This is a genomic window from Bacteroidia bacterium, from assembly GCA_026932145.1.
GTDB lineage: Bacteria > Bacteroidota > Bacteroidia > J057 > JAIXKT01 > JAIXKT01.
Genome location: JAIXKT010000009.1, coordinates 1 through 57,671, shown reverse-complemented (window position 1 = coordinate 57,671; position 57,671 = coordinate 1). Strand labels below are relative to the sequence as shown.

The following is a 57,671-nucleotide window of genomic DNA, read 5'->3' as shown; positions in this document are numbered from 1 at the left end:
TTGTTGTTAGCGTTGGGTTACCAATTGTTCATGAGAACTGCTTGTTTAATGCAGTTTGTTTGATTCAAAATTGCCAGATACTGGGTTTTGTGGCGAAACAAGATTTAGCGGGGGATGGAATCCACTATGAACCCCGTTGGTTTAAACCATGGGATGCTAACATTGTTACCAAACATCAAATTGCCGGAGACAGCTACCCGCTTGGAGACTTAGTGTTTGAGATAGACGGAGTTAGAATTGGTTTTGAAATATGTGAAGATGCGTGGAACGGTGTGCGCCCGGCACAAAAACATTATCTAAACAATGTAGATATTATTTTGAACCCAAGTGCCTCTCACTTTGCATTTGGAAAAACGGCTATTCGGGAAAAATTAGTTACAGAAGCCTCCCGATCTTATTGCTGTACTTATGTTTATAGCAATCTTTTGGGCAATGAATCGGGAAGGGTTATCTATGATGGCGAAATTTTAATTAGCCAAAATGGAAGTTTATTAGCCAGAAACAACCGTTTTTCTTTTCAAGAATTTCAAATATTATCAACTGTCGTAGATGTTATTGGAATCAGAAAATTCCGCAAAAAGTCATTTAACTTTAAACCAAATCTAAATATCTCGTTAATACAGGGAAATGCTCCACTTGAAAGTAAAAAATATCGTTTTGATATAAATAACCAAAAAGATTATTCTGTATCCTTTGAAACTAAGGAAGAGGAATTTTATCGTGCCGAGATATTAGCCCTCTTTGACTATATGCGGAAAAGCTATAGCCGTGGTTATGTGTTGTCTTTATCCGGTGGGGCAGATTCAAGCGTTTGTGCCGTTTTGATAGCTAAAATGATAGAAGAAGCCCGAAAAGAATTAGGAGATGCCGTTTTTTTTGAACGCATCAAATATTGCCGTTTAGCTACTGATAAACCATTGATACAGCAATTATTTTTGTGTGTTTACCAAGCCACCCAAAATAGCAGCGACCAGACACTTCAAAGTGCATACGAATTAGCCTCAGGCTTAGAAGCCGAATTTTACAACTGGAGCATTCAGCCTCAATTAGATAACTACCACAAAATGGTAGAAGATAGTTATGGCAGAAAGCTAAACTGGAAAGATGACGATATTACGCTGCAAAATATACAAGCTCGTGTACGTGCACCCGGTATCTGGATGATGGCAAATTTAAGGTCTGCCTTGTTGTTAGCCACCAGTAATCGTTCCGAAGCCGCAGTAGGGTACGCAACTATGGACGGCGACACCTGCGGCGGATTAGCACCACTCGGCGGAATTGATAAAGCATTTCTTATCCAGTGGCTAAAATGGGCAGAAGAATCACTCAAAATCCCACAGCTACACTACGTAAACTCTCTACAACCTACCGCTGAACTAAGACCCGCCGAAATGACCCAAACAGATGAATCTGACCTGATGCCATACCCAATCCTAAACCTCATTGAGCGTCATGCTATCCGAGATTACAAATCGCCAGCAGAGGTGTTTTATGCCCTACGAGGAATTACAAATGATAATACACTGAAAAACTATATCCGTAAATTCTTCACATTATGGGCAAGAAATCAGTGGAAAAGAGAACGTTATGCACCCTCATTTCATCTTGACGACAAAAATCTTGACCCAAAAACATGGTGTAGATTTCCTATCTTATCATCCTCTTTTGTAGAAGAACTAAACACGTTAGATAACCTGATTTAAAAACGCTTTTATCTATAACACAACCAAAATTATACCTTGAAAATGAAGCCAACTACTGCTTATATTTTAACTTTTATACTGCTTTACTTTTTATCATCTTGCCAGCAAGTTGTTGATAAAAAAGTTATTGACACAATAACCATTGAAGCCGGAGAAATCGGAAAAAGAGTAATTAGTTTTGAAGAAAACTTAACTCGTTTTCAAAGAATAAATGACAGCTTGACAAAGGCTTTACATGACACATTAGGCGAAACCGGTATTCAGGCAATGAAATCTGACTCTATTACAGAAATACAATTTAACCAACTCAATAACAATTTTACCCAAAATATAGATTCATATCGCTCAATTTTAAATACTTACAAATCATATCTACTCACTGTTAATGCTTTTCTGGATAGCGTTAATCAGAATAAAATCAAACCTGAAGAAGTCTTTGTTATTTGGTCTGCCAAAAAGGCACAAAGCGATGAGTTGTTTGCGCAAGGAGAGGGAATGAATAAATCTTTTGTTAATTGGCAAAATCAATACACTATCTTTTTGAATGAAAGTTTACGTTTTAGAAACCCTCCCAAGAAAATCATGTATTACCCCCCCAAACCACCGACAATTAAGTAGCTAATAATGACTAATTTAAGTGTAAATGTAAACAAAATAGCTCTTTTACGGAATAGCAGACATATTAATATACCAAACGTTTTAGCGTTTGCACTCAACGCAATAGACTTTGGGGCAGATGGAATAACGGTTCATCCCAGACCGGATGGCCGCCATATTCGTATATCAGATGTTTGGGATATTTCTAAGAACCTGATTAACAATGAGTTTAATATAGAAGGCTATCCTACATCGGAATTTATTGAATTAGTAACCGAAGTAAAACCTGCCCAAGTAACCCTTGTTCCAGACCCGCCGGATGCCTTTACAAGCTCATTCGGGTGGAATTTGATTCAGCAAAATAAATTTCTACTGCCTATTTTAGAGCATTTTAAACGACACAACATCAGAACATCATTGTTTTTAGACCCGGATTTAACTCAATTAAAACCATTATTTGATTTACCTGCTGATAGAATCGAACTTTATACCGAACCTTATGCCCAACAATTTAGCCAATCTCCTGAAAAGGCAATATTTCCGTATATTGAGTTTTCAGAAAAAGTTCATGCTAACGGTATCGGAATCAATGCCGGACACGACCTGAATTTGCAAAATCTTAAGTTTTTAAAGCAGCAAATACCCTATTTGGCGGAGGTTTCTATTGGCCACGCCCTTGTCGCAGATGCGTTATATTTCGGGATTCAACAAACTATTCAGCGATACAAAGAACAGTTAGTTTGATATTACTCAACTTTTTCAGTGGGAATATCATCTTGAATAGCTATAAAATTATCTTTGTTTGCTGTACCTGTTTCCGGAACCGTTGTAAAATCGTCTTCGCTTATCGTACCTACTTCAATAGCGTCGTCATTAGGTGGGTTAGTAGTGGAAAAATGCTCTTCGGCTGGATTCTCTGCTAAAGTATCATTTCCGGAAAATATTTGATCTAACCATAATAGCGATTCGGGAGAAACAGTATCGGAATTTGCAAGTGAATTATTATCAGCTAAAACCGAATGTGTTTCGTAGGTAATCTCTGTATTTGGGATAGTATTTTGGGTAACTTGATTTTCCTGAGTAGTGGTTACGGGTTTAGAAGCTACTAGCTTTACTACCTTATTTTTAGCTACAGTTTTATAACTAACCACTTGTACTTCTCGGATTTCAGGAAATATTGAAATAGTATTAGGAGCATCCGACTTGATGAAAGAAACCTTTGTTGGAATTTCCGATATAATAGGTATTGTTGATACCGATGAGGAAAAAAAGCTAAACTTCACCAAACCCACAACAAGAAGTAGCAAAAAGGATAAATACAGTGTCTTTTTCATGGCTTTTAATGTTAAATGGTGGATAAATATGTGGTACAATGTTAATATCTTTTTTACGAAAATCCAAATTTTTTGTTTCGTATTAGCATTTCTGTTTTGATAAATACTTATTGCTTTGGGATAAAAAAATAAATAGACAGTATCAATAGACTTTTCTATACAAAATAAACATATTGATAATCAGATAATTAAAAAAAATAATTTTCTCTATATTTTTGTTTCTAATATGAAATACTGGAAAAATTTCTTTTCAACAGAAATCTTTTTAGGTTAGATATAGAATTTTAGGGCTTGTGAAAAACTATTTTCTACAAGGTTTTGAGGATGTTTTTGCCCATAAAAACACCCCTCTATTGAAGATAGATACAGATTAAAGTTCTTATTTTAAGTAAAATACGTTTGTAGTGGGAGGGTAATTAGTTTTTCAGATGTTCGGTTCGGTTTAGGTGAAGAGCCGCAAAACGAAAGTTTCCCTGATGAACTAAGATGTTTACTCCGGTATTTTCATGGCTAAAAAATTGCATTTTATTTAGCCCATAACCCAATAACACCGATAATAGGATTCGTAGGGTTCGCCCATGTGAGCAAATCAAGATATTCTGGCCATAACTATGTGCTGCAAGGATTTGACGAATGGCACCAATAGCTCTTTTGGCTACTTGGTCTGCTGATTCACCGCCGGGTAGGCTTTTATCAAACTGCCCGCTCGACCACGCATCTGTTACACGCAAGAACTTGCGCTGTACTTCCGGTGAGTTCTCTAAGCCTTCTATTTCACCCCAGCTTAGTTCATTCAACCCGGGTAATTTGTTTATAGATACACCTTTTTGCTCAAAAAACTGTATTGTTTCATACGTTCGCTTTAATGCGCTGGCATATCCACAAGCCCAATCAAGATGCTTGTAACGCTCATAAAACAATCTGGCTTGCTCTATGCCGGTTTCATTTAGGGCAGAATCTATACCGCCCCCTTGAACTATATTTAACTGATTGTAAGTCGTTTGCCCATGTCTAAGTAGGTAGAGGACTTGCCCGCTTCCAATTTCTTTCATCCCAATAAATACTGCTACAAAACTATACTGTAAGTTGCTAATCGCGCCCTAATATCACCGGTAAACCATCTTTTCCATTACCCACGATTACAACTTTTGAGTTTTGGGATTTTGCCAACTCTTGGGTAGCCTCAATACCTTTCCAGCGAAGTAGTTTATCAGAAATACCTTCAGAAACTATATTTTGAAAGTCTTTAATTCCCTGTGCTTCAATACGTTTTCTTTCAGCTTCTTTTTTTTCTTTAGAAATTTTAAACTCATATTCCATAGATTCTTGCTCTTGTTTTAGTTTTGACTCTATCGCAACCTTAATTGTTTCCGGTAGTTTGATACTGCGAATCAATAAAGCATCTAATTTGATGTGCTTCTTTTTAATAGCAGCGTCTGTTTGGTGAAAAATTTCCTCTTGAATAACTTCTCTTTTCGTAGAATACAATTCTTCGGGTAAATATTTTCCAATAACTTTTCTGGTAGAAGATCGTATCTCCGGAATTACGATTCTTCGGTGAAAATCTTCGCCGATTTCTTCATGCAAGTACCCGATTTCTTCGGGTATTGGAGAGTAACGATAAGATAAATCTAACAATATAGAAAGACCATTACTGGCCAATACCTCCATTTCCTCACCACTCTCTTGAATGCGGGTGTCATAGACAAAACAAGTGTTCCACGGAGCAAGCGTATGAAGCCCTTGGCCTAAAACCTCTTTTTTATCTAACCCCCCTCCAAACTTATAGAAAATTATGCCTTTTTCTCCTGTCTCAATAGTAACAAACATCTCCGAAAAGAAATATATCACAACAATACAGGCAATTACGATAACACTTAGCCCAAGAACCCCATACTTCATCATAAATACTTCAATAAGAATTTAGGCAAAGTTAATCTTTTATCTAATTAGAAGTTGGATACCAGTAAAAACATAAAAAAACCGGCATACCATTACGTAATAACGCAATCCTATGATTTTTGTGTATTTTTACAAAAATGAATTTTATATGAAGATAGCAAATTGGGCAGGAACACGAACTTACAATCCTGAAAAAACATTTTCTCCCCGCAATGAGGAAGAAGTTTGCCAAATAGTAAAAAACACTGTTAAAGAAGGCCGAAAATTAAAAGTAATCGGTTCTGGATTGTCCTTTTCGGATGCTCCGGCAATAGAGCAAGATGTCTTGATACTGAATAATATGTCAAACATCCTAAAAATCAACAAAGAAGAGCCAAAAATCACGGTTCAAGGAGGTGCTAACATTCGGGAAATAAACCGCCAATTAGCAGAAAACGGATTAGGATTCAAAAATTTTGGCTCTATTGTGATGCAAACAGCTGCCGGATATACCGGCACAGCAACTCACGGAACAGGTATCCGTACCCAAATTTTATCCGCAGATATTACCGAAATGAAATTAGTGGATGGAAGCGGCAACCCCCAAACCCTAAACCGTAACCAAAATCCAGAACTCTTTAACTACGCCCGTGTACATCTGGGCCTACTTGGCATCATTACCGAAATTACATTTGACTGCAAAAAAGCCTTTGACGTAGAAGAAGAACTTAAACTACTTGATTTTGATACAGTTCTGGCTAACTTAAATAAAATTTTACAGGAAAACGAATACTGTAAACTTTGGTGGATGCCGCATACCAATAAAATTCAGGTATATACCTACAACAGCACTACGCGCCCACGTACCCGAACTTCCCTAAAAGACTTTTTAGAAACCAGCGGACTTTCCACAGTTGGCTTTTCGGCTCTTATCTACCTAAGTCGCCTATATCCCAAAATGACGACCGTAATGAATCAGATAATTCAAAGTTCTTACTTTACTCCGCACATCAGAAGAAACCAAAGTGATGCCTTATTTAACATTAGTAAAATGATTCCTACTCACGATGAAATGGAATATGCCATCCCAATCGAAAATGCTGCAAAAGCCATTGACGAAACCCGAAATTTAATACAACGGAATAAGCATTTTGTGAATTTTCCGATGGAAGTTCGGTTTGTTGCCCAAGATGATATTCCGCTAAGCCCTGCATATCAGCGAGATATTTGCTACATCGGAGCCTATACAAGTATCCCTAAATTGGCAGAAGCATACTTTCGTGATTTTGAAAATATGGTTAAACCCTACCAAGGAAGACCACATTGGGGGAAAAATTTTTATTTAACATCAGAAGAATTCCAAAAAATATACCCTAAATTTCATGAATTTAGTGCTATGAGAAAAAATATAGACCCCAATAACATCTTTAGTAATAGGTTTTCCAAAAGAGTTTTTGGATATTAACATTGTCAGTAAACTTATGTAGTTACAATTTTTTAAATAAAAAATACTTACTTAATACACTTAAATATTATTTCTCAAACATTTTATTTTTCTAAAAAGTTTAGATCTATTTCGTAATAGAATTATTTTGAGAACGTTAAAAATATTGTTAAGGGTTGAACAAATCAAAATTTAATATTAGATTTGCAGTTTTTAAACCGTACATAGTATGTGGAAGAGATTTATGAGGGCACTGAAAGCATTGTTTGGTGGTGCAGTAGCAGCTATTGAAGATCCAAAATTAATATTGGAGCAAAACATTCGTGAACTAAACGACCAAGTTCCTAAGATGAACGAAAGTATTGCTACTGTTAAAGCAAGTGTTTCATTATTAGAAAAGGAAAACAACAAATATACTGCTGAGTATAACGATTTGGTTAGCAAGATGAAAGCCGCCATTTCTGCAGGCCGTGATGATATTGCTGCCGGTTATGCTGCCCGCTTAGAACAAGTAAAGACTACCCGTGCCAGCACAGAATCTCAGCTTGTCGTAGCCAAAAAAGCTTACGAAAAAGCCTTAGAGGTCAAAAAAGCCTTTATGAAAGAAAAAGATCGAAAAATCGCCGAAGCCAAAGAAGCATTACGAGCACACGAAAGAGCAAAATGGCAAGCTAAAATTGCCGATACAATGCAATCTTTTGAAGTTGCCGGCGTAGATCAAACCCATGATGAAATGCTAAACCGCGTAAACGAGCAAACAGCTAAAAATGAAGCCCGTATGGAAATGGCACTAGATTCTATTGACACCTCAGGTATGAAACTTGATGAAGAAGCCGAAAAACTACGCGCCGCAGAACTCGTAAAACAATTCAAATTAGAAATGAACTTAGGGTCTAACGAAATATCTACAGCCCCCAATACAAACACTTCCAACCAAGAAAAACACTCTGAAAACAATTCTCTCAATATCTAATTCCTGAAAATAGTATGGAAGAGAGGAAGTCCAGCGAAGAACAGCGGGAAGAAATGAAAAAACAATTCCTTGAAGACCTAAAAGCAAAAAAACAAATTATAGAAAAAGTTAAAGACCAGTCTATTTTAAAAAAAATCGAACGTGAAGTAGAAAAATTAATGGGACTTGGTTCTGAAGATGATACCCAAACGTGGATAGACACTTTAAACGCAAAATCAGGCAAAATAGAAGCAGCGTTTGATGACCAGATTCTTCCGCAAAAGGATACTCTATCAACCGAAACTCCTATTGATAAATTAAATGAAGAAAACCCAGACACTATCGTGAACTCCAAAACACTGGGAGATCACGAACAAATTATAAACCAACCCAAAGAAACCGGTTCTCTCAAAGACACACCGGCTCAAAATGACAAAACACTTTTTTAATACCAAAGCATGAGTTTAGAAAAACTAACAGAAACCATTCGTGGCAAGGCCGGAGCAAATTCCGGTATTAATGCAGCTATACTATTTGTTATTGACGGAGACAAATACGTTCATATTGACGGAAAAAACGTTCCAAATGCAGTTACCAACGAAAATAAACCTGCGGACTGCACCATCAGAATATCTATGTCAGATATAATGAACATCGTAGAAGGAAAAAGCAGTGCTATGACCGCTTTTATGATGGGAAAAATTAAAGTCGAAGGCAATATGGGCATAGCGATGAACCTCGGAAAACTTCTCTAATTCTTTTACAAATAAGAAACAATTAGCTAATTAGCACACTTTCATCAGAAGGATTTACTTTCTGATGAAAGTGTGCTTTCTTTGTAAATAAGCTAAAAAATAAAAATTTACTATAAAATTCTAAATGCTTTCTCCATATTTTTATGGAATTAACAATAACGAAAACATTTAACTTTGAAGCAGCACACTTTTTGCCGAATTTTCCAGATGGGCATAAGTGTAGAAGACTTCATGGACACAGTTTTAAGGTAAAAGTAAGCATTACCGGCATACCAGACCCCGTAACCGGTGTAATTATGGATTTCGGAGAAATCAAAAGTCAAGTTAAACCATTGATAGAAAAACTTGATCATCAAAGCCTTAACGACTTAGGAGCACAATGGAACGATTCATTACTCATTAATCCAACGTCTGAAAATTTATCAATTTGGTTTTTTCAGCAACTTATTAAAGTTTTACCTAACTTAAAATCAATAACTATTCATGAAACCTGCACAAGCCAATGCACTGTTTCTCAATAGTTTTTAAAAAAATTAGCGATGGAAGTAGAAATTATTGCGATAGGAGACGAATTACTGGCTGGCCAAACGGTGGATACTAATTCAGTGTGGTTAGCGCAGCAGTTAGCTACAATAGGAATAGATATAGCCCGGAAGCAATGTATCCGAGATACAGAAAAAGCTATTCAATCAACATTTGAAAGTCTATTGCCAATACGGGATATTATTTTTTTTATAGGTGGCTTAGGCCCAACCAGAGATGATATTACCAAGAAAACGATAGCACGTTGTGTGGGTGTTCCCTTAGTTAGGCATCAGCCGACATACGACTTCCTAATAGACCTTTTTTTAGCTAAAAAGATTGCTATGAATCCCTTAAATGAGCAGCAAGCAGATATTCCGGAAGGTTGTATTGTACTGCCGAATCCGGTTGGTACAGCTCCCGGGCTTTTACTGAAATATCATGGGAAGTTGATTTTTTTGCTGCCGGGAGTCCCTTTTGAGTTACAAGCAATTGTTGAAAAATCTGTAATATCCTTGTTATCAGAATGTTTTGTTTCTGAATCATTATTACATCGTCATTTTCGTATTGTAGGAATCCCGGAGTCTAAGTTAGCTCAAATGCTGGCATCTGTTGAGGATATTTTGCCGCCACAAATTACCTTAGCATATTTACCTCATTTGAGTTTGGTGCGGTTACGGCTTACTTTGCGCTGCCAATCGAACGAAATATCTCTATTTTTGCCAAAAATAGAGACTGCAATTTCTCAAATTATCCAAATTACCGGTAAAAATTTTGCCGGAGAAGGAGCAGAAACGTTAGAAGAATATGTTTTAAACTGTTTAGCCCGCCGAAAATGGACATTAGCAACTGCCGAAAGCTGTACTGGCGGTGGAATAGCGGCACGCTTAACCCAAGTTGCTGGAGCTTCCCATAGTTTTATGGGCGGTATTGTAGCGTATTCAAATCAAATAAAAGAAAATCTACTACATGTTCCTGCTGAAACATTGTCTTTATATGGTGCTGTTTCTGAGGAAGTTGTGTATGCAATGGCATCCGGAGCTTGTCAGCAGTTATCAACAGATTGTGCCATTGCAGTATCTGGGATAGCTGGCCCCGCGGGGGGACGCCCAGATAAGCCGGTTGGTACTATTTGGATAGCCTTCAAAACACCCGAAAAAACAGTTGCTAAAAAATTTACATTCGGGCAAAATAGAGCTACAAATATTGAACTCACGATACTTACTGCCTTAGATATGATTCGCCGCTATGTTGAGTAAATGCTACTCATAAGCGGCATTATAGTCTTTCTCTAATTCCCTTTGTATCAATACACTTTCAAAACGGACTTCGGTATTCTGGGTTAATAAATTTTGGTCATAAACTAAATACACCAATTTTCCTTTCCAATAATATCTTGGTGCGCGGCCAGCTTGTTCGCCCTCTCCGTAATAATCTTTTAGAATTGCCAAAAAACGCTGAGACATTTCGTCCCCTTCAATTTTAATTCGGATAGAATGCAGTTGATTTTTGTAAAAAATATAATGTACGCTATAGAATTTTACCTGCAAAAAAGACAGAGAATCGTTTGGATTAATGTATTCATGTTTCCAAAGAGCTTTACGGCTATGTTTTAGTGTTGGGAAATCACGAATATCTTTTCCAAAAGTTAATCCAAAAAATCCATTATCACTATCTAACATATCAATTAATTGAGCCTTACTATGACAATAAACAGCTAATAAAAAAGCAGATAGGATGATTTTATGAAAAAATAATGGACGGATTAATGAGAGCATAATTTTCTCCGTGAGTTACTACATTACGTTGAAAATAGCGAAAAGGTTACAGGCTTCGGTCTCGCCCGAACTTCATTTTTTGATAATCCCACATCCAAAATACGGTAAATTGTAAGCCCTGCAGAATGTCTTTTCCGCGCTTTTTCCCAAGTTTACCGACATTGTCTAAGTAATCAGTGGTAGTGTTAAAACGATAATAATCTAAGGCAATAGCTACAAAACTATTTAGTTTTAACTCAACTCCTGCATTAAGTGGAAAGAATAAAACGGTAGTTGAGTAGGTTTCGCCAGGTTCTCGAGTTTGTTGATTGGATGCTAAGTTATTGCCTTCTATATCTTTAGGGTTAAATCCGAGTATACCTATTCCTGCTGCGATGTGTGGGCGCACTCTTCCAGTTTTGTAAAATCTATATTTAACCAAAACATTGCCCCAAAAAAAAGGTGTTTCTACATAATTATTGGATTTTTGCCCATTTTGAAAAAGACTTCTGTCTTGGGCTATAATTTTAGAAAAACCAATATTGAGTTGGGGAGAAAGTCTCCGAACGGAGTTAAACTGCAAAGAAAGATTGCCTCCGGGATAAAACCGATGCCAATATTCTTCGTTTGCGTTTAAGTCTCCATTATAGGTTATTCCTAAAAAACCTAATCCAAACTTTAAGGCAGGTTTAGGAAGAATCGGTTTATCCTCATTATCAGAAACTTCCTGAGCCATTACAGTAAAGGAATACTGCCATAGAAACCAGATAATACAAAACTTAAACCAAACCTTATAATGCATCTAATGACAAATATAATAACTATTCACCAAACAAAATACCACGGATTTTTTGTTATGTAAAAATTTTGATAATAGTTTAGTTTTGGGTTGAAAATAAATGAACAAGGGGATTTTTCCCCTTGTTCATTTAAGAATAAATTCCGTTTAAAATTGAATTCGTTAATTTATTTTGATACGATAAATTCACCGGCAATTCCGCCACCTTCTTGGGTCATGATAACATAGGTGTAAACACCTGGGTTAAGTCCTGAAACAGAAATTTTTTGGATTGATTCGCCTGCTGGTAAGCTCCCAAAAGAAGTATTTAACACTTTTCGGCCATTCAAATCAAATATATGAATGGAGGTTTCAGAAGCTATTTTTTGGTTAAAATGCAGGTTTAAGGTTTCAGAAACGGGGTTTGGATATACTGGATATAATTTAAAAGTTTTATTTTCAAGATAAGCATCACTTGAAGTAGTGCTTTGAACATCTATTAAAGGAAATACACCCAGCACAAAGAGTAATCCGGTGTTTTCGCTGTATTCATCATGCCATGAGTTGTCGTCCCATTTGGTAGCACAAACGCCATAGTTTAAAGAATCATAACGAGCTGGTGAACGTTTAACCCACAAAGCAAGTGTGTCGTTTAGTGTGGTTGGGGTGTATGAAGGAACTGCCCAACTGATGTAGAAAGAATCTGGAAGTGGTACTTGTGGGTTGAAATCCACAGTGTTCATAACATCGCTCAAACTTCCGCCCGGTAGAAGTTCCCAAGCCATATCGGCAACTGCGGAACGCTTAGTAGCTAAAGTATTTCCGGGAAGTTTTGAGGCATTCACGTCATAAACGACATAAGAAACTGAATCCGAGGCATTTACTAATGTACCTAAATTAAAGGAAATAGCTCTCTTAATGGTTGCAGCCATACCGGAAATCTTGTAACGCTCTGCCCAAGCTTGGTCTCCGTATGAGTTTGTTCCCGTTACAAAGCCCCAACTTGGGGAGTTAAATGTGTAAAGAGTATAATTCAAACTATCCGGGCTATGCTCCAAAACAGAGTCAGTTTGGGTTTTATGAGTAGAAACCGGAAAATGTGCTGACCGCGACTCATGAAAATTTCCTTTCTTAGATTGTGCAAAAGAAACAGCCACTAAACTAATGGCAAAACAGAATAAAAATAATTTACGCATACTTTAAATCAAATCACTTTGCAAATATAAAAAAAATTGAACTGAAATTATTAGAATCAAAAAATAAAAACTGATTTATATTTGAAAATAAACTATTTAAAGTATCAATCAATCCTGTTTCTAATTCAAGTGGTTAGCTAATAAGTTAAATCCATTCTAAGGTGCTCTATATCTGTAACTTAGGTTGCTATGGGTAAAATAGCGGTAATTCACTAAACAATCCGTTTTTTTTACGTAATTCGCAGGATTAAAAGAAATATCAACTATAATATGATACGTTTGATTATCAGTAGTTTATTTTTATTTACTGTAACTATTGGAGTTGCGCAGGGGAATAAAAAGACTGCTAAAAAATTATCTTCAAAGCAAGAGCGAATTATCGAAATTACGACAAAATTTGGTGTCATTTCCTTAATTTGCTTTGATGCGACTCCGAAACATAAAGAAAACTTTATCAAATTAGCTGAAGATGGCTTTTATAACGGCACAACCTTTCATCGGGTTATTGATAACTTTATGATTCAGGGGGGGGATCCAAATTCCAAAGATGATAATAAGTATAATGACGGTCAAGGAGGCCCCGGCTACACCATAGAGGCAGAAATACGGGATACGATTAAACACATACGTGGAGCCTTAGCCGGTGCACGAATGGGAGATGACGTAAACCCAAAGCGAGAATCCAGCGGTTCCCAGTTTTATATCGTCCAAAATCCAAACGGAACGCCACACCTAAATGGTGCTTATACCGTTTTTGGAAAAGTTATTAAAGGTATGGAGGTCGTTGATGCTATCGCCAAAGTGAAAAAAAATCGCACAGACCGCCCAGATGAAGATATAACAATGACTATGAAGGTTATCACCTTACCCAAAAAGAAAATAAACAAACTATACGGCACAAACCTGCCTATTAAATGATCCGAATAACCAAAAACCTGTCCGAAAAACTAACCGAAATTTTAACCCAAAACGGACTATCCATAAGATACGAAAAAGGTACCTTTAAGGGTGGATATTGTATCTTAGATGAGCAAAAAATCATCGTTATCAATAAATTTTATCCAATTGAAAGCAGGATAAATATTCTTATTGAGGTTTTGAGGCAAATAGATATTGACCCAAGCACCCTAAATCCAGAGCAAGAAAAACTATTACATCAAATAAAACAGTTAGAGTTAAAACTTTGAAAGTAATATTATTAGGCACAGGTACTTCCGGCGGAGTTCCCATGATTACCTGTGATTGTCCGGTTTGTATGTCTGATGATTTACGGGATAAGAGGCTTCGTTCTTCCGTTTTGTTAGAAATAAACGGAAATTACATAGTGATAGATACCGGACCGGATTTTCGCCAACAAATGCTGCGAATAGGTGCAAAACAATTAGATGCCGTAGTGCTCACGCATCTACATAAAGACCACATCGCCGGATTAGACGACATTAGACCATTTAACTATAAGCAGCAATCTAATATTCCTGTTTTTTCAGATACAATAACAGCTAACCAACTCAAACAGGAATTTCCCTACATTTTCAATGGTTATCCGTATCCCGGAATACCACAGGTTTCATTACAAATAATTGATGAACAGCCATTTGAATTATTCGGAACTATATGGCAACCTATCCCTATATTTCATCATAAACTTCCAATAAAAGGTTTTAGGATAGAAAACTTTGCCTATATTACAGATGCCAGCTTAATTCCTGAATCATCAATAGAAAAGTTACAGAATTTAGATGTCTTGATACTTAATGCTTTACGAAAAGAACCACATATTTCTCATTTCAACTTAGAGCAGGCTTTGGAGTTAGTTTCTATTTTAAAACCGAAAAAAACATGGTTTACGCATATCAGCCATTTGATGGGAACTTATGCCGAAGTTAGCCAAGAACTACCCCCAAATGTAGCTCTTGGCCATGATGGATTAGTAATAGAAATTTAACGGATTATTTTTTATATTTAAGAAACATAAATGAACCAACAAAATACTAAAATTTTTATTGTAGGAAATGGCCGTAGCGGCACTACCATGTTAGGTTTTGTGATGGGAAGACATTCACAGATTTTTTCTTTTGATGAACTTCATTTCTTTGAACGACTTTGGATTCCAAAGCCGAATGAAACCTGTGAACGGTCTTGGGCGATTCAGGTGGTTCAAAAATTATTACGAATTCAACGCGAAGATTTGTTCTCCGAAAGCCCGTTATCAAAATTTGAAGTAGAAGCCACCCAGATTATTTCTAAATTATCAAATGAAGAATTACGCCCAGAAAGAGTATTTGAATGTTTTTTGGAATATGAGACAAACCGGAGAGGAAAAATAATTCCTTGCGAGCAAACCCCACTAAATATATTTTATGCAGAAGAAATCCTGTCTTTATACCCAGAAGCTATGCTCATTCAGATGGTACGAGACCCCAGAGATATTTTGCTATCACAAAAAAACAAGTGGAAAAGAGCCTCATTAGGCGGAAATGGCGAGGGACGCGCCATCCCATTTTTTGAAACCTTACGAGCATGGGCAAACTATCATCCAATAGCTATTGCACAACTTTGGAAAAATGCAATTACCGCTGGCTACAAACTAAAAGATAACCCAAGAGTAAAAACAGTTCGTTTTGAGGATATTACAAATAACCCCGAGGAAGTTGTAAGAGATTTATGCAATTGGTTAAAAATAGACTTTCAGCAAGATATGCTGAATATCTCTAAGGTTGGATCATCAACCAGCTCTGATAGCACCCAAAAAGTAGGCATCACCAAAAATGTTGGAAACTGGAAAAAAGGCGGAATTACAGATACTGAAATCAAAATCTGTGATAATATTACAAGAGCACAAAGAGCTTTGTATCAATATCCTGATGCTAACGTTAAGGTTAATAGTATTCTCCTGTTTTTTTATTATTGCTCATTTCCGTTTCGATTTGGGCTTGCCTTTATTCTAAACCTAAATAGAATGTCAAGTATCTTAACGTCCGTAAGGCGGCGTTTTCTGGGAAAATACTGATAAAAATAGAATGATAAATAAGCTATTTCTGTATCTAAACTGAAATAATTAGTTATTCATGAAAACATTTGATTGTGTTATTTGAGAGGAGACAAGCGTATTATCGTTGAAGTAAAGATAATACTTACCTACTCCCAACTTTAATAGAAAAAACCACATCTCGCGGGCATTGTGTTTTTGTAACTTCGCAGCCAATTATATTATGAGTACAGAAAACCTTGTGTCCAAAACATACCAACCTCAAGAGGTTGAAAATAAATGGTATCTATATTGGTTAGAACAAAAGTTTTTTAAGTCTATTCCGGATAGCCGGAAGCCTTATACGATTGTAATTCCGCCTCCAAACGTAACCGGTGTGCTGCACATGGGGCATATGCTCAATAATACCATTCAAGATGTATTGATTCGCAGAAAGCGGATGGAAGGCTTCAATGCCTGCTGGGTACCCGGCACAGACCACGCCTCAATTGCTACCGAAGCCAAAGTCGTAAATCTATTACGAGAAAAAGGAATCCATAAAAATGAGATTACTCGAGAAGGATTTTTAAAACACGCTTGGGAATGGAAAGAAAAATACGGAGGCATAATTTTAAAACAACTCCGTTATTTAGGCTGTAGCTGCGACTGGGATAGAACCCGCTTTACCATGGAACCTAAATTATCAGATGCCGTTACTGATGTTTTTATTGATTTATATAAAAAAGGATTGATATACAGAGGGTTGCGTATGATAAATTGGGATCCGCAGGGACTTACTGCACTTTCAAATGAAGAGGTAATCTACAGAGAAGTGCAGGGAAAACTCTACTTTGTCCGGTATGCTTTGGAAGATTCTCAAGGAAAATACATCACCGTGGCCACTACTCGTCCAGAAACAATTTTAGGAGACGTAGCAATAGCCGTTCATCCGCAAGATGAACGTTATCAGCATCTTGCGGGAAAATATGCCTTTGTCCCGCTCATTAACCGAAGAATTCCCATTATCCAAGATACTTACATTGACCCTGAATTTGGTACCGGATGTTTGAAAGTTACCCCTGCCCACGATATTAATGACTATGAAATTGGCCTAAAACATCAATTAAAAGTAATTGATATACTGAATCCAGATGGAACCCTTAATGAATCAGCCCAACTTTTTGTTGGAAAAGACCGTTTTGAGGCTCGCGAACTTATCGTAGATAGTTTACAAGAGCATAATCTGCTGGAAAAAATTCAAGAAATTGAACATTCAGTTGGTTTTTCAGAGCGAACCAATGCCGTTGTGGAGCCACGTTTAAGTTTACAATGGTTTTTGAAAATGCAAAATTTGGCTACACCGGCTTTGCAAGTAGCTTTACAAGAAACAGTTAAGTTTATCCCTGAAAAATTTATAAATACCTATCAGCACTGGATGGAAAATGTCAAAGACTGGTGCATTTCGCGGCAACTTTGGTGGGGGCACCGGATTCCCGTTTTCTATTTACCGGATAATAGCTATATCGTAGCTAAAACGCCCAAAGAGGCATTAACGCAAGCTAATATCCAACGACAAAAAGAACATTTGCCGGAATATACAGAGCAGGATATTACCCAAGATCCAGATGTTTTAGACACATGGTTTTCTTCATGGCTCTGGCCAATTTCGGTATTCGATGGCTTTGAAAACCCACAAAATCCTGACTTCCAATATTATTATCCAACTCAAGATTTGGTTACTGCGCCGGAGATACTGTTTTTTTGGGTTGCACGAATGATTATGGCCGGAATAGAATACACACACAAACCACCCTTTGAAAATGTATATCTCACCGGAATAGTGCGAGACAAAATCGGCCGGAAAATGAGCAAACAATTGGGGAATTCTCCAGACCCCTTAGAGTTGATTACCCAATATAGCGCTGATGGCGTTAGAGTTGGGATGCTACTTTGCTCTCCAGCAGGAAACGACTTGCTTTTTGATGAAAGCCTATGTGAGCAAGGAAGAAACTTTGCTAATAAACTCTGGAATGCTTATCGGCTCATTGCCTCTTGGAATCCACAAGATAACGCACTTCAGTTACTTCACGAATCCATTGCTATTCAATGGATTCAACAAAAAATAGCGTATGCAGCCGATGAACTTTCGCAACAATTTGGTAAGTTTAGGATTTCGGATGCCCTGATGACACTCTATCGTTTAATCTGGAATGACTTCTGTGCGTGGTTTTTGGAGTTCGTAAAACCTGCCTTTGGGCAGCCAATTCACCCCAAAACGCATCAAGCTGTTTTAGAAGCATTTGATGCCATTTTGAGATTATTGCATCCATTTATGCCTTTCATAACCGAAGAAATTTGGCAAGAAATAAAGCCTCGCCAAAAAGGCCAAAGTATCATGATAAGCAGCGTACCGCAACCTATTCTTCACGATGACCACGAAAGACTTTTTGCCGCTATAAATCTCACCCAAGAACTTATATCAGCAATTCGGCAATTTAGAGTAACCCATAATTTGGCACAAAAGCAGGTTTTGCCGGTTTTAATCAAAACAAGCCAGTCAGAAATATTTGCACAATACGGAAGTCTTGCCCAAAAATTGGCTCACATTGAGTCTATTAAATTGATAGAAAACTCATTAGAAAATATTCGACCAATTATTTTGCAAGCAAATGAAGTTTTTATCCCTATCCAAAATACAACCGAAAACGAACAGGCTGCTAAAGAAAAAAATGATGCAGAAATAAAACATTTAGAAAACTTCTTACAAAGTATTGAAAGCAAGCTATCTAATGAAAAGTTTTTAGCAAATGCCAAACCGGAAGTCATTGAGCGTGAAATACAGAAAAAGCAAGATACCCTTGAAAAATTAGCGGTACTACGTAAGTCAATTAGTTGAGCGACATTACGCCTGCAGCGTAGTTTTGTCCTTCGTATTTTGCTGCGCAAAGACTCCCTTTAAAACGAATGTCGCTCAACAAAACGCTGGACAAAATTAGATTTTTAACTTTAGATATAATAGCATTAGGACTATTATCATTTACCGTAAGTGACAAAAATTTTAAATAGTTGATATTTAGGTTGTTATATTTTGAGATAAGTATTCTTGATAAGTACTCGAGTCCATATCGAAAGACTGATATAGCTTTATGGCCATGTTTTTTGATTTTTATAGGTTTGATTTTTGGGGCTATAAAACCGGAAACTTTATAGCCCCAAACAAAAGCAACCATAACCAACAGAATCAGTTTTTCTAATCTCTCCAAGCGGGTAACGTAGGTATCTTCTAAATTAAAATCACTTGATTTCAGACCGCGAAAAAGGGTTTCAACCTGCTATCTTTGCTTGTATTTCTCCATAAATTCTTCGGGTTTATAGAACGAAGCTATAATGCAATACTCTAATTTTCCGCCATTTATGGCTTTTATCCCCAATAAATAACAAGATTCTCTTTGTATTTTCAGGATTCTATGGCAATGCCTTACTTCTCCCAACTTCCAATTTGTTCAATCTAACCCCAAGGCGACTGCTTTTTGAGGTTAGAGTTTGGAAATGAGTTAAGAAATCCATTATATTGGTAATTCTGCCTTGGCGATGAATCGTTGAATACGCCTGTAATTACTTGAAGAGGCAATCTTAGGAGAAAAATCCGGCGGAGAGTTTAGCAAAATTAACAGTCCGAACTTTACATAGCGAGCTGATAAACAAGTAGAGCGTGTTGCACAACCTCTAAATTTTTAAAAACCCCAAATTTTCTCCCGTTCAAAATAAATTTTGATTTTTTGGGGAGTTTATGGGGAGTTTTTTTTACAATTTATACGATAATGATATTTTAATTAGACCAAAATGTATCTATATTCATATATTTGAATGTGCATATAGACATTACCATTTGAGGGCTTAGGTTCTTTATTGCTTGGTCAAAGAATGTGCTGATTTGTTCTAAATTTTCGAAATGTTTATTGGTAAACTTTCTTTTGATATGTTGCCATATCTTTTCAGCAGGGTTTAACTCTGGGCTGTAAGGAGGTAGAAATAATAGGAAGATATTTTTTGGAATGATTAGTTGAGCCTGTTGCACGACAAAAAGAATAAAAATATTTAACTATTTGATTTTGAATTAATTAACTAATTTATTATTTTTGTGGTGTGATAAAGCACGCCCAAATACAGATGAGTTTTAGCCAGCCCTACGTTTCTAAACGCAGTTCTAAAAACGCGTTTCTAAAGCAAATAAATGAGGTAATTGATTGGGAATCAATCGTAAAAATACTTCAAAAACACTACCCAAAAGGGCTTAGACCGGACGGCAGACCCGCCTACAACCCCATTATTCTTTTCAAAATGCTACTGCTCGGCGTTTGGTATAAAAGCCTGAGCGACAGAGACATAGAAGACAGGACCAACACCGATTTAAGCTGGATGACCTTCGTTGGGCTGAGTCTTGAAGACGAAGTACCCGACCACAGCACCCTGTGCCGCTTCCGCAACGAACTGGCAGGAAGCAATGCCTACGACTTGCTGTTGCAAGAACTTAACCAACAGCTTGATAAACATGCTATTACGGTAAAATCCGGCTGCATAATAGATGCCTCCATTACCGACAGCCCCCGCAAACCCACCGGAAAACCCACCTACGAAATTGCCGAAGACAGAAAAGAAAACGAACAAACGGAAGAAGCTATACAAACACAAACGGCTGAATTAAAGCTTGTTAAAGTAAATCAACCTGGCGTGGACGACGAAGCCCGCTGGCTCAAAAAAGGCAAAGAAACCCGCTTTGGCTACAAAAAACACGTTATTACCGACGGCAACGGATTGGTCCTTGCCCTGGAGACCACACCCGCCAACGTCCATGACCATAACCACTTTAACACATTGATAACCAAGGCACAAGTTCCCCCAAAAGTCGCCATCTATGCCGACAAAGCCTACAAATCCAAAGCCCATACCACCTACCTCAAAGCGAAGGGACTTAAAGATAGAGTGTGTTATAAAGCAGTGAAAAACAAACCCTTAACAAAATTACAACTCAAATTCAACCAACTCTGCGGCAAACACCGCTACAAAATAGAGCGCACCTTTGCCGGCACCAAAAGCTGGTTCGGCGGCGGCACCGCCCGCTATGTGGGCATCGCCAAAACCCACGCCCAGCACGCCCTGGAAGCAATTGCATACAACCTGTATAGGTTACCTAAGCTATTAGTAAACAATATGTTAACACCAAAAACGGCACCACCTCAAATGCAGCTATTTTAAGCCTGTAGGCCCAAAATACGCCCAATTGGTAAAAATGAGGCGAAAAAGGGGCAAAAACATAAAAAATGAAACCCCACACCCACAAAAAAAGACGTAAAATGTAAAAAAACTCCCTATAAACTCCCCAAAAAATCAAAATTTATTTTGAACGGGAGAAAATTTGGGCTTTTTTAAAATTTAGAGGTTATGCAACACGCTCATAATGCAAATGACATAATGATTTATATTAAAGACCAAAAATAAAATAAAAAACCCAATATGCAAAATATTGGTCTTGTTTATTTTTCACTATCGTATAAACTAAAAACGATTGATTATCTTCAAAAATATAAAGGCATTACGCTTCACGTCAATGATATTTATCGCTACTTGGATAAGATGCATAGCAAGCAGATGAAGCAAATACAGCAAATCAATTTTGATCATACCATAAACCTATTAGGGGGAAAAATAACAGTAGCATTTTATGATGTAACCACGCTTTACTTTGAAGCAGCAGATGAGGATGATTTTCGTAAAACAGGATTTAGTAAAGATGGTAAACACAACCAGCCACAAATAGTGTTGGGGTTATTAGTGAGCGAAAATGGCTATCCATTAGATTATGAAATCTTTGAAGGTAATAAATTTGAAGGGCATACCATGCTTCCTGTTATTGAAGCCTTTAAAGAGAAATATAAAATGCAGCAGATGATTGTGGTTGCAGATTCCGGCTTGATGTCCAATAAGAATATTACAGCTTTATTAAACCACAGCTATGATTTTATTATAGGAGCAAGAATCAAAAATGAATCAGAAGAGATGCAAAAACAATTGCTGTCTTTTCAATTGGCAGATGATCAAAGCATAGAAATCAAGAAAGACGAAGCACTCAGAATTGTTCTTCATTATTCAGAAAATCGTGCTCACAAGGATGCTTATAACCGGAAAAAAGGAATGGAGCGGCTTAGAAAACTTTTAAGTAGTGGTAAGCTCACAAAAAAGCATATCAATAACAAAGGCTACAACAAATACTTGCGGTTGGAAGGAGAAGTAAATATTGTTATTGATGAGGAGAAATTTAAAGACGATACAAAATGGGATGGGTTGAAAGGTTATCTAACCAACACCAAACTTGATAAGGAAACAGTAATGGCATATTATCGCCAACTATGGCAAATAGAGAAAACCTTCAGAATTACTAAAACAGATTTAAGAGTGCGACCAATTTATCATTACAAAAAACGTAGGATAGAAGCACATATTTGCATTGCTTTTGCTGCTTGCAAGTTATACAAAGAGTTAGAACGTCAATTAAACATCAAAAAGGCAGGAATAAGCCCTGAAAAAGCTATTGATATTTTAAAGACAATCTTTGGACTTACTATCCGGTTGCCGCAATCCAATGAAAACAAACTTATGTTGCTTGATAAAACAGAAGAACAAAAATGGCTATTAGCACTGTTTTGAACTTTTGGGTGTCCTATTGATGAAGCCAGGAGTACTATGCAGTCTTTGCTGAAGCATTCGGTGAAATCTTTTATCAAAGCAATTCTCTCCGAAGTGTATGAATTTTGTTTTTTGTTTAACATCTTGAACCTCAATAGAAAAGCTACGTTTTTTATAGCTTACCCCCCAACATCAGAATGTTGATGTTTTTTTCTTCCAATTTCCAATTTGTTCTATCCAGTACTAAGAGGTTGTTTAAAATTTATTTTTTTATTCTGTTAAGCATAATTCTAATCATAGCTAAGTGCACAAAGCTTGTACTGCATTCGGGGTGGAATTCATAGTCATTAACCAATCTTCGTTGAAAACCAAGCCATCCAAAAGTTCGTTCAACTATCCATCTCTTGGGTAAGACATTAAATCCACTAATTCCTGCCACTTTTTTTACAATTTCCAAAGTGTAATTCAAACTTTTTAAAATCCATTCAGCTAAGTTACCGGTATAACCTTGATCTGCCAATATTTTTGTCAATCTAGGGTACTTATATCTTAATTCTTCAAGAACATATTTAGCTCCTTCTCTGTCCTGAATATCAGCGTTATGAATCACAATAGCTATAATAAATCCGAATGTGTCAGTAATAATATGTCTTTTTCTTCCTTTAATTTTCTTGTTTCCGTCATAACCGTTTGATAACGAGAAAGAACAAGTTTTAACAGTTTGACTATCAATTAATCCAAGACTTGGTGAAACATGTTTTCCTTTTTCCTTTCTTAACTTATCACGCAAAAAATCATGTATTTCTTCAATAAGCCCTTCTGCTGTCCATTTTCTGAAATAATAATAAACGAGTTGCCACTTAGGGAAATCTTTAGGCAGCAATCTCCATTGAACACCAGTTTTGGTGATGTACAATAATGCGTCTACAATACATCTTAAAGGATGCTTTCTTTTCCTGTTATCATTTACTATTTTTTCAATAGCTTCGTACTGAATATCAGTTAGGTTGGTTGGGTAGGCTTTCATACTTGCTTAATTATCTGATTAATAATCAGCAATATACAAATAAATATGTATTTAACCATGTGATATTAAATAATTTAACAATTTTTACACCATTTTTAAACAACCTCTAAGACGAGTGAATCTTTTTGAGGTAAGAGTTTAAAAATAAGTTGAGAAATCCACTGCATCGGTAATTCTGCCTTGGCTATAAATCGCTGAATACGTCTGTAATTACTTGAAGAGGCAATCTTAGGAGAAAAATCCGGCGGAGAGTTTAGCAAAATTTACAGCCCAAACTTTAGATAATTAGCTGATAAACAAGTAGATAATACGAATCCTTGCTAAATTGAAAAAAACGTAAAATGAACCCTAAGTACAGCTAATAGCTCTGTATCTTCGTCCTCTGAGCTGATGTTCTTCGTTAAAGGTATTGCGTGAAAGATAATCCTTTGATAGACAGAATGTCAACTCTTTGTCAAAATTTATTCCCCCAATCTCTAAAAATTATTATATTTTTGTCGTGTACTGATATTTATTTTAATAAGCTGCAATTTTACATTTCGATGAATAGTACTTACATATTAGCTTTAGATGAAGGGACATCTTCGGCACGTGCTTTGGTTTTTGATTTAGAAGGCCGTGTATTAGGTCTTGGGAGGCGCAGTTTTGAATTATCCTATCCTCAGCCGGGCTGGGTAGAGCAAGACCCCGAAGAAATATGGGAAGCCCAAATGGCAGCAGCCCAAGAAGCACTTCATTCTGCCGGCATTCTTTCAACACAGCTTAACTCTATCGGAATCACCAACCAGCGCGAAACAACGGTAATCTGGGATAAACTAAGCGGAAAACCAATTGCCCCCGCCATCGTTTGGCAAGATCGCAGAACCAGTGAACAATGTGCCGAATATATCCAACAAGGACATCAAGCGGCTATCCACGCAAAAACAGGGCTGCTGTTAGACCCATACTTTTCCGCAACCAAAATCAACTGGTTGCTTAACAACATTCCTGAGTCTCTTCAAAAGGCTAAAAATAACCAACTTGCTTTTGGAACCATTGATTCTTGGTTACTTTGGAAACTTAGCAATGGCCGTGTTCATGCTACTGATGTTTCTAATGCCTCCAGAACGTTGTTATGCAATCTCAACGGGCAATGGGACTCTTCACTGTGCGATTTTTTTGGTATTCCGCAGGAAATACTGCCTCGGATTATACCTTCTGCCGGCTTGTTTGCTACTACTCAACTATTTGGGGGTGAAATTCCCATAACTGGAATTTTGGGAGACCAACAAGCTGCTTTGTTTGGGCAAGGCTGTGTTCAAGAAGGGATGCTCAAAAATACCTACGGAACTGGTTGTTTTATGCTGATGAATATCGGTAATCAGCCTATTTTGAGCCAAAATGGCCTGATTACCACTATTGCTTGGCAAATCGGGAATCAGATAACTTACGCTTTGGAAGGTGCTATTTTTAGTGCAGGTGCTTCGCTACAATGGTTAGAATCTATTGGCGTTTTGACCGATGTTCAGCATTTAGATACTCAACTTGCCGATACCACAGATACCGGAGATGTATATTTTGTTCCGGCTTTTGCTGGTCTTGGCACACCTCATTGGGACCCAAATGCACGGGGAACTATAGTTGGGCTGACCCGAGGCACTACCAAAAACCAACTAATTCGGGCTGCCCTTGAAGGGATGGCCTTTCAGTCCCAAGAAGTAATTCAGTCAATGGTTGAGTCCACACAGATTCCTATTCCAAGCCTCCAAGTAGATGGTGGTGTGAGTGAAAATAACTTATTGATGCAGTTTCAAGCCGATATTTCCGGTATCGAGGTAAATCGTCCCAAAAACAAAGAGACCACAGCTTGGGGGGCAGCATTGATAGCCGCTTTTGGTAACAATCTATTAACGGATATTAATATATTAAAAAAGCTGCGCCAAGAAGATAGGTTGTTTATTCCGAATATATCATCGGAGATTCGGAATTATCAGATAAGCCGTTGGCAAAATGCCGTTTCTCGTGCTAAAAATTGGGCTAACCTATAATGGAGAGTTTATAGTAAAGTAAACTTTTTGGGGTTTTTAAAGAAAAAAGCCGCTTTTAAAAAAGCGGCTTTTGAATTTTGGCTCCCCCTCCTGGGCTTGAACCAGGGACCTACTGATTAACAGTCAGTCGCTCTAACCAGCTGAGCTAAGGAGGAATTTCGTGGCGCAAAGTTAGCTATAAAATTACTCTTTGCAACAAGATTAAGCATATTTCAGCTATTTTTTTTAAAACTATTTGCTAATCAAGTTAAAAAAAATTTCTAAGGAAATTATTTTGTTACTAACTCACGGATTTCATTCGATAAATCATCCCAAATTACTTGGGTGGATCCGGTATGTTCCTCCATAAATTGCTGGATTTTGAGTTGATATTGATTCCGAATAGAGCTATTCGTAATGATTGGATTTGCAAAACTGACAAAATCGGATGCTGTTTGGCAAGGCTTGGCTATATTCTGCGAAGATGCTTCAATGGCTTCCGGAAACTTTTTGATTTTTGTTCCGAAGGCAGTAGGAATACCCAAACTAAGTGGTTCTAAAATATTATGTAACCCTGAACCGAATGCCCCTCCGACCCAAGCTACCCAAGCTACGGAGTAAATGGATGAAAGCAACCCAATTCTATCTATAATCAGATGCCCGGTTTGAGGGCCATCTGACCGTTGCTCCCATTCGGTTAGGGTAATCCCGTTTGTTTTTTGTTTTATATATCTAACTATCTCTGAATTAGGCTCGTGTGGAATCCAAATTACTTTACAGTTGATAGCTTTTAGGGCTTCTAACAGCAATATAATATCTGGTTGCCAAACACTTCCGGCTACTATTGTTGGTGTATTTTGCGTAAAGTCTATTATTTTTTGAATCAATTTTCTGCTTGATTTTAAAGCCATTACGCGGTCATAACGGGTATCTCCGGCCAAAATTATTTTCTCTTTTGGTAATAACGTATTGAATAATAATGAGCTGGAAGTATCTAAGGTGTAAACTTTCCTAAAAAAATTAATTATGGGTTGAAACCAATATTTTCCCCAAGTTAAACCCCAATATTTGGTATGAAGTCTTCCGCCTACTAAAAACAAGGGAATATTTTTATGGTTACAAATGCTCAAAAAATGATACCATAACTCATATTTGACAAAGATAGCACAGCAAGGGTTTAATTTATGGATAAAATATCGAGCATTACGGGAGGTATCTAAGGGTAAGTAACCGACCCAATTTGCTAAGGAAGTATTTTTGCGAGCTTTGTATCCAGAAGGGGAAAAAAATGTTAATGCAATAAAAATATCCGGAAATTGGGTACGAATATGCTCCAAAATAGGCACAATTTGTTCGTATTCACCTAAGGAAGCACAATGTAGCCAAATAACGTTTTGGGAAACATTAGGCAATTTACTTTGCCATTGTTTTCTCCCTTCAATAAAATCACGCGCTTTGGAATTTCCAACGGATGCTAAGCCAATAACCAGTCCATAAATAGCTACACCACAATCATATAAAAACCTGAAAACCATAGAAAACTGCGCTAATTTCCAAGTTCATCTTGATAGATAATCTTATCCTCCTTGTGTTGGAGCTTTCCTGTTTCTAACAAATATCTGTAAATCAACTCTACACTGTCGTTAAAACCGGCACAAATTGACGTAATAGAGTTCAAAATCCGGTTATATTTTCTGGGGCGATGTTCTGGTTTGAGTTTTAAAATAGTGATTAAGAACCTTTCTGCTTGCTCCGTTAGCTCTATTTCTGGTTTGATTTTGGATTGCTGTTGGTTTTTTAGGCTACTTTTAATTGCTTTTTCTGAAAGTTCTTCTACCCGAATAGTTTTTCTACCACACGTATTGAGGTAATGCACTAAATAATCAAAACCTTTATCTTTTGAAACAATTACAAAAGTTATCTTTTTGGAAACTTTTTGGTGATGTTTTCCTAATAAAAATGACAAGTGAAAGTCTAAATTATTTTTAGAGCTACCTTGTACGTTGATAATCTTGCTTATTTTTGAATGCTGAATCAGTTGTAACCCAACTTTATCCGGTAATTTTTGTCCGCTACCAATCAGGAGGTATATTTTGTGCAGTTTAGGCTTTAACGCATCAAAATAATCAGGATGTATATTTTGATAATCTAAGTAGATATTTAACTGCATGAATTAATATTTGAAAGAGGCCACCTGCCACTTCGGCTTTAGAAAACTTCTAAAACTGAACAAGACCATGATGTGTAATAATTTTCGGTAATCTTTCATGTTTCCGTAGAATACAAGTTTATCACTTGGAAAGCCCGCCCCAGGTTACTAAAACACCATTTTTCAAAAAGCGTGAAGTTTCAAAACGGATCCGCGACAGATAGCCCTTTCTATGGCAAATATAACACTATTCTGAATAATTACACAATAAGAATTTTAAATAATGATTATTTAAGTTGTTATATTTTTACTGTGTATTGAAAAAAAGAGAGTTTATTGAAAAATAAACTCTCTTAAATTAATAAATTGTTTTTTGGGTTCTCAATACATTTTATCTTTTTTGCTGTTATTTCTCCAGCCGGCATCACTCTTAGAGGTAGCAAAGTAGATTACAAAGTCTGCATCACTTTTAGAGCTGACAAAGTAAACTTTTTTCTTGGCATCACTCTTGGAGGAGGCAAAATACCATACTCCGTTATTGTTTCCGGCATCACTTTTGGAAGAGGCTTTGTAAACTACTAAGTCTGCATCACTTTTAGAACTGGCTACATAAACTTTTAAATCTGCATCACTTTTAGAATCAACAGAATAAACGACCTGAGAAAATCCCATAAAGGGAAGTAGAAAAACTACAGCGAGAAAAATACCGTACTTCATAATCTGTTATAATTTTAGGGGGTTAAAAAAAATAATTTTATTAAGTTTATTTTGATTCAAAAAGCGACAACTTTGAACCATTGCAAAGATAATTTGAACTACGCTAAAAATCAATATCTTTTTCTACTTTTTTCTTTCCTTTGATTTTTTATCAGCGTAACTACTTAGTATTAAAGTAATAAGTATTATTTCGTTGGGGTTTCTGCTGCTAACTGAACTGTTCTTTCTATAACGGTATTTTCGCCGGAAACTGTATTGCCATCTTTGTCTAATAGCTCTAACTTAACTTTTAAAGCACCCATAGGAGCGTTTTGAATAAATGTTGGCTTCCATGTATCCAAAGTAAAAGTACTGTCATTGATAGAGGCTTTCACTTTGTTGCCGTTAGGAGATAAGGTGGCATTGTAAACATAAAAATCTAATAAAATATTTTGGGTGTCATTTCCTGCATAATCGCCTTTTGGGCGGCTATAAAAAATCATTGGGTTTTGGGGGTTATCCAACTTTTTATAGACTCCTTTTTCATTAACAGAGAAATATAACAGAACTCCTGCATTTTTGTTTTTTAAGGATTCATGGTAAGAACGTGATAAAAAGGACATTACATAATGTTTGGAATTAACGGGAACTACAAAACTGCGTGTAGGTTCATACAGAGCGGCATAAGGAGTGTTATCCAAAATAAAGTGGATATGTTGGCCGTCCTTAGAGTTATTACATTCTTTGGCTATATCTGATTCCGTTTGGTGCTTTAGTTCATATCCTTTTACGTTATAGCTAATCGTTACTTTCACGGAATCTTTTCCCTTCATTTCGGTTTTTACATCTTTAATAGCCAGTTGAGCATCCGGAAAATCCGGTGAAGCTGAAAAATCCGACAACGTTATAACCTTCATCGGTGTTTCAGCAGGAGTGTTTGATTCAGCACCTGAGTTTGTTTCTGAACTTACCTCTTTATTCGTATTATTACAAGATGTAAAGATGCTGATTGTCAGCGCAATAGCGGCTGTTGATAATATGGATGATTTCATATTTTTTTATTTTAAATAACTCAAATACGAAGATAATAGTTCACGTAAATATGCTAAAAAACATAAAAAAATATGCCTTTAGAGATATATTATATATATATTTTCTGAAGCAAGCAACCTAATTAGTTATCAATAATGTAACTTATTGGTAACTAATCATTAAAGTTTATTTCTGTACTATCTCCAATATTGATAGATTGAGAGCGGCCTATCAAAGAGGCATCATTACCTATCAAAGAATTTTTTAAAATAATGGAGTCTAATTGTGCATAAGAACCAATTATTGAGTTTTGAATGATGGAGCTAATAACGGTTGTGTTATCAGCAATAGCAACATAAGGGCCTAATATAGAATTTTTTATGTTACAATTTTGGCCTATTGTTATGGGAGGAATTATGACACAGGAAGGAAAGTGCTGCTTGGAGTGATGTGTCATTTTTTGCATCAACGTTTTATGTGTATAGAGCAACGATTCTTTACTGCCACAGTCGTACCACTTACGAACCTTATGTGTATGAATATGAATACCATTTTCTAACATAACTAACAATGCATCAGTGAGTTGATATTCATTTTGGGTTTTTAAATCTTTGTTTAGTAAGTGGTGAATAGATTGGAATAAATTTTGAGTTTCCTGAATTCTATACAAACCAACCAATGCAAGGTTAGAGCGAGGAATAGTTGGTTTTTCTTGCAAAAACACAACCTCCTGATTATCATTTAGTACTGCAATTCCAAATTTTGTTGGGTCATCTACTTCTTCTACGCCCAAAATGGTCTTTTCTTGCTGAATAAAATAATCTAACTCAGTATCTATAATAGAATCCCCCAAGCTAATTAGAAATGGCTGATTACCAATAAACTTTTCGCAACATAAAATAGCATGAGCCAAACCCAAGCGTTTTTCTTGATAAACAATTTGATAGCTTATTTTATTTTGATAATTTTCTTCTATGTATCCAATAATTTTCTCCCCCATATAGCCTACTACGAACACAAAATCGTATATCCCAACGTCTATAAATTGGTCAACGATATGGCCTAAAATTGGCTTTCCGGCAATTGGAATTAAAGGTTTTGGCTGCGTATGTGTATGCGGGCGAAAGCGTGCACCTGCACCTGCAGCCGGAATAACGACTTTCATAAAATAATCAATATTTTATTAATAACAAAATAACCATTATTAGACATCATAAATAGAGTTTTGGTAAAAAATATTTATAGAATTACGAAAATACTCTATCCTTAATATTTAGTGTTAGTTTTTTGAATGTAATTAAGCTCCAAAATTATTCAAATATCGGTAGTTCTGCAAATGTAGTTTTTATCCATACCATAAACAATGATTATGCCCAGAGATTTTGGCTTGGTCGTTACCAAAAAGAGTAATTTAGATATAAAATTTAATAACCCATATTTTAAGAATAAAAAAGTCTAACTTTGCGAATTCATACTTTTACAATAGATAATATTATGAAAGCAATATTCACATTTTTAGCGTTAGCATTTGCGTCATCTGCATTTGCACAAATTACCTTAGACCAAGGTAGTTATAGTAATTGGACATCCGTTACGGATACAGTTATGCGTTTGGATACGTCAGCTACTTATCCAAATATAACCTCCGGACAATCAACAACTTGGGATATGACTTCGGTAACATACGATCAAAATACCCATTATTTTATGTTCCGCAAGCCGGTTACTTCAACAGCGTTCCCAGTGGCTACATTCTACGATAGCACCCGCTACGTTATCAACCCCAGCCTTTTTTATCGCTCAAATGTTATGGGAGCTATTACGCCTAATGGATTTCAATATTTTGGAGAGCATATTCCGCGTCAAGCCATCCCAATTGGCTCTATATCAGGTAACTCAGCAGACTCTTTGGTATTTATAGAGCAAGATATTCCCTATTCATCTACCCGAAATGCAATTCATTTTCCGGCTACTATGGGTAGTAATTGGGCATCTGACTTTGGTTTTACTACGAACTTTAACCTTACCGTGTTGATGTATGGTATAAACAATGCACCGTGCCAAAGAAAAACTCACTTAGTAGAAAATGATACTGTTATTGGATACGGTACAATGCAAGTTAAAAGCGAAACAGGGCAGCATAGTTCCCCCATTTCTGTACTGATGGTAAAAAACAACACAATAGTGATAGACAGCTTTTTTATGAATGGTGCACCTGCTTCACCGTTACTTTTAGGAGCTTTCGGCTTAACACAAGGAAAACGAACTACAAATTATTATTATAATTTCTACCGTGAAGGAGAAGTTACCCCACTATTTTTTGCCTCCTATAAAGACAGCACCTTTTCAAATAATAATGCAGATTTTATGTATGCACATATAGGAAACCTACAGCTTCTTACCGGAATGGGAAACAAAATAAACAAAGTTCCGGTATCAGTATATCCTAATCCTATTCAAGGAGATATTGTAACTATTTCTGTATCAGATAAAACTTCAGATGTATTAGATTATTCTATTACGAATTTGGAGGGAAAAACAATATCTACCGGTACATTGCTGGTTAATGACGGTAAGGCTACCATCGAGACCCGCTCTCTGAATAGTGCCGGCATATACTATTTACAAATTCGCCGCGCTCATGAACTAATAGCAACATTACCGCTTATCAAAAATTAACTGCATTTTAGTTATAAACCACAAAAGAGGGATTTTTGTCCCTCTTTTGTGGTTTATAACATAGCCCAAATCTTGAAGTTTAGAGTATTTTAGCACCATTAAAGTATTTTACAACGAATAACAACTTTAGCGATAGACCATAGATAAAAACCAGTTCATCATGAAAAACATCAGGATAAGCAAAAAGAATCTATTCATAAATTACTCTGCATTGACTACCACAATGTTAAAAGGATTTGGGCAAATAATGCTTCAGGAAAATGCCCTTACAGGTTTTCTGTTTATAGTTGGTATTTTCTATGGTTTTCCCACAATGGGATTTATGGCCATTTTGGCAAGTTTATGTGGGATAATTACAAGTAAAATATTTAGCTATGGTGAAGTTGAGTCTAATAAAGGACTTTATGTGTTCAATGCTGCATTAGTGGGTGCTGCCATTGCATTGTTTTTTAAGCCTATGTTGATGAGTTGGATTATAGTCATAATCGGTTCTCTTTTAGCTACAATAATTCAGCAATTTTTTATTATACGGAGGATTCCGGTATTCACACTACCATTTGTTTTGGTAACGTGGTTGATATTTTACATAGCCCAACATTATTTTCCGGATTTAGTATCAGGAACATCGGTATTAGTAGTTTCGGCAGGCGACAGTTTTACTTTTGCAGTTAGAGGATTTGGCCAAGTTATTTTTCAAGAAAACCTCATTTCGGGAGCGATATTCTTCATGGCCGTATTTGTTAGTTCCCCAATTTCAGCCTTGTATGGGCTTGCAGGTGCTGTATTATCTGCGATTTTAGCAAACCAGTTTTCCCTCCCGACCGAAAGCATAGCTCTTGGATTATTTAGCTACAATGCAGTATTATGTGCTATTGTGTTTGCAGGCAATTTACTGAAAGACGGAATTTGGGTATTGATTTCTATATTACTTTCACTTGCTATTAGCTTGATAATGATGAAGTTTGAAGTCATTCAACTTACATTTCCTTTTGTGTTATCATCCTGTGTTACTTTGTTATTAAAAAACAGTTTTCAAAACCAACCTTAGCATCAGTCTAAGTAAATCAAAAAGATAGCTATTGGCTTATAGCCAGAAAACATAAAACGATGACTTCGTTGTTGAAATATTGATTAAAAAAACAGATAATTCTGCTGAAAAATAAATTCATAATTAGCTTTTAATAAGCTATTTATGTTTTTTATTTTATAGTTTTTTAGTACCTTTTCTGAATTTCAGCTTTAATTTTAAGCAATATCAGCAGTTAAGTTTTATTTGAGATGTTTCAGTAAATTCAAAATAACGATATTCGCGGGTTATTTTGAAAAAATACCCATGCAAAGCTACCATGAGTTTTTAGATTTAAGTGTAGGTTTTCCGCAAGAAGGCTTTGAAGTGATTGATGATGAGCTCTATTTTCATGACATCAACCTAATGGAGTTAATAGAAACTTATGGAACTCCGTTGCGGTTCACTTTTTTACCATTAATTTCTAAGAAGATTCAGCAAGCTAAGCTGTATTTTGAGCAGGCAAGGTTGAAAAATAATTACAGAGGCTCTTATACCTATGCTTATTGCACCAAGAGTTCACATTTCAGGCACGTTTTGGAAGAAGCATTGAAAAATGGCATTCATTTAGAAACTTCTTCGGCATTTGATATGCCCATTATTGAAGCCTTAGAAAAAAAAGGCTTAGTCAAAAAAGAAGTTATGATCATTTGTAATGGCTTTAAACGAGACCTTTACAAACAGCATATTGTTGATATGCTCCATGACGGCTTCTGCAATATCATCCCGATTTTAGATAACAAAGAGGAATTTTATTTTTATCAGAACGAATTAGAAGTTCCTTGTAAATTAGGGATTCGGATTTCATCAGAAGAGAAGCCGGATTTTGACTTTTATACCAGCCGCTTGGGGGTTCGTTATGACGAAATCATAGACTTCTGGACACATAAAATCAAAGATTCCCCGAATTTTAAGGTTGTAATGCTGCATTTTTTTATCAGTTCAGGTATCCATGATACGCCGTATTATTGGAATGAGTTAGAAAGGCACGTTACCTTGTATTGTAAGTTTAAAAAAGTAAATCCAGATTTAACGATGCTGGATATTGGAGGCGGCTTGCCTTTCAAAAACTCTTTAAACTTCAACTATGATTATGAATACATGATAACTGAGATTGTGGGTAGGATTAAAGAGATTTGTGCGGAGCATGATGTTATCGAGCCGGATTTAGTTACCGAATTTGGCAGTTTTACCGTAGCCGAAAGTTCCGGCTTGCTTTACAAAGTGTTAGCCCGTAAACAGCAAAATGACAGAGAAAAATGGTTGATGTTAGATGGCAGCCTGATTACGATGTTGCCGGATATTTGGGCATTAAACCAACGATTTGTTTTACTCCCTATTAACAACTGGGACGCTGAATATGAGCGTGTTAACTTAGGGGGAATTACCTGCGACTCCCAAGACTACTATAATCAAGAAGCCCATATCAACGCGCTGTATCTTCCCCGTACCCGAAAAGTACAGTACTTAGGATTTTTTCATACCGGAGCTTATCAGGAAAATTTAAGCGGAATCGGCGGTATCCACCATTGCTTGATTCCAACACCAAGATATGTACTCATCTCTAAAAATAGAGATGAAACACTTAATTATGAGATTTTTACAGAAGAACAAAATAGTAAACAAGCGTTAAAAATTCTGGGTTATTAACCTCCTTGTATGAAATATTTACCGGGAAATATTCGGTTTGTTTTTTTATACTTAACTATTTCATTGATATTCAATGAATTATTGAGATTAACTTTTTTTATATATCATTACAATCATTTTTCTCAGTCAAATATTGCAGATATATTATTAGCATTTCTTTACGGTATTCGGTTTGATTTACCGGTAATCATTCTTTCTTCTGGGTGGTTATTTCTCTTATTATCACTGCCAATATTGCCATTACAAATTCAGCGTTGGCATAAGGCCGCTAATTTTTTGTTTTTAATTACCTTATTACCTGCGATAGCCCTTAACTTGATTGATATTGCGCACTTTGGGTTTAGTTCTAAACGGCTGACTTACGAGCTAACCGGTATGGTGCGGGATATTATGAACTTTTGGTGGAAAGGAGTGCAGGACTATTGGCCGCTAAGCGTTATCGCTGCCGTTTTTATGTATAGTTTTTATTGGTTGCTGCAAAAGTCAAGTGCTAAGTTACTCCAAAATGCGCCTCTCTATAGATACAAACGATTTACTTGGTTGATTCCCAGCATATTATTTTGTTTGTTTGTTATTGGAGTTCGGGGAGGGATTCAGATAAAACCACTGCGGCCGGCAATGGCTTTTTTTGCTGAAAATCGGGCTATCGGCTACCTAACCTTGAACACTCCCTATTCAATAGCCAGTAGCTTTTCTTCAGAAAAAGAACAATTATTGGCTATTATTCCTGAAAAGGAAGCTATCAAGCAGACCCGAAAACTCTGTAAAAATAAATTTGATAATGACTTTGAATCTGAAGAATATTCTTTTTTACGCACTACAAATTTTGTAGAACCCGAAAAAAAACTAAATGTTGTTATTATTATTTTAGAAAGTTTTACGGGAGATTTTGTCGGTTGCTTGAATGGAAGTAGTTTAGAACACAGTTTTACGCCAAACTTTGATACCTTGGCTCAAAAAGGGCTGTTATTCACTCATTTTTATGCGAATGCTACTCGTTCTATGGAGGCAGTGCCGGCTATCCTAAACGGTCAGCCGCACGTGATGCAGCATTCAATAATTGCTTCTGAGGTAGAAACCGCTCCTGTAATGGGCTTAGGCAGAATTTTACAAAAACGCGGATACCACACCTCGTTTTTTCATGGTGCTCAAAATGGCTCAATGGGTTTTGATAGCTATGCCCGAATATCCGGAATAAAACATTACATCGGATTAAGCCAATATCCAGCAAAATATCGTACCCGAGATTATGACGGCACTTGGGGTATCTATGATGAACCATTTTTCTTATTCTGGTCAGAATATCTAAATAAAATTCAACAGCCTTTTTTCTCGGTTTTGTTTACCTTATCGAATCATCATCCATACAAACTGCCTGATACCGGATATGAGTTTATTCAGCAAAAAAATATACATCAGCAGTATAAAACTCTGATGTATAGTGATTTATCATTAGGTAAATTCTTTCAAAGTTTTAGTAAAACGCCGGCTTTTGAGAACACTATTTTTGTGATTACGGCAGATCACTGTTTTAGTGAAGAATGGGTTCAAGATAGAAGGCTCCCTGATTTTAATCATGTGCCTTTGTTGTTATACGCACCTAAGCATATAAAACCCGGTATTGCCAATAACGTTGGCTGCCATGCCGCAATCTTGCCCACTATTATTGAGCTATTGCGCCTAAAAACAGAACACAGCAGTATTGCTCCTTCGCTCTTAGATTCCACTAAGTCATTTGCACTCACCCGATTAGATGAAATCTATACGTGGATACAAGATTCTACTTTTATTGCCAGTAACTTTAATGGATATTATGAATACGGTTTTAAAGCCAAACCCGGCAATGTTATTAACTGGGTTTCCGTTGGTAGGGACGATAGCCGGATTCAGCCAGCACGAAAAGAAGGCGAAAAAGATTTAATAGCTTATACACAGGCAGTTAAGAATTTAACTATTCAAGGAAAATGGTATTTTCCGTAGAATTAATCAAAATAAGTACCGAATCTTTTGAAATAATGATATTTCCAAAGACGTATTTTTTTTTCGACTTTTGAAAATTTGTTATTTTGCAGTCTATGCAGGTGTTGAATTATACCATTATACGTTCTCTGGGAGAAGGAGGCATGGGAGAGGTGTATCTTGCAAAACATAACCAATTAGAGCGTTATGTAGCAATTAAACAACTAAGCCCGCATCTACTTAAAAATAAGCACCTTATAGAGCGATTTAAAGCTGAAGCATTAACATTGGCGGGATTATCTCATCCAACAATCGTTACTTTATACGATTATGCCGAAACGCCGGAAGGCTTGTTTTTAATTATGGAATACGTTGAGGGAGAAACATTAGACAACATTATTTCTCCTCAAAATGGTAGGCTTCCAGAAGAAATCGTTATTCATTATTTTTCTAAGATTTTAGAGGGATTTAACTATGCCCATTCCAAAGGAGTAATACACCGCGATATTAAACCCGCTAACATCATGGTTTCCAATACGAACGAAGTCAAAATTTTAGATTTTGGAATTGCTAAATTGGTTGATAATGACGGAAAAAACCTAACCAAAACCGGCATGAAACTCGGAACGTTGCTCTATATGAGTCCAGAACAAATTCGAGGGGCAGCAATTGATTACCGTAGCGACATATACTCATTAGGCGTAACCCTCTATCAAATGCTAACCGGAAATGAACCTTATGATTATCAGCACCTTAGTGAATACGATATTACCCTAAAAATTGTTAATGAACCGCTGATAGATACGCAAAGCGAAGATAGCGAAATATCAAAAGAACTATGCATGATTTTAGAAACCGCTTTAGCCAAAGACCCAGAATCACGTTATCCAAGTTGTAATGACTTTAAAAATGCCTTAGAAACGTATTTACAACATAAAACACAGCCAAAATCCCATACCCAAGAACCCAAAACAGCCAAACCGGAGTTTGACATAGAATTAGAACTCCCACAAACGGCTAATTCGCCTAAGATTCCTACAAAATCCCAACAAAATATTACTGAACCGTATTCTAATAAACCAAATACACCATTAAAATCTACCTCTCCATTTAGCGTCATCTTAGGTATTATCGGCATAACTATTGTGGCCATTGTAGCTTACTTTGCCTTTTGGCCTCAGCCAAGTTCTTCTGACACAGAAATAAGTCAAGATTCTTTGGCCAATAGCTCGATAAATGCTATGGACTCTAATGCTCAAAGTTCGGCAGACACTCTCCAACCTAAAAATACTTCTAAGCCTACCCAACCGGTTCCCAAAACAACTTATCCTACCACCAATAATAAACCTAAGGAAAAACCCAAAGAAAATGGGCAGCACGAAACTACAAACAAACAGGAATCCCAAACAACGCTTACGACATCTGAAAATCAGGACATTACGATACTTAAAACTTTAACATGGAATGTTAATAACCGAAAAAATCTCATTGGAGACTTTATCTCTGAACTTTCACTGGAAAATACAGGTACTCAAAAGATAAAAACGGCAACTTTTCGGTTCAAACATTACAACAAACAGGGAAAACAGGTTCATCGGTCAGAAGAAAAAATAACCATTGAGCTGGCACCTAAAAGCAAAAAAATAATAAAACAAAAAGTTGCTACCGGCCCGGACGTTAAGACCCTTGAAGTTGAACTAATCGGCGGAAGTATTGAGTAAAAATAAGCTAACAAGCTGAGATTTAATTTTTATTTAATTGATTACAAACTATTAACTTAGAATAATGCGAATTTTTATCGCTCTTGTAGTTTGTTTGGGGTTAATTTCGGTTAAAGTTTTAGCACAATTAGAGGCTACGCATTGGTTTTTTGGGAATGGCGCAGGGCTTTCATTTTATTCAGGAAATCCGCAAATAGAGGTAGGAAGTCGCTTGGGCGCACCTGGCGGCTGCTCCGCCCTCTCTGATTCCACCGGCCAGCTACGCTGCTACTCTAACGGATACCAAGTTTGGAACCAAAATCACCAACTACTCATTAACGGAACAAACATCGGCGGAGACCCAACGGCATCTCAACCGGCATTATTAATCCCAAAACCCAAATCCAACAACGAGGTTTATCTATTTACAAACCAGCGAACAACGGGTAATTTTTCCGTAGCTATACTGGATTTATCAGCTCATAACGGGCAGGGAACATTGATTTCAAAACAAGTTTTGGCTTATAGAATGACCGAAAAACTAACCGCAGTACTTCATTCTGATAAAAAGTCTTACTGGATTCTGGGGCATCGCTGGGCATCTAACACATTTATTATCTGTAAACTCACAGAAACCGGCTTAGTGAGTATAGACTCCCAGCAAGTAGGGGCTATCCATATCGGAACACCCCGCAATGGCACAGGAGTTGCTAAGGTTTCACCAATAGGAAATTATCTTGTTTTAACTCGCCCTGATGATGACGCTTTTGATATTTTTGACTTTAATACCACTACGGGCCAAGTAACTTTTCGCAAAACAGTTACCACAATTCGCAACCCCTATGGCATAGCATTTTCGCCGGACGGTAATTTGGTATATGTTTCTGGATATTACTACGCACAAGGTGGAACACGAGTAAATCAAATTTTTCAAATAAAATTACCTAATTCAACACCCTCATTAATAGGTAGTTATTCTGACCCAACCTTTTATCCAGAATATCCTGCCGGAGATATGCAGTTTGGTTTAGACGGCAAAATTTACTTAGCCATAGATGGCCAATATGCTTTGGATGTTATCCATGAGCCAAATGTGGCCGGAAATAGATGCCGATTCCAGCATAAAGCATTGCCTTTGGGAAGCTATTTGAGCAGACTTGGCCTGCCAAATTTTGTACAATCATGGTTGGTTTTGAAGCCGGCTAACTTTACCGCTAAAGAAGTAGCTTGCACCGGCGTACCGGTAACTTTTAAAGCATCTCAAAAAATCCCAACACAAAGTAAAATATGGACTTTTCCTGATAATCAAATACTTAGTGGTGATTCCGTTTCGTATGTATTTCCAGACACCGGTATTTTTACCGTCAAATTAATCGTTTCTTTGGCCAATGGTACGCAGGATTCTATATCCAAAAAAATCACTATTTTACCGTATCCTCAAAATCCCTTTTTACCCGTTTACACTGCCTGCACAGGAGATGTAATCAAGTTAAATGCTCAAAATAACGGAGCAACATATTACTGGTCAGATGGTTATACGAGTTCTGAAATTTCAGTAACACTACCGGGTAAATATGCAGTATTGGTACGTTATGGTGGCGGAGTTTGTCAGGAAACATTTCAAACGGAGGTACAATTTATCACGCCGCCAAAACCTGACTTGGGAAACGATACTGTTTTTTGTGATTTACCTAAATGGGATTTAGCTGCTAACACTGCTGCAACAAGTTATCGTTGGTCTAATGGCTCTCATGATTCGATAATTACGGTTTCTCAAAGTGGCCGTTATTTTGTAGAAGCCTGTATAGGAAGCTGTTGCCGTTCGGATACCATTCAAATACAGTTTGTATCTTCTCCCAAGTTAAATCTTCCGGACACTGTTTTTTTGTGCCCAGAATCCGGTGAAACTCAATTGATTCAAGCTGGGCGTGCCAAATTTTATTTCTGGCAGCCCGGCAATGTATCTACTTCATGGTTTTTAGCGAGCCAATTAGGTATTTGCACCCTCACTTCTTGGAATGACCCGAATTGTGTTTCGATAGATACAATAACAATCCAAAGTAACTGCCATTATTTATGGATTCCGACAGCTTTTAGCCCTAACGGAGACGGGCATAACGATTTCTTTCAAATAGTGAGTCAAAATACTGAATCATTTGATTTTCAATTATTTGACAGAAATGGACAACTCGTTTTTGCAACTAAGTCGGCTGATTTTTCTTGGGATGGGGGAAACTATCCGGAATCTACTTTTTACTATACCGTAAAATACAGACTGTTAGGCTTTGATACAGAATATTTTAGGTCTGGGTATGTGATGTTGATTCGGTAGTTTTTGTAGCATTATTATTGGCAATAATTTTCGGCACTAATTCATCTAAATAGTTGATTGCTGCCTGAAATTCATTGGGGACAATTCCGTCTAAGATTACATTTCGGATTGCCAGTTTGATTTGTCCTACAGTAGGAGAGGGGTTTAATTTGTAGCGTTCCATAATAACTTCTCCGCTTACTGGTGGCTGCCAATTACGGAGGTGGTCGCGCTCTGTTATTTGGGCAATTCTCTCTTCAACGTGTTTGAAATTAGCTAAATAGCGATTTAGTTTCCGTTTATCTCGGGTGGTGATGTCGGCTCGGCACAGCTTCATTAAGTCCTCTAAATCATCACCGGCATCTACGACCAATCTACGAATAGCGCTATCGGTAACAACGTCATCCACCAGAGCAATGGGTCTTAGATGTAATTGAACTAACTTTTGGACATAGCGCATTTTTTCATTTAGGGGAAGTTTCAGGCGCGTAAAGATTTTGGGTACCATTTTAGCCCCTTTATCTTCGTGCCCATGAAAGGTCCAACCTGCCTTAGAGTCAAAACGTTTAGTTTGGGGTTTAGCAATATCGTGTAAAATAGCTGCCCACCGTAGCCACAAATTATCCGAATAAACAGACAGATTATCAAGGACTTGCAGCGTGTGCCAAAAATTGTCTTTATGTGCTTTTCCTTCCATTTCTTCAACACCACTTAGTTTCTGCATTTCAGGGAAAATCAGTGCCAAAAGTCCGGTTTCATATAATAATTTGAAGCCAGCGGAAGGCTTTACCGCCATAATCATTTTGTTTAGCTCTTCGCTAATGCGCTCATAAGAAATAATTGAAATACGACCGGCATATTGCTTAATGGCTTCTAATGTTTGGGGAAGTATCGTGAAGTTTAAGGTAGAAGCAAAGCGGATTGCCCGTAACATTCTCAGCGGGTCGTCAGAAAAAGTTATACAAGGGTCTGTTGGAGTACGGATTATTCGCTGGCGCAAATCCTCTATTCCATGAAATGGATCTATTAGCTGCCCAAAAGAATCTTGATTGAGAGATATAGATAAAGTATTTATAGTAAAGTCTCTACGTAATTGGTCATCTAACAAAGTTCCGTTTTCTACAATAGGTTTCCGAGAATGTTGCTTATAGCTTTCTTTGCGCGCACCGACAAATTCTATGGTATAATCTGCCATTTTAACCATAGCTGTTCCGTAGTTTTCATAAATAATTATTTCATGGCATCCGATAGCTGTAGCAAAATGCTGGGCAAAAGAGACACCATTTCCCAATACCACAATGTCAATATCTTTGCACGGGCGGTCAAGTAACCAATCTCTCACATAACCGCCAACGGTATAAACGGGGGTTTTTAATTGAGTACCAATATTTTTTAGAATTTGCCATAAAGACTTTTCTGCGGTCTCGGCAATGGGTAAAATCATGTTAGGGCTTATGAAGAGTTTATTAACCGCCACAATAGATGAATAAGGCTGCAAAGTTCGTAAATAAGAAATCACTAACAAACCCGAAAAAGGTTAGAAAATGGCTATCGTTTTATTTTTGGCTGTGATTCAGGATGCACGGCATTCTTCTTATCCGTTGATTATTAAACCACGACCTAAAATAATGCTTGAATTTTTAAAGAATGTAACTTTTTTGATAAAAGAATTGTAAATTGCAACAAAAGTTATTTTATGGAGCCGTTGCTTTCTTCCTTAACAACAAACGGAATTAAAATTTCTGTTCAAACACTGTTTATTGCAGACCAATCTTCGGTTGAGAAAGAGGTATATGTATTTGCCTACAAAATAGAAATTCAAAATTTATCCAGCAGAACTGTACAGTTGGTAAAAAGAAAGTGGTTGATTGTCAATTCGTATGGCGAGCATAGCGTTATTGTTGGAGATGGAGTTGTGGGGCAGCAACCAATTTTAGCACCCGGCCAAGCTCATCGTTATATGAGTGGTTGTGTTTTTAAAACGCCTATCGGCAAGATGGAAGGCACTTATACTATGGTTGATATTGATTCTCAGGAAAAATTTCAAGCAGTGATTCCGAATTTTATATTAGAAGCTAATGTTGTAAAAAATTAGTAATTAGCTAGTTACTAATTTAATGATGCTGAAAAACATTGTGGGAAATTTCAATAGATTTTTGCAGTTCATGTGTATTTAGCTTAAAATCAGGTACTTTAGAAGTTATAAAAGAATACAGGTTTTCTGTGGCTATATTTCCCACAAGTTCGTCTTTAGCAAACGGGCATCCGCCGAATCCGCCTATTGCACCATCAAATCTGCGGCAGCCGGCTTCCCAAGCAGCAGCAATCTTTTCCTGCCATGTATTGGGGTTAGAATGTAGATGTGCTCCCCACGTTGGCCCAGCCAAAGTAGATACTGCCGTAAAAGTCTTTGCTATATCAAATGTAGATGCTGTACCAACGGTATCTGCAAAAGATATAACCTCAATACCTAAGGTCTGCATCCTAAGTGCCCAAGCTAAGGTAATATCTGTATCCCATTTTTCCCCGTAAGGGTTTCCAAAGGCCATTGAAAGATAAATCACTAACTTTTTTTGATGTCTTTTACATAGACTTTGTATTTCCTGAACCAGTTCAAAGGCTTGTGTCAAATTTTGGTTGGTATTTCGTTGCTGAAATGTTTCTGATACCGAAAACGGAAATCCTATATAATCTACATAAGGATTCTGGCAGGCAGAATCTGCTCCGCGCTTATTAGCCACAATAACCAGCAATTGGGTATTTCCCTTTTCTTCGCCGATATTATGGAGGATAAAATCAGTATCCTGCATCTGTGGAATACTTTTGGGTGAAACGTAACTTCCTATATCTATTGTATGAAACCCAACTTTTAGGAGAGATTGGTGATATTTGATTTTTAGTTCGGTTGGGATAAACGCAGTAATACCCTGCATCGCATCACGAGGGCATTCTATTAATTGGACACTATTCATCTGTGGTTGGCGGTTTTTGTGGTTGTTTTTCTATGATTAGCTCAGGAGATTTCAGGCTTACCGGATCTCCTTTCTTTTGCGCTTTGATATTGAGTAATTCTACTAAAAGTGAAAAACTCATGGCAAAATAGATGTATGATTTCGGTATATGAAATTCAAGGCTTTCCAAAAATAGCATCATACCAATTAAAATCAAAAAAGACAATGCTAACATTTTTACAGATGGATGCTTAGATACGAATCTACCGATTGGCCGAGCCAGTAAGTTCATCAAAATCATGGAAATAGATAAAGAAATAGCCATTATCCATAAATTATGCGACATTCCTATAGCTGTAACCACAGAATCTATCGAGAAAATCAGGTCGAGTAATATAATTTGGCCTAAGACTTGACGAAATTCTTTTTTTAAAACATTTACGGTATGGTTACCCCCCTCTAACTTCTGGTGGATTTCGGTAGTTGCTTTTGCTATTAAAAACAGCCCACCAGCTAACATAATCAAACTTCTGATACTAACCGGAATATCCTCCTGCCCGGGAAGAAAATCAGGAAGATTCAGGATAAAAAGAGGCTCTTTCATTTCTGCCAAGAAACCAACGCCTAACAACAATACCACCCGCATCAGCATCGTTATGACTAATGCTAACCGCAGCCCCCGTTCTTGTTCATTAGGCTTTAGGCCGGATACCAAAATTGATACAAACACAACATTATCAATATCCAACACAATAATCATAGAGGTAAGACTTAATAATGCCCCTAATCCGGTAAAGCTAAGTAACTCTTCCACAAGTAAAGCGGTTGTATAAATTGTCCTGAAAATTTTATACCAACTCGCTAATATAATATCTATATCGTTAAGTAGTTTGCAACTACATTAAAAAAAATATGAACAGATTGTTTTTTTGTTTTTTACTATTTGATAACCAAATAGTAATGTTAAAAAAACAATCTGTTCACAAAACTTAATATAGCTGGGTTTTTAAACCACAACCTACTATTTTATTTAGGGTTCTTTTCTATAGATAGAATCTTATCCTTTTCGTCTGCGGGATTATTGGTGTTACTATTCCCTGAGTTTTGGGGGTTTGATGCCGGTATAGGGGCATTTTTATACATACTTATAGAGGTTCGTTCTTTTAACTCTTCGGGACTATAGTTAATCTTTGGTTCCGGTGCCTCATAAATAACGGCTTTGTCTTTGCTCATGGAATAAATACTTCTATTGCCTGACTCCGCGCTTTCTGCCTGTGGTACAGTTGATTGGCTATAGGCAAATGTACCGATAGTCAGTAAACATATTAAAGCAAAATAATTCTTTTTCATAAATTCAAGGATTATAGACGATTAAAATTAAGGTAGCTTGTAGTGCAGAAGTATTATCTCCACCGGAAATACAGTAATTACCGGCACCTAATCTTCCTTGCATATTAAAGGTATAAGTTCCATTTGAAGGTGCGGTATATTCTCCCATAAGACTTACTGAATTAAATGGAATATAGGCAACATTATAATCTAAAGAAGTACGTAGCCAAGCTCCATTGACGAAATCAGCTCCATTAACAGATACCCGTGCGTCCACTACCGCTCTGGTCGCATTAGCAGCACCATTGCAGTCGCTATCAGTCATGATGCCGGCTTCGGCAAGTGCCACTACTCTTTGGCCGGCTGTGAGGGTTAGGGCGGCAGTGCAACCAGGGTAAGTACCCCATGCAGCACTATTAATACAGAGATTTGCCGTACTTTGTTTAGCAACTACATTGGTAACGGTTAGTCCTGGTACTGTCCATGTAGGGGGAGAACCGGCACCGGCAGAGCGTAAAAAGGCACCGGCAGAACCGGCATTGCCATTTGGCATTAATGCACCAGAAAACCGAACATTACCGGAAACATCTAATCTTTCAGCTGGTGTTGTTGTACCCACGCCTAAGTTGGTGCTATTGAGCGAGAGTATTCCTCCAGCAATTGTAGTAATATCTATCCTATTGTTTGCAGCATTGATGATTCTGGCATTGTAGTCTTGTGCACTACCAGTTCCATAGTGAAAGTCAATATAGGGAACTCCACCTACTTGGGGGTTAGCTATGGAGTTTTGCCCGCCTAATTCAATACTACCGCCTTGGTCATTCTGCAAAATACTTACTTCAGAGGCATTTCCCCATCCAATATTTCCACCGACTACTCCTAATTTGTTAACTGGTGTAGTGATTCCTATGCCGACATTTCCTCCGGATTTGATTCTTGCTTTTTCAGTATTATTTGTTTTAAAAACAAGGTCGTTAGCATCTGTTGTTCCCAAAAAGTCTGTACCTGGGGTCGTTCCGCTATTACCAGCTAACAGCCAAGCGGCTGTTCCGCCATCGACTATTTTAATCCAGCGGGTTAAGACAATATTCCAATAATAAAATCCCGTGCCGGAGGCTCCTGTACCGGCTATGCCGTTATTGGTATTGTAAACAAGAAGGCCGGTGGCAGCGGTACCGGCTAAGCCGTAAGTACCGGTATTGGCTATAGAAACTCGGGGAATAAGCATCCCTTTGTTACTCGATGACACATCTAATATCGCACAGTCGGCAGCGTTGGCGCCGGTTTCATTAATAGCGATATTCTGTGCATATCCTAATTCCATCTGCAAAGCTATCAGCGCAGTGAAAAATAAAATAAAAGTAAAACTACGTGTTTTCATAAAAAATAAAAAATAAAAAATTAAAAATTAAAAGTTAAAAATTAAAAATTAAAAGTTAAAAGTTATTTATGGGGTGTTAGTAAAAACTTTTTGGTTAGTATTTTACTTTGGTTCATAAAGGTTACAAAATAGACTCCGCAGGTAAGGTTCTCTGAGTTGAATTTAACGGTATTCTGCCCTTTGGATAAAGAAACCTGCTCTGACAATACTTGCTGGCCAAGTGAGTTTGTTAGTTTAACATTGCCATCACGGTTTTCGGAAACATTTAGGAACACATATAAGCCGTCTTCTGCCGGATATACTAAAACGTCTTCTGTATTATCCGAACAGGGAGTAACAAATAGTGCTTCGGTACTGTATTTATTGCCGGTTACGTCCGTTTCTGTAATCCGATAAAAAGCAGGCTGGTTAAGCGGGTTTTTATCTAAATATTGGTAGTTTTGGGTAACTGATGAATTACCGGATGCCGGTATTGTTGCGAGGGTAGAAAAGTCATTTGGGCTTTGTCCCCGTTCTATCAAAAAGTGATGACTATTGGCTTCAGTAGCAGTGCTCCACTTGATTTCTACGGTGTTATGGGCAGAATAATCAGGTTTACATTTAGCATCAAAGGATAAAAAAGCCACAGGTAGGGGTGAGTCATTGTCAGTAAGTGTCCACCAGCGGAAGAGGTCGGAGCTAGTGAGAGCGTTGATAGTTACCGTATTGGTTACTGTGTTAATGCTTCCGGCCATCCAACCGTGCCAACTGTTATTTCCAGAGTTCCAGCGTTGCGCCCGTAGGTTAGTTTCTGTAATAGTATTTCCGGCTGCGGAATGTTCGCTATCTAAGTATTTGAAAGTAAAGTTGTTTAATCCGGGTTTAGTGGCATAGCTTCCTTCATTTACAACTCCCCAAAAACGGTCAATAACGTATTTAGAGTTATTTTGCCTTATACTGTCTCCTACGTGGGTTACGGCAGAGGGTCTAAATGTATTGTTATCCCAATTACCTCCTCCGTAAGTAGAGGCTAAAAAATAACCTGTAGCCGGTGAGCCGGCAGAGGCTACGTCAAAATAGATAGATACATCTTCGGTAGCCGGAGAGGCACTGTTTCTGAACGGTATCAGATAACCCGTTCCGGTGGTATTGCCGATATTCCATTTTACGAAGTTGTTTTCTGCTTCGGAGATTATCCCGCCTGACGTGTATGTGATGGCATTACTGGCAGGGTTTCCGATTACTAAGTAAATCGGGTTAGCTAATGTACCGCCTCTCATACGCATATAAGTAGCAGTTGAGCCAAACATAATCCTTGCTTGTGCAAAGACAGAGGTTATATCGCAGAGCAAAAACATTGATACAACCAAAACTTTAAAGTGTAAATTTGAATTCATATAAATTTCCTTTTATTTAGTAGATATTTTGATAAGAAGATAAGAGGTTGTTTAAAAATGGTGTAAAAATTGTTAAATTATTTAATATCACATGGTTAAATACATATTTATTTGTATATTGCTGATTATTAATCAGATAATTAAGCAAGTATGAAAGCCTACCCAACCAACCTAACTGATATTCAGTACGAAGCTATTGAAAAAATAGTAAATGATAACAGGAAAAGAAAGCATCCTTTAAGATGTATTGTAGACGCATTATTGTACATCACCAAAACTGGTGTTCAATGGAGATTGCTGCCTAAAGATTTCCCTAAGTGGCAACTCGTTTATTATTATTTCAGAAAATGGACAGCAGAAGGGCTTATTGAAGAAATACATGATTTTTTGCGTGATAAGTTAAGAAAGGAAAAAGGAAAACATGTTTCACCAAGTCTTGGATTAATTGATAGTCAAACTGTTAAAACTTGTTCTTTCTCGTTATCAAACGGTTATGACGGAAACAAGAAAATTAAAGGAAGAAAAAGACATATTATTACTGACACATTCGGATTTATTATAGCTATTGTGATTCATAACGCTGATATTCAGGACAGAGAAGGAGCTAAATATGTTCTTGAAGAATTAAGATATAAGTACCCTAGATTGACAAAAATATTGGCAGATCAAGGTTATACCGGTAACTTAGCTGAATGGATTTTAAAAAGTTTGAATTACACTTTGGAAATTGTAAAAAAAGTGGCAGGAATTAGTGGATTTAATGTCTTACCCAAGAGATGGATAGTTGAACGAACTTTTGGATGGCTTGGTTTTCAACGAAGATTGGTTAATGACTATGAATTCCACCCCGAATGCAGTACAAGCTTTGTGCACTTAGCTATGATTAGAATTATGCTTAACAGAATAAAAAAATAAATTTTAAACAACCTCTAAGCCTGTTGCAAGATATTTTAAAGATAAGGATATGGAAAAAGATGGGGAGAATTTCGGACGAGTTACTGTAAGTACAAAGTTACCTGAGGATATTGGAATGTCGCAAGATGGTACGAAAGAAGTTCGTGAAATTTTTGACGACAATATTATTTTCCCATTTCCAAAAACATTTAAACTATTAAAACATTTGTTTTCTACATCAACTGATAAAAATTCCATTATTCTCGACTTCTTTGCAGGTTCCGGCACAACAGGGCACGCCGTTATGCAACTAAATGCAGAAGATGCTTCGACAGGCTCAGCATCCGGCAATAGAAAATTTATTCTTTGTCAAATAGATGAACCTATAAGCAAAGACGAACCGGCTTACAAGTTTTGTATAGAAAATGGTTTACCGCCTGTTATTTCAAGCATTACCATAGAGCGGCTGAAACGAGCAGGAAATCAATTACGAATTAAAAATGACGAATTACGAAAGAAAAAAGCGGGCGAGCTGAATTTTGAAAACACGGGCATTGAGCTAAATTTTGAAAACACGGGCACTGAGCTAAACTTTGAAAACACGGGCACTGAGCTAAACTTTGAAAACACGGGCACTGAGCTAAACTTTGAAAACACGGGCACTGAACTAAATTTTGAAAACACGGGCACTGAGCTGAATTTTGAAAACACGGGCACTGAGCTGAATTTTGAAAACACGGGTACTGAGCTAAATTTTGAAAACACGGGCACTGAGCTAAACTTTGAAAACACGGGCACTGAGCTGAATTTTGAAAACACGGGCACTGAACTGAATTTTGAAAACACGGGCACTGAGCTAAACTTTGAAAACACGGGCACTGAGCTAAACTTTGAAAACACGGGCACTGAGCTAAACTTTGAAAACACGGGCACTGAGCGTAGCCGAAGTGCCGATATTGGCTTTAAAGTATTTGACAGCGTAGATGCACCCAAATTAGAAATAGAAGACGGACAAATTATTTTTCCAAAACTCAATGATGATGCTTTAAGCCGCATTTACAATATGATTTTCACCGTTGGTCTTGACGAGCCAACACAAGTTCCCGAAGAGGTGGTAAAAGATTGCATTTACAAAATCGGCAACCATTATTACATAACCAACAGCGAGAAAATAACCAGTGATGATTATTCAAACGCCATTAAAAACGGCAAAGTATTTATAGACGGTTGGACAGCCAGCCTCAACGGAACTTTGCAGAACTATAAAGAAGATGTGAAGATTGTGTTTTAAGCCTTACGCAAGTTTTTTTAAAATAAAGCAATAAGTTCTTTTTAGCTATGTGTTTAAGTTTCGTTTTTAAATATAAGTAAACCCGTTTAGGTTATTGATTTTCAATAATCTAAACGGGTTTGGTATGAAATATTGTTGATTTACGATTTTTTAGTAAATTTCTTTATTATAGCTGAATATCAGTGGATTATCAGCCATAAAGTGTTTTTTATCTATCATCATCGTTGGTCTCTTCGTCGCTATCTTCGTCATCGTAATCATAACTGTCATCATCATTATAGGTGATTCCGTAAAATTCTTCAGAATAAATTAATTTACCGTTTATCAGGTCATCTTTATATTTAGTAACCCATTCAGTAAATGAATTTGCTTCTAAGGTACGTTCGTCAGAGTCATGCCACATTCTGATGATTTGCCCTGATATTCCTCCTTCTGCCGGGTCTAAGTCAATGCAATAATGATTTCCTGCTCCGTCATAAGTTATTGGAATCCAAGATGCGTTCCACCAATCTTCTTTTATGCCATAATCTGGATCTGAGTAAAATGCTTCGTCTTCTTCTTGAAAAGTACCGCTATCTAAGAGTCCTTTCCAGATACCCCATTCACCTTTTATTCGTTCAAAAGATAGCCATTCTTCGCATCTAAAAAAGCCTCCGCTATCACCTTTTTGTCCATTATGAACTTTGTAAAATGCGATAAAGTCATCTGGTAGCTTTACATTAATGGTTTTTTCTAAATCAGCGATTTCTTCATCTGAAACGCCGCTATTCAGATCATTTAGAATATCAGGAGCGATTTCCTTTAACTTCAATTCTATTAACTCCCATATCTTTTTCATACAAAAGTATTTAATGATGATGATGTTAAGGGAACTATCGAACGACTAATTTGGCAGTAGCAGTGTGTTGGTTATCTTGAATCAAGATTTGATAAACACCTGATAATAAGTGATTTTCAATAGAAATCTGGTAATCTTCACCCGGTTGTGTGCTGTAGTTATTTTGGAAAACTTTTTTACCTACTATATCATAAACTACAATAGATATTGAGTTGCTTGTGGTGTTTCCGGATACAGTAAAGTTTCCTTCGGTAGGGTTTGGATACACGATAACTGCCTGTTTTGTATTTTCAGATACGTTGTTATTGGTGGTTATGCAGTTTGTTCCGCCATTATCTATCCAGCGTTGGGCAAATTCCTGAAAATACTGATTTGCAATAGATAAGTCATGGACGATTACGGTGTTTTCGTCATTACGGGATTCTGCGCTATTGCTCCAGTTATGAGAACCGGTAAGCACAAGCGGATCTAATGCTGCTGATTCTTTATCCACAATTAAGTATTTGTGGTGCATAAGTCCGGAACCTGTATAGATTTTTAAATCATTGTTCATCACATTAGACATTGTGAAAAAAGCGCCAGTTGCACCGGAGGTGTCGTTGATAATTCCTTCTGCGCAAGTCATTGCGGGATACTTGGTGGCAACTCTACCGGCTACGTCTGTGCGGCTAAGCACTAAATTAACAAAATGGAAAGAGGATGTAGCGTTATTAAGAGCCGTTAAAATCTGCTCATTGGTTCCGTCAGAGGGGGAAAAATATACCTCTACCCGTTTGCCATTTATGTTAAATTCATGCGGGGTGTTGTCTAACTTGTTGTTTCCGAAACGCCCTTGAGTAAGGTTCGGGGTAAGGGTGTTAGACCCCCACATTTCCTCAAACTCCATTGTATAAGCTCTCGCTATACTTTGGTCTTGGAAGATAATTACGTTATTAAAGTCTGTGTTAATCTGTTGTTTTGTCCAGTTTGTAGATCCTGTCCAGACGAATGCGTCGTTAGGGTCAGCAGTTGCGACATCAATGACTACGAATTTATTGTGCATAATTCCGTAGAATCCGCCGGCTGGGCTGGTACCTTGTGGGCTGGTTATTTTGTTAATAGCTGAATTTAGTGTCCCTAATCCGGTTGAGGAAGTACTTCCGTCAGCAATTACCCGCACCGAAACGCCACGGCTATACGCATTATTAACCGCTTGTGTAATATCTGAAAGTCCTGTATTATTCCAGTTGTAAATACAAATATCTAACGTAGATTTTGCTCGGTTGATGTAAGCAATCAAGGTATCATCTACGGTAGTTGGTAGTTGAATGGCATTGGTTCCGGTACTGTATGAGTTATTAACACTTCTGGTAAAATATGTTTGAATAGTTCCACTTGATAAGGAGGCCGTCATCATGGGATAAATTGCGGAGCTGGAAACTCCAAAGGAGTTTTCAGAAGTTACTTTCACATAATACACCGTAGCGGGCGTTAATCCGGTTAAACCTAAACTATGGTTAGTTACTTGGGTTGCGTCATAAGTGTTTGAACCCAAAGAGAGCGTTAAACCATATTCTATTTTAGTATCTCCGTTATTTTGGGTATTAAACTGAATATCAAAGCTATAGGGTGTGATATTTGTTTGGAATGGTTTTGAGATTATATTCGGTTCTGCGCCTAATATGAAATCAGCATACAATCTGGGTAAGATTTGATAGCCATTTGTGCAGCCGCTTGTTGGGGAGGAGCAAAACTGGCTCATGATACCGAGCAATGAAAAGGTGCTTGTGGGGGGTGTTTTTCCGACCACTCCTGTGGCTCCGGTAGAGTTTGTGTTTGCCCGCATCTGGGTAACGGCCACACCGTTGATGTTGTAATTCGTATTTCCGGCAAAACTGGAAACTGCTCCGCCGGCAGTAGTGGTAATGTTGGTGATTCCGTCTAACCGAACGAGCATCCCTTCATAAGCCTCTGCAAACGCATTGGCAGTTTGCCCTGCGGGAAAAACGACCGGACTCGGAAGCGGGTTTCCCGAAGAAATTATCTGCACATTTGAAACCGGAGATAGCTGTAACAAATTGTTGTATTGAGCTAAAGTACCGGTAACAATCACACTATCACCTCGATTGGTAGAGGCCATCATAGCGGCAGAAAAAGTACCGATTCCACCCGTAGCATCTTGAATATAGCGGGTAGCCGTCCCAAATTCGTTACCGTTGGTAACAATCCCGGTAATCGTTACCGTAGAGTTAAGCGCACTTGCACGTGCCTGCGAAATGGGAATTTGAGCATTAACCTTCAAAACAGTAAGCCCAAGAAATAACATCAAAAAATGTTTCATAAAAAATCTTTTGAGCAAATATATTGCAGTATAGCTTACGGAACAAAAAATTTCAGCCGATTCGTTATATTTTGTTGAAAAAAGTATCCGCAGGAATTATATCCCCCAAAGTAATAACTTTTTCCAAAATAACCCGTTTAACGCTAAAAATCCTTATTATTGCATAATGGAAAATAATACCAAGCATCAAATTATTGGTCAGGTTCAATATGAAGCTATCGAAACTGGTATTTGGTATATTTTAGACAATGAAGGAAACCGCTGGCGACCAATTAAGTTTCCTAAAAAACTAAAAAAGATTGGTCTCTCTATTAAAGCTATCCTAAAAGAATCAAATATTATCTCCTTTGAAATGTTTGGAATCCCTGTTCAAATTGTTAAATACAAAATAATGGACGAAGTAATGGACAATAATCCTACTAAATCGTAAATATATGTTCAATTTTATTGACTTATTTGCCAATTTATACCCATTTTCACAAATGCTGGTGCTGTTTTTTATGGCGATATGGCATTTGTATGACCTCAAAGATAGTTTTCCAATATGGGTAAAAATATCACTATTACTTGGGCTTATTTTATACTTCGTTAGTTTTTTAGCAAATTATGAATTCCAAATGTTTATGATAATTTGGTTTTTCAGAGATGTGCTAATTTATCTTATGGGTATAAAACTGCTGGATATTTTGTTTAAATTCAAGTGGATAGTAATTTCTGGGTTAGTAGTAGCCGGAATCGGATTTTGGGTGTACCAACAAAAATATGGGAATCCTTTGGAAGATAAGGACACTAAAATAAGCTCATTTAACCCGGATGCGGAGTTTTTGGTGGAGTTTAGCAGCCCTGAAAAATTACGTGAGTTTCAGCAAAAATTTATGGAACATAAATTCACCCTTGAACCGGCTTTTCCGCAACTAAAAAGCCCTGATAAAACCGACTTAGATGATTTTTACGTGTTAGATCTTACGGATATTAAAGATCCTAACCAAACCGAAATTGATAAACTAACCCATGAATTAGAAAAACTCAAACTTATCAATTACATTGAGTATAACGACCCCATTCAAGTTTGGCCTAATGAAGCCGAAGCGCAGCAATATAGTAGCCCAAACAGCACTTATGTTGCTGTAAATGATGAATTAGCAGCCAACCAATGGGCTTTATCTACCATGAAAATGGACAAATTAGTGAAAGTTTTAAAAAATAAAATCCCCGTAAAAAAATCCAATATCTTTATTTTAGATACCGGAGTTGATGCCAAACATTCTGACTTATCTGCTAATTATAAGTCTTTTAGAAGTTCTTATAATAGAGATACCGATAAACACGGCACACATTGCGCCGGAATTGCCGCCGCAGTAACCAATAATAAGCTGGGAATAGCCTCTTTAAACCTAACGAACAAATATACCAGCATCACCAGTATTACGGTTTTGCCAAAAGGTAGAGGCACCCAAGAAAGTATTGTGGACGGAATGATAGAAGCTGCAGATAACGGCGCAGAAGTTATTTCGATGTCATTAGGTGGCCCCAGGGTAGAATCTAAACAAAAAATCTATGAAAGAGCTATTCAATATGCAAATCAAAAAGGGGCCATTGTGGTGGTAGCCGCCGGAAATGACGGAAAAAGCGCCTCAAACAATGTACCGGCATCTTGCGAAGGAGTGATTGTGGTAGCCGCAACAGACAACAACGACCGTATAGCACGCTTTTCAAGCACACTCAAAGAACAAAATTATCGCATCGCTGCCCCGGGAGTAGATATATTATCAACTATTCCGAACAATAAATATAATACCTTTAGTGGCACCTCCATGGCCACGCCCTTAGTAGCCGGTTTGGTTGGAATACTAAAATCCTTAAAACCAAGCCTTAACACCCAAGAAGTTTGGCAGATTTTAGATGATACCGGTATCTATCCATATCCAGAGAAAGACGAAAGTCTATCCGGAAAAATCATCCAACCTGCTGAAGCTATTTTACAACTTGATCAAAAAACACCCGGAGAATCATGGATTTTATCAATCTGGGAAACAATCATAGACTTTCTATACAAGGTTTTCCTATATTAAGTATTCTAAGTAGAAACTTAATCAATTCTTAAATAATCAACTAATTGATTATCAGTTGTTTTTAAAAAAAAGTAATTTTATCTATAATAATTTAGATAAAATTATCTAACCAAAAAGATGTTTGGCTAATTATTTGCTGTCAGTTATTCCCGATAGCTATAATGTTGGTTTTGTAGTAAATAGAAAAAAAACAGGATTGCATATTGTTAAATATTCTATATGTATATTTGGAACAATTCTATCTCGTATAAATTTTAGTACTAAATATCATTACAAGAAAAGATTAAAACTATCATTACCAACTTGTTATAGAATCAAAATTACAAAAATAAAAAACAACTTAAAGAAGTACAAACAATGAAAAACAGTTCAATTTTACGATTAATCGTAGTACTCACGGCAGTTTTATGGGTTAATATAGCTGCGAAATCTCAAACAATCATTACTGTTGCCGGGGTAGGTACAACAGGTTTTTCCGGAGACGGAGGTCCTGCTACTTCTGCGCAAGTAAATTCCCCAACCAGCGTTTGCCGGGACATCTATGGAAACTTGTATATCGCTGACCGTTATAATCATCGCATACGGAAAGTAGATGCCAATACAGGTGTTATCACTACCATTGCAGGCACAGGAACCGCTGGATTTTCAGGTGACGGCGGTCTGGCTACTGCTGCTCAATTTAATCAACCAATTGGGATTATTGTAGCTGTTGATGGAACAATATACATCTCTGACAATAATAATAATCGTATTAGGAAGATTGATACCGCCGGAATTATCACTACTATTGCAGGTACTGGAACTGCCGGTTTTTCCGGAGACAATGGACCCGCTACTGCGGCAAACCTAAAATTACCATGGGGAGTTGCTCTGGATAGTAATAATAAGCTATACATTGCCGATAGAGATAATGACAGAGTAAGAAAGATTGATATTAATACAGGTATTATTACAACCGTTGCCGGAACAGGCACAACAGGCTACTCTGGTGATGCTGGCCTTGCTACTTCAGCTAACTTTAACAAACCTATTTCGGTAGCCGTTGATACCGCATTTAACTTATACATAGCAGATGAGAATAATCATCGTGTTAGAAAAGTTACATACGCAACGGGTATTGTAAATAAAATTGCAGGAACAGGTGCCGGAGGCTATAATGGAGACGGCGGAGCTGCGGTAGGGGCACAACTCAATTACCCAAGTGGGGTAGCAGTAGATTTGGCTGGCAATGTCTATATCAGCGACCGGATGAATCATCGTCTAAGAAAAATAAATACATCAGGAACAATCAGTACATTTGCCGGAACAGGATCTGGCGGCTTTTCTGGGGATGGCGGAAATGCAACCTCAGCAAAAATCCTTTACCCAAGAGAATTATTTTCTGACGGATCAGGAAATATCTACTTTACGGATACAAATAATAACCGTATCAGAAAAATCACCTATTGTAATCTTCCTACAATACCAGCTATAGCTGCAAGCCAAAATAATTTCTGTGTTGGAGACAGCACCACCCTTACTATCACAAGCGGGAGTTTAAATGCGGCTCTTAACTGGCAATGGTATGACATATCTTGTGGTGTACACAATATAGGAAGCGGTACATCAATAACCGTTAGTCCGCTAACTACCACTACTTACTATGTTCGTGGCGAAGGTGGTTGTGCTACACCTTACGGCTGTGGTAGCATCACCATTAACGTTAATCAAGTTCCGCAACAGCCTTCATCTATTTCAGGGGATACAATAATTTGTTCAGGATTGTCCAAAACCTATTCTATCAATCCTGTTTCCGGTGCTACAAATTATACATGGACTTTACCCAACGGCTGGACGGGTAACTCTACTTCTACAAGCATTAATGCTACAGCCGGAAATGCCGGCGGTACTATCTCTGTAATAGCCAATAGCAACTGCGGAAGCAGTACCGCTCAAACATTGGCTATTAACGTAGCACAAGCACCTGCACAACCCGGAAGTATTTCAGGAAGTACAACAATTTGCGCCAGTTCTTCTAATACCTATTCTATCAATCCTGTTTCCGGTGCTACAAATTATACATGGACTTTACCCAACGGCTGGACGGGTAACTCTACTTCTACAAGCATTAATGCTACAGCCGGAAATGCCGGCGGTACTATCTCTGTAATAGCCAATAGCAACTGCGGAAGCAGTACCGCTCAAACGTTGGCTATAACAGCAACTGCCGTTGATATATCTGTATCAGTAAATGCGGCATCATTAACTTCAAATGCTTCTTCCGCAAGCTATCAATGGGTAAACTGCCCCTCAATGACTTTCATTAATGGAGAAACTAACCAAGTTTATAGCCCGATTTCAAGTGGAAATTACGCAGTAATCGTAACACAAGGT

At 37.3% G+C, this 57,671-nt stretch carries 51 protein-coding genes, 1 tRNA gene and 1 pseudogene (1 of these 53 running past the window's edge); 29 read left to right on the top strand and 24 right to left on the bottom strand.

Annotated elements, in window-relative coordinates:
* The 3 genes in view from nadE to LC115_03815 are tightly spaced (at most 42 nt apart) and all read left to right on the top strand, a layout consistent with a single transcriptional unit that may run on beyond the window.
* Nucleotides 1-1,703, top strand: partial view of an NAD(+) synthase gene (gene nadE / locus LC115_03825; GenBank protein ID MCZ2355814.1) — the 3' portion only. The gene continues 235 nt to the left of window position 1, outside the view; only the last 1,703 of its 1,938 coding nucleotides appear in the window; its start codon lies off the left edge, out of view; it ends in the stop codon at nt 1,701-1,703.
* A gap of 42 nt (nt 1,704-1,745) precedes the next feature.
* Entirely contained in the window at nt 1,746-2,321 is a 576-nt protein-coding gene (locus tag LC115_03820; protein ID MCZ2355813.1) for a hypothetical protein, read from the top strand.
* Nucleotides 2,322-2,327: 6 nt separating this feature from the next.
* Entirely contained in the window at nt 2,328-3,044 is a 717-nt protein-coding gene (locus LC115_03815) for a pyridoxine 5'-phosphate synthase (GenBank protein ID MCZ2355812.1), read from the top strand.
* 2 nt (nt 3,045-3,046) lie between these two features.
* Here the strand turns inward: LC115_03815 and LC115_03810 are convergent, their stop codons facing one another.
* From LC115_03810 to LC115_03800, 3 genes are all read right to left on the bottom strand, one after another.
* Nucleotides 3,047-3,634 (bottom strand): hypothetical protein, encoded by a 588-nt coding sequence (locus LC115_03810; GenBank protein MCZ2355811.1) that lies wholly within the window; start codon nt 3,632-3,634, stop codon nt 3,047-3,049.
* Nucleotides 3,635-4,050: 416 nt separating this feature from the next.
* Entirely contained in the window at nt 4,051-4,686 is a 636-nt protein-coding gene (locus tag LC115_03805; GenBank protein ID MCZ2355810.1) for a histidine phosphatase family protein, read from the bottom strand.
* A gap of 37 nt (nt 4,687-4,723) precedes the next feature.
* Nucleotides 4,724-5,539 (bottom strand): prohibitin family protein, encoded by an 816-nt coding sequence (locus tag LC115_03800; protein ID MCZ2355809.1) that lies wholly within the window; start codon nt 5,537-5,539, stop codon nt 4,724-4,726.
* A gap of 145 nt (nt 5,540-5,684) precedes the next feature.
* Here LC115_03800 and LC115_03795 point away from each other — a divergent pair, with 145 nt between their 5' ends.
* The 6 genes from LC115_03795 to LC115_03770 all read left to right on the top strand — a co-directional run bounded on the left by LC115_03795 (nt 5,685) and on the right by LC115_03770 (nt 10,447).
* Entirely contained in the window at nt 5,685-6,980 is a 1,296-nt protein-coding gene (locus LC115_03795) for an FAD-binding protein (GenBank protein MCZ2355808.1), read from the top strand.
* 208 nt (nt 6,981-7,188) lie between these two features.
* A complete protein-coding gene (locus tag LC115_03790) occupies nt 7,189-7,932 on the top strand; it encodes a PspA/IM30 family protein (protein ID MCZ2355807.1) in 744 nt (247 codons plus the stop codon).
* Nucleotides 7,933-7,946: 14 nt separating this feature from the next.
* Complete coding sequence (locus tag LC115_03785; GenBank protein MCZ2355806.1) at nt 7,947-8,360, top strand: hypothetical protein; 414 nt, start codon at nt 7,947-7,949, stop codon at nt 8,358-8,360.
* Between the two features lie 9 nt (nt 8,361-8,369).
* Nucleotides 8,370-8,666, top strand: coding sequence for an SCP2 sterol-binding domain-containing protein (locus tag LC115_03780; GenBank protein ID MCZ2355805.1), 297 nt, complete (start codon nt 8,370-8,372; stop codon nt 8,664-8,666).
* Between the two features lie 143 nt (nt 8,667-8,809).
* The gene (gene queD, locus LC115_03775; protein MCZ2355804.1) at nt 8,810-9,187 is read left to right on the top strand and encodes a 6-carboxytetrahydropterin synthase QueD; all 378 of its coding nucleotides are present in this window, start codon (nt 8,810-8,812) and stop codon (nt 9,185-9,187) included.
* 18 nt (nt 9,188-9,205) lie between these two features.
* Complete coding sequence (locus tag LC115_03770) at nt 9,206-10,447, top strand: competence/damage-inducible protein A (GenBank protein ID MCZ2355803.1); 1,242 nt, start codon at nt 9,206-9,208, stop codon at nt 10,445-10,447.
* A 3-nt stretch (nt 10,448-10,450) separates the two neighbouring features.
* Here LC115_03770 and LC115_03765 read toward each other — a convergent pair whose 3' ends face one another.
* The 3 genes from LC115_03765 to LC115_03755 all read right to left on the bottom strand — a co-directional run bounded on the left by LC115_03765 (nt 10,451) and on the right by LC115_03755 (nt 12,919).
* Nucleotides 10,451-10,966 carry a hypothetical protein gene (locus tag LC115_03765; protein ID MCZ2355802.1) on the bottom strand — a complete coding sequence of 172 codons (516 nt, stop codon included), beginning with the start codon at nt 10,964-10,966 and terminating at the stop codon, nt 10,451-10,453.
* 46 nt (nt 10,967-11,012) lie between these two features.
* Nucleotides 11,013-11,747 carry a hypothetical protein gene (locus tag LC115_03760; GenBank protein MCZ2355801.1) on the bottom strand — a complete coding sequence of 245 codons (735 nt, stop codon included), beginning with the start codon at nt 11,745-11,747 and terminating at the stop codon, nt 11,013-11,015.
* A 164-nt stretch (nt 11,748-11,911) separates the two neighbouring features.
* Nucleotides 11,912-12,919 (bottom strand): T9SS type A sorting domain-containing protein, encoded by a 1,008-nt coding sequence (locus LC115_03755; GenBank protein MCZ2355800.1) that lies wholly within the window; start codon nt 12,917-12,919, stop codon nt 11,912-11,914.
* Nucleotides 12,920-13,189: 270 nt separating this feature from the next.
* Here LC115_03755 and LC115_03750 point away from each other — a divergent pair, with 270 nt between their 5' ends.
* From LC115_03750 to LC115_03730, 5 genes are all read left to right on the top strand, one after another.
* Nucleotides 13,190-13,837 carry a peptidylprolyl isomerase gene (locus tag LC115_03750; protein ID MCZ2355799.1) on the top strand — a complete coding sequence of 216 codons (648 nt, stop codon included), beginning with the start codon at nt 13,190-13,192 and terminating at the stop codon, nt 13,835-13,837.
* The gene (locus tag LC115_03745; protein ID MCZ2355798.1) at nt 13,834-14,106 is read left to right on the top strand and encodes a hypothetical protein; all 273 of its coding nucleotides are present in this window, start codon (nt 13,834-13,836) and stop codon (nt 14,104-14,106) included. The genes LC115_03750 and LC115_03745 overlap by 4 nt, the downstream gene beginning before the upstream one ends.
* The gene (locus LC115_03740) at nt 14,103-14,864 is read left to right on the top strand and encodes an MBL fold metallo-hydrolase (protein ID MCZ2355797.1); all 762 of its coding nucleotides are present in this window, start codon (nt 14,103-14,105) and stop codon (nt 14,862-14,864) included. Before LC115_03745 ends, LC115_03740 begins: the two co-directional genes overlap by 4 nt.
* Nucleotides 14,865-14,894: 30 nt before the next feature.
* The gene (locus LC115_03735) at nt 14,895-15,929 is read left to right on the top strand and encodes a sulfotransferase (protein MCZ2355796.1); all 1,035 of its coding nucleotides are present in this window, start codon (nt 14,895-14,897) and stop codon (nt 15,927-15,929) included.
* A 202-nt stretch (nt 15,930-16,131) separates the two neighbouring features.
* Nucleotides 16,132-18,783 (top strand): valine--tRNA ligase, encoded by a 2,652-nt coding sequence (locus LC115_03730; protein ID MCZ2355795.1) that lies wholly within the window; start codon nt 16,132-16,134, stop codon nt 18,781-18,783.
* Here LC115_03730 and LC115_03725 read toward each other — a convergent pair.
* Nucleotides 18,776-19,150, bottom strand: coding sequence for a hypothetical protein (locus LC115_03725; protein ID MCZ2355794.1), 375 nt, complete (start codon nt 19,148-19,150; stop codon nt 18,776-18,778). The two genes, LC115_03730 and LC115_03725, sit on opposite strands and share 8 nt — an antisense overlap.
* Nucleotides 19,151-19,860: 710 nt before the next feature.
* Nucleotides 19,861-19,950 (bottom strand): annotated as a pseudogene (locus LC115_03720) (transposase).
* 83 nt (nt 19,951-20,033) lie between these two features.
* On the opposite strand from LC115_03720, the gene LC115_03715 reads away from it, so the two are divergent.
* Together LC115_03715 and LC115_03710 are read left to right on the top strand one after the other, a co-directional pair.
* Nucleotides 20,034-21,143 carry an IS5 family transposase gene (locus LC115_03715; protein MCZ2355793.1) on the top strand — a complete coding sequence of 370 codons (1,110 nt, stop codon included), beginning with the start codon at nt 20,034-20,036 and terminating at the stop codon, nt 21,141-21,143.
* A 258-nt stretch (nt 21,144-21,401) separates the two neighbouring features.
* The gene (locus tag LC115_03710) at nt 21,402-22,592 is read left to right on the top strand and encodes an IS1634 family transposase (GenBank protein ID MCZ2355792.1); all 1,191 of its coding nucleotides are present in this window, start codon (nt 21,402-21,404) and stop codon (nt 22,590-22,592) included.
* A gap of 241 nt (nt 22,593-22,833) precedes the next feature.
* On the opposite strand, the gene LC115_03705 is transcribed toward LC115_03710, so the two are convergent.
* Together LC115_03705 and LC115_03700 are read right to left on the bottom strand one after the other, a co-directional pair.
* Nucleotides 22,834-23,598: an IS5 family transposase gene (locus tag LC115_03705; GenBank protein MCZ2355791.1), complete on the bottom strand. Its 765-nt coding sequence runs from the start codon at nt 23,596-23,598 to the stop codon at nt 22,834-22,836.
* A gap of 95 nt (nt 23,599-23,693) precedes the next feature.
* A complete protein-coding gene (locus LC115_03700) occupies nt 23,694-23,858 on the bottom strand; it encodes a hypothetical protein (GenBank protein MCZ2355790.1) in 165 nt (54 codons plus the stop codon).
* A 282-nt stretch (nt 23,859-24,140) separates the two neighbouring features.
* Between LC115_03700 and glpK the strand changes: the two genes are divergently transcribed.
* Nucleotides 24,141-25,625 (top strand): glycerol kinase GlpK, encoded by a 1,485-nt coding sequence (glpK, locus tag LC115_03695; GenBank protein ID MCZ2355789.1) that lies wholly within the window; start codon nt 24,141-24,143, stop codon nt 25,623-25,625.
* A 78-nt stretch (nt 25,626-25,703) separates the two neighbouring features.
* On the opposite strand, the gene LC115_03690 is transcribed toward glpK, so the two are convergent.
* From LC115_03690 to LC115_03665, 6 genes are all read right to left on the bottom strand, one after another.
* Nucleotides 25,704-25,780, bottom strand: a tRNA-Asn gene (locus LC115_03690).
* A gap of 114 nt (nt 25,781-25,894) precedes the next feature.
* Nucleotides 25,895-27,139: a hypothetical protein gene (locus tag LC115_03685; GenBank protein ID MCZ2355788.1), complete on the bottom strand. Its 1,245-nt coding sequence runs from the start codon at nt 27,137-27,139 to the stop codon at nt 25,895-25,897.
* 11 nt (nt 27,140-27,150) lie between these two features.
* Nucleotides 27,151-27,774 (bottom strand): hypothetical protein, encoded by a 624-nt coding sequence (locus LC115_03680; GenBank protein MCZ2355787.1) that lies wholly within the window; start codon nt 27,772-27,774, stop codon nt 27,151-27,153.
* 360 nt (nt 27,775-28,134) lie between these two features.
* Nucleotides 28,135-28,470: a DUF6150 family protein gene (locus LC115_03675; protein MCZ2355786.1), complete on the bottom strand. Its 336-nt coding sequence runs from the start codon at nt 28,468-28,470 to the stop codon at nt 28,135-28,137.
* A gap of 185 nt (nt 28,471-28,655) precedes the next feature.
* Complete coding sequence (locus tag LC115_03670) at nt 28,656-29,501, bottom strand: hypothetical protein (GenBank protein MCZ2355785.1); 846 nt, start codon at nt 29,499-29,501, stop codon at nt 28,656-28,658.
* Nucleotides 29,502-29,653: 152 nt separating this feature from the next.
* A complete protein-coding gene (locus LC115_03665) occupies nt 29,654-30,646 on the bottom strand; it encodes an NTP transferase domain-containing protein (GenBank protein MCZ2355784.1) in 993 nt (330 codons plus the stop codon).
* A gap of 329 nt (nt 30,647-30,975) precedes the next feature.
* Between LC115_03665 and LC115_03660 the strand changes: the two genes are divergently transcribed.
* From LC115_03660 to LC115_03635, 6 genes are all read left to right on the top strand, one after another.
* Nucleotides 30,976-32,160 carry a T9SS type A sorting domain-containing protein gene (locus LC115_03660; protein ID MCZ2355783.1) on the top strand — a complete coding sequence of 395 codons (1,185 nt, stop codon included), beginning with the start codon at nt 30,976-30,978 and terminating at the stop codon, nt 32,158-32,160.
* Between the two features lie 160 nt (nt 32,161-32,320).
* Nucleotides 32,321-33,208, top strand: a complete 888-nt coding sequence (locus LC115_03655; protein MCZ2355782.1) for an urea transporter — start codon at nt 32,321-32,323, stop codon at nt 33,206-33,208.
* A gap of 285 nt (nt 33,209-33,493) precedes the next feature.
* On the top strand, nt 33,494-34,876 hold the full coding sequence (locus tag LC115_03650; protein ID MCZ2355781.1) for an arginine decarboxylase: 1,383 nt from the start codon (nt 33,494-33,496) through the stop codon (nt 34,874-34,876).
* A gap of 9 nt (nt 34,877-34,885) precedes the next feature.
* On the top strand, nt 34,886-36,856 hold the full coding sequence (locus tag LC115_03645) for a sulfatase-like hydrolase/transferase (GenBank protein ID MCZ2355780.1): 1,971 nt from the start codon (nt 34,886-34,888) through the stop codon (nt 36,854-36,856).
* A 95-nt stretch (nt 36,857-36,951) separates the two neighbouring features.
* Nucleotides 36,952-38,556 carry a serine/threonine protein kinase gene (locus LC115_03640; GenBank protein ID MCZ2355779.1) on the top strand — a complete coding sequence of 535 codons (1,605 nt, stop codon included), beginning with the start codon at nt 36,952-36,954 and terminating at the stop codon, nt 38,554-38,556.
* Between the two features lie 64 nt (nt 38,557-38,620).
* Complete coding sequence (locus LC115_03635; GenBank protein ID MCZ2355778.1) at nt 38,621-40,867, top strand: gliding motility-associated C-terminal domain-containing protein; 2,247 nt, start codon at nt 38,621-38,623, stop codon at nt 40,865-40,867.
* Here LC115_03635 and LC115_03630 read toward each other — a convergent pair.
* A complete protein-coding gene (locus LC115_03630; protein ID MCZ2355777.1) occupies nt 40,836-42,323 on the bottom strand; it encodes a CCA tRNA nucleotidyltransferase in 1,488 nt (495 codons plus the stop codon). The genes LC115_03635 and LC115_03630 overlap by 32 nt on opposite strands.
* Nucleotides 42,324-42,542: 219 nt before the next feature.
* On the opposite strand from LC115_03630, the gene apaG reads away from it, so the two are divergent.
* Nucleotides 42,543-42,941, top strand: a complete 399-nt coding sequence (apaG, locus tag LC115_03625; GenBank protein MCZ2355776.1) for a Co2+/Mg2+ efflux protein ApaG — start codon at nt 42,543-42,545, stop codon at nt 42,939-42,941.
* Nucleotides 42,942-42,960: 19 nt separating this feature from the next.
* Here apaG and LC115_03620 read toward each other — a convergent pair whose 3' ends face one another.
* From LC115_03620 to LC115_03600, 5 genes are all read right to left on the bottom strand, one after another.
* Nucleotides 42,961-43,818: a hydroxymethylglutaryl-CoA lyase gene (locus tag LC115_03620; protein MCZ2355775.1), complete on the bottom strand. Its 858-nt coding sequence runs from the start codon at nt 43,816-43,818 to the stop codon at nt 42,961-42,963.
* Nucleotides 43,811-44,611: a TerC family protein gene (locus LC115_03615; GenBank protein ID MCZ2355774.1), complete on the bottom strand. Its 801-nt coding sequence runs from the start codon at nt 44,609-44,611 to the stop codon at nt 43,811-43,813. Before LC115_03615 ends, LC115_03620 begins: the two co-directional genes overlap by 8 nt.
* Nucleotides 44,612-44,823: 212 nt before the next feature.
* On the bottom strand, nt 44,824-45,147 hold the full coding sequence (locus LC115_03610) for a hypothetical protein (GenBank protein ID MCZ2355773.1): 324 nt from the start codon (nt 45,145-45,147) through the stop codon (nt 44,824-44,826).
* Between the two features lie 4 nt (nt 45,148-45,151).
* The gene (locus tag LC115_03605) at nt 45,152-46,507 is read right to left on the bottom strand and encodes a hypothetical protein (protein MCZ2355772.1); all 1,356 of its coding nucleotides are present in this window, start codon (nt 46,505-46,507) and stop codon (nt 45,152-45,154) included.
* A 62-nt stretch (nt 46,508-46,569) separates the two neighbouring features.
* Nucleotides 46,570-47,883: a T9SS type A sorting domain-containing protein gene (locus tag LC115_03600; GenBank protein ID MCZ2355771.1), complete on the bottom strand. Its 1,314-nt coding sequence runs from the start codon at nt 47,881-47,883 to the stop codon at nt 46,570-46,572.
* Between the two features lie 150 nt (nt 47,884-48,033).
* Here LC115_03600 and LC115_03595 point away from each other — a divergent pair, with 150 nt between their 5' ends.
* Together LC115_03595 and LC115_03590 are read left to right on the top strand one after the other, a co-directional pair.
* Entirely contained in the window at nt 48,034-48,798 is a 765-nt protein-coding gene (locus LC115_03595) for an IS5 family transposase (GenBank protein ID MCZ2355770.1), read from the top strand.
* Nucleotides 48,799-48,847: 49 nt separating this feature from the next.
* Nucleotides 48,848-50,068 carry a site-specific DNA-methyltransferase gene (locus tag LC115_03590; GenBank protein ID MCZ2355769.1) on the top strand — a complete coding sequence of 407 codons (1,221 nt, stop codon included), beginning with the start codon at nt 48,848-48,850 and terminating at the stop codon, nt 50,066-50,068.
* 208 nt (nt 50,069-50,276) lie between these two features.
* On the opposite strand, the gene LC115_03585 is transcribed toward LC115_03590, so the two are convergent.
* Together LC115_03585 and LC115_03580 are read right to left on the bottom strand one after the other, a co-directional pair.
* On the bottom strand, nt 50,277-50,906 hold the full coding sequence (locus LC115_03585; GenBank protein MCZ2355768.1) for an SMI1/KNR4 family protein: 630 nt from the start codon (nt 50,904-50,906) through the stop codon (nt 50,277-50,279).
* Between the two features lie 34 nt (nt 50,907-50,940).
* On the bottom strand, nt 50,941-53,226 hold the full coding sequence (locus LC115_03580; GenBank protein MCZ2355767.1) for a phospholipase D-like domain-containing protein: 2,286 nt from the start codon (nt 53,224-53,226) through the stop codon (nt 50,941-50,943).
* A 166-nt stretch (nt 53,227-53,392) separates the two neighbouring features.
* Between LC115_03580 and LC115_03575 the strand changes: the two genes are divergently transcribed.
* From LC115_03575 to LC115_03565, 3 genes are all read left to right on the top strand, one after another.
* A complete protein-coding gene (locus LC115_03575) occupies nt 53,393-53,656 on the top strand; it encodes a hypothetical protein (GenBank protein ID MCZ2355766.1) in 264 nt (87 codons plus the stop codon).
* A 4-nt stretch (nt 53,657-53,660) separates the two neighbouring features.
* Nucleotides 53,661-55,298: a S8 family serine peptidase gene (locus tag LC115_03570; protein MCZ2355765.1), complete on the top strand. Its 1,638-nt coding sequence runs from the start codon at nt 53,661-53,663 to the stop codon at nt 55,296-55,298.
* Nucleotides 55,299-55,655: 357 nt separating this feature from the next.
* Nucleotides 55,656-57,671 (top strand): hypothetical protein (locus tag LC115_03565; GenBank protein ID MCZ2355764.1); only part of this gene is annotated, 2,016 nt, incomplete at its 3' end.

What these genes read in the sequence shown, in the direction of transcription:
- LC115_03820 (MCZ2355813.1), top strand. Translation starts at nt 1,746, where the DNA reads ATGAAGCCAACTACTGCTTATATTTTAACTTTTATACTGCTTTACTTT.
- LC115_03815 (MCZ2355812.1), top strand. Translation starts at nt 2,328, where the DNA reads ATGACTAATTTAAGTGTAAATGTAAACAAAATAGCTCTTTTACGGAAT.
- LC115_03810 (MCZ2355811.1), bottom strand. Translation starts at nt 3,634, where the DNA reads ATGAAAAAGACACTGTATTTATCCTTTTTGCTACTTCTTGTTGTGGGT.
- LC115_03805 (MCZ2355810.1), bottom strand. Translation starts at nt 4,686, where the DNA reads ATGAAAGAAATTGGAAGCGGGCAAGTCCTCTACCTACTTAGACATGGG.
- LC115_03800 (MCZ2355809.1), bottom strand. Translation starts at nt 5,539, where the DNA reads ATGATGAAGTATGGGGTTCTTGGGCTAAGTGTTATCGTAATTGCCTGT.
- LC115_03795 (MCZ2355808.1), top strand. Translation starts at nt 5,685, where the DNA reads ATGAAGATAGCAAATTGGGCAGGAACACGAACTTACAATCCTGAAAAA.
- LC115_03790 (MCZ2355807.1), top strand. Translation starts at nt 7,189, where the DNA reads ATGTGGAAGAGATTTATGAGGGCACTGAAAGCATTGTTTGGTGGTGCA.
- LC115_03785 (MCZ2355806.1), top strand. Translation starts at nt 7,947, where the DNA reads ATGGAAGAGAGGAAGTCCAGCGAAGAACAGCGGGAAGAAATGAAAAAA.
- LC115_03780 (MCZ2355805.1), top strand. Translation starts at nt 8,370, where the DNA reads ATGAGTTTAGAAAAACTAACAGAAACCATTCGTGGCAAGGCCGGAGCA.
- queD (MCZ2355804.1), top strand. Translation starts at nt 8,810, where the DNA reads ATGGAATTAACAATAACGAAAACATTTAACTTTGAAGCAGCACACTTT.
- LC115_03770 (MCZ2355803.1), top strand. Translation starts at nt 9,206, where the DNA reads ATGGAAGTAGAAATTATTGCGATAGGAGACGAATTACTGGCTGGCCAA.
- LC115_03765 (MCZ2355802.1), bottom strand. Translation starts at nt 10,966, where the DNA reads ATGCTCTCATTAATCCGTCCATTATTTTTTCATAAAATCATCCTATCT.
- LC115_03760 (MCZ2355801.1), bottom strand. Translation starts at nt 11,747, where the DNA reads ATGCATTATAAGGTTTGGTTTAAGTTTTGTATTATCTGGTTTCTATGG.
- LC115_03755 (MCZ2355800.1), bottom strand. Translation starts at nt 12,919, where the DNA reads ATGCGTAAATTATTTTTATTCTGTTTTGCCATTAGTTTAGTGGCTGTT.
- LC115_03750 (MCZ2355799.1), top strand. Translation starts at nt 13,190, where the DNA reads ATGATACGTTTGATTATCAGTAGTTTATTTTTATTTACTGTAACTATT.
- LC115_03745 (MCZ2355798.1), top strand. Translation starts at nt 13,834, where the DNA reads ATGATCCGAATAACCAAAAACCTGTCCGAAAAACTAACCGAAATTTTA.
- LC115_03735 (MCZ2355796.1), top strand. Translation starts at nt 14,895, where the DNA reads ATGAACCAACAAAATACTAAAATTTTTATTGTAGGAAATGGCCGTAGC.
- LC115_03730 (MCZ2355795.1), top strand. Translation starts at nt 16,132, where the DNA reads ATGAGTACAGAAAACCTTGTGTCCAAAACATACCAACCTCAAGAGGTT.
- LC115_03710 (MCZ2355792.1), top strand. Translation starts at nt 21,402, where the DNA reads ATGCAAAATATTGGTCTTGTTTATTTTTCACTATCGTATAAACTAAAA.
- LC115_03705 (MCZ2355791.1), bottom strand. Translation starts at nt 23,598, where the DNA reads ATGAAAGCCTACCCAACCAACCTAACTGATATTCAGTACGAAGCTATT.
- glpK (MCZ2355789.1), top strand. Translation starts at nt 24,141, where the DNA reads ATGAATAGTACTTACATATTAGCTTTAGATGAAGGGACATCTTCGGCA.
- LC115_03685 (MCZ2355788.1), bottom strand. Translation starts at nt 27,139, where the DNA reads ATGGTTTTCAGGTTTTTATATGATTGTGGTGTAGCTATTTATGGACTG.
- LC115_03680 (MCZ2355787.1), bottom strand. Translation starts at nt 27,774, where the DNA reads ATGCAGTTAAATATCTACTTAGATTATCAAAATATACATCCTGATTAT.
- LC115_03675 (MCZ2355786.1), bottom strand. Translation starts at nt 28,470, where the DNA reads ATGAAGTACGGTATTTTTCTCGCTGTAGTTTTTCTACTTCCCTTTATG.
- LC115_03670 (MCZ2355785.1), bottom strand. Translation starts at nt 29,501, where the DNA reads ATGAAATCATCCATATTATCAACAGCCGCTATTGCGCTGACAATCAGC.
- LC115_03665 (MCZ2355784.1), bottom strand. Translation starts at nt 30,646, where the DNA reads ATGAAAGTCGTTATTCCGGCTGCAGGTGCAGGTGCACGCTTTCGCCCG.
- LC115_03660 (MCZ2355783.1), top strand. Translation starts at nt 30,976, where the DNA reads ATGAAAGCAATATTCACATTTTTAGCGTTAGCATTTGCGTCATCTGCA.
- LC115_03655 (MCZ2355782.1), top strand. Translation starts at nt 32,321, where the DNA reads ATGAAAAACATCAGGATAAGCAAAAAGAATCTATTCATAAATTACTCT.
- LC115_03650 (MCZ2355781.1), top strand. Translation starts at nt 33,494, where the DNA reads ATGCAAAGCTACCATGAGTTTTTAGATTTAAGTGTAGGTTTTCCGCAA.
- LC115_03645 (MCZ2355780.1), top strand. Translation starts at nt 34,886, where the DNA reads ATGAAATATTTACCGGGAAATATTCGGTTTGTTTTTTTATACTTAACT.
- LC115_03640 (MCZ2355779.1), top strand. Translation starts at nt 36,952, where the DNA reads ATGCAGGTGTTGAATTATACCATTATACGTTCTCTGGGAGAAGGAGGC.
- LC115_03635 (MCZ2355778.1), top strand. Translation starts at nt 38,621, where the DNA reads ATGCGAATTTTTATCGCTCTTGTAGTTTGTTTGGGGTTAATTTCGGTT.
- apaG (MCZ2355776.1), top strand. Translation starts at nt 42,543, where the DNA reads ATGGAGCCGTTGCTTTCTTCCTTAACAACAAACGGAATTAAAATTTCT.
- LC115_03620 (MCZ2355775.1), bottom strand. Translation starts at nt 43,818, where the DNA reads ATGAATAGTGTCCAATTAATAGAATGCCCTCGTGATGCGATGCAGGGT.
- LC115_03610 (MCZ2355773.1), bottom strand. Translation starts at nt 45,147, where the DNA reads ATGAAAAAGAATTATTTTGCTTTAATATGTTTACTGACTATCGGTACA.
- LC115_03605 (MCZ2355772.1), bottom strand. Translation starts at nt 46,507, where the DNA reads ATGAAAACACGTAGTTTTACTTTTATTTTATTTTTCACTGCGCTGATA.
- LC115_03600 (MCZ2355771.1), bottom strand. Translation starts at nt 47,883, where the DNA reads ATGAATTCAAATTTACACTTTAAAGTTTTGGTTGTATCAATGTTTTTG.
- LC115_03595 (MCZ2355770.1), top strand. Translation starts at nt 48,034, where the DNA reads ATGAAAGCCTACCCAACCAACCTAACTGATATTCAGTACGAAGCTATT.
- LC115_03590 (MCZ2355769.1), top strand. Translation starts at nt 48,848, where the DNA reads ATGGAAAAAGATGGGGAGAATTTCGGACGAGTTACTGTAAGTACAAAG.
- LC115_03585 (MCZ2355768.1), bottom strand. Translation starts at nt 50,906, where the DNA reads ATGAAAAAGATATGGGAGTTAATAGAATTGAAGTTAAAGGAAATCGCT.
- LC115_03580 (MCZ2355767.1), bottom strand. Translation starts at nt 53,226, where the DNA reads ATGAAACATTTTTTGATGTTATTTCTTGGGCTTACTGTTTTGAAGGTT.
- LC115_03575 (MCZ2355766.1), top strand. Translation starts at nt 53,393, where the DNA reads ATGGAAAATAATACCAAGCATCAAATTATTGGTCAGGTTCAATATGAA.
- LC115_03570 (MCZ2355765.1), top strand. Translation starts at nt 53,661, where the DNA reads ATGTTCAATTTTATTGACTTATTTGCCAATTTATACCCATTTTCACAA.